The organism is Paenibacillus sp. FSL H7-0331, from assembly GCF_001956045.1.
Genome location: NZ_MRTH01000004.1, coordinates 57,672 through 115,342, shown reverse-complemented (window position 1 = coordinate 115,342; position 57,671 = coordinate 57,672). Strand labels below are relative to the sequence as shown.

Annotated in this window: 48 protein-coding genes and 1 pseudogene (2 of these 49 cut by a window edge); 9 read left to right on the top strand and 40 right to left on the bottom strand. The window is 46.4% G+C overall.

Features of this window, described 5'->3' with window-relative positions; all coding sequences use genetic code 11:
- From BK127_RS07405 to BK127_RS07320, 18 genes are all read right to left on the bottom strand, one after another.
- Window positions 1–288: the 5' portion of a sugar phosphate nucleotidyltransferase gene (locus BK127_RS07405; RefSeq protein ID WP_076229387.1), read on the bottom strand. The gene continues 1,083 nt to the left of window position 1, outside the view; only the first 288 of its 1,371 coding nucleotides appear in the window; the start codon lies at window positions 286–288; the stop codon falls past the left edge of the window.
- Between the two features lie 36 nt (window positions 289–324).
- Window positions 325–1,656 (bottom strand): UDP-glucose dehydrogenase family protein, encoded by a 1,332-nt coding sequence (locus BK127_RS07400; protein WP_076229386.1) that lies wholly within the window; start codon window positions 1,654–1,656, stop codon window positions 325–327.
- Window positions 1,657–1,660: 4 nt separating this feature from the next.
- Complete coding sequence (locus BK127_RS07395) at window positions 1,661–2,761, bottom strand: glycosyltransferase (RefSeq protein ID WP_076229628.1); 1,101 nt, start codon at window positions 2,759–2,761, stop codon at window positions 1,661–1,663.
- Between the two features lie 29 nt (window positions 2,762–2,790).
- Window positions 2,791–3,933 carry a glycosyltransferase family 4 protein gene (locus BK127_RS07390; protein ID WP_076229385.1) on the bottom strand — a complete coding sequence of 381 codons (1,143 nt, stop codon included), beginning with the start codon at window positions 3,931–3,933 and terminating at the stop codon, window positions 2,791–2,793.
- Complete coding sequence (locus BK127_RS07385) at window positions 3,911–5,167, bottom strand: glycosyltransferase family 4 protein (protein ID WP_076229384.1); 1,257 nt, start codon at window positions 5,165–5,167, stop codon at window positions 3,911–3,913. The genes BK127_RS07390 and BK127_RS07385 overlap by 23 nt, the downstream gene beginning before the upstream one ends.
- Complete coding sequence (locus tag BK127_RS07380; protein ID WP_144026399.1) at window positions 5,154–5,990, bottom strand: glycosyltransferase family 2 protein; 837 nt, start codon at window positions 5,988–5,990, stop codon at window positions 5,154–5,156. The genes BK127_RS07385 and BK127_RS07380 overlap by 14 nt, the downstream gene beginning before the upstream one ends.
- 16 nt (window positions 5,991–6,006) lie before the next feature.
- Window positions 6,007–7,395 (bottom strand): lipopolysaccharide biosynthesis protein, encoded by a 1,389-nt coding sequence (locus BK127_RS07375; protein ID WP_083689140.1) that lies wholly within the window; start codon window positions 7,393–7,395, stop codon window positions 6,007–6,009.
- The gene (locus BK127_RS07370; RefSeq protein WP_076229383.1) at window positions 7,358–8,842 is read right to left on the bottom strand and encodes an O-antigen ligase family protein; all 1,485 of its coding nucleotides are present in this window, start codon (window positions 8,840–8,842) and stop codon (window positions 7,358–7,360) included. Before BK127_RS07370 ends, BK127_RS07375 begins: the two co-directional genes overlap by 38 nt.
- On the bottom strand, window positions 8,839–9,384 hold the full coding sequence (locus BK127_RS07365; protein ID WP_076229382.1) for a VanZ family protein: 546 nt from the start codon (window positions 9,382–9,384) through the stop codon (window positions 8,839–8,841). The genes BK127_RS07370 and BK127_RS07365 overlap by 4 nt, the downstream gene beginning before the upstream one ends.
- The gene (locus tag BK127_RS07360) at window positions 9,384–10,154 is read right to left on the bottom strand and encodes a WecB/TagA/CpsF family glycosyltransferase (RefSeq protein WP_076229381.1); all 771 of its coding nucleotides are present in this window, start codon (window positions 10,152–10,154) and stop codon (window positions 9,384–9,386) included. Before BK127_RS07360 ends, BK127_RS07365 begins: the two co-directional genes overlap by 1 nt.
- Complete coding sequence (locus BK127_RS07355) at window positions 10,151–11,491, bottom strand: O-antigen ligase family protein (protein ID WP_076229380.1); 1,341 nt, start codon at window positions 11,489–11,491, stop codon at window positions 10,151–10,153. The genes BK127_RS07360 and BK127_RS07355 overlap by 4 nt, the downstream gene beginning before the upstream one ends.
- A 9-nt stretch (window positions 11,492–11,500) precedes the next feature.
- Window positions 11,501–12,436: a glycosyltransferase gene (locus BK127_RS07350; protein ID WP_076229379.1), complete on the bottom strand. Its 936-nt coding sequence runs from the start codon at window positions 12,434–12,436 to the stop codon at window positions 11,501–11,503.
- Between the two features lie 31 nt (window positions 12,437–12,467).
- Window positions 12,468–13,163, bottom strand: a complete 696-nt coding sequence (locus BK127_RS07345) for a sugar transferase (protein WP_076229378.1) — start codon at window positions 13,161–13,163, stop codon at window positions 12,468–12,470.
- Window positions 13,132–14,070 carry a UTP--glucose-1-phosphate uridylyltransferase GalU gene (galU, locus tag BK127_RS07340; RefSeq protein ID WP_076229377.1) on the bottom strand — a complete coding sequence of 313 codons (939 nt, stop codon included), beginning with the start codon at window positions 14,068–14,070 and terminating at the stop codon, window positions 13,132–13,134. Before galU ends, BK127_RS07345 begins: the two co-directional genes overlap by 32 nt.
- A 37-nt stretch (window positions 14,071–14,107) precedes the next feature.
- The gene (locus BK127_RS07335) at window positions 14,108–14,743 is read right to left on the bottom strand and encodes a CpsD/CapB family tyrosine-protein kinase (protein WP_076229376.1); all 636 of its coding nucleotides are present in this window, start codon (window positions 14,741–14,743) and stop codon (window positions 14,108–14,110) included.
- The gene (locus tag BK127_RS07330) at window positions 14,727–15,470 is read right to left on the bottom strand and encodes a YveK family protein (RefSeq protein ID WP_076229375.1); all 744 of its coding nucleotides are present in this window, start codon (window positions 15,468–15,470) and stop codon (window positions 14,727–14,729) included. The genes BK127_RS07335 and BK127_RS07330 overlap by 17 nt, the downstream gene beginning before the upstream one ends.
- Before the next feature lie 444 nt (window positions 15,471–15,914).
- Entirely contained in the window at window positions 15,915–16,568 is a 654-nt protein-coding gene (locus BK127_RS07325; protein ID WP_076229374.1) for a response regulator, read from the bottom strand.
- A 64-nt stretch (window positions 16,569–16,632) separates the two neighbouring features.
- The gene (locus BK127_RS07320) at window positions 16,633–18,162 is read right to left on the bottom strand and encodes a sensor histidine kinase (protein ID WP_179097413.1); all 1,530 of its coding nucleotides are present in this window, start codon (window positions 18,160–18,162) and stop codon (window positions 16,633–16,635) included.
- 824 nt (window positions 18,163–18,986) lie between these two features.
- On the opposite strand from BK127_RS07320, the gene BK127_RS07315 reads away from it, so the two are divergent.
- The 5 genes from BK127_RS07315 (at window position 18,987) to BK127_RS07300 (ending at window position 23,880) form a co-directional block, all read left to right on the top strand.
- A complete protein-coding gene (locus BK127_RS07315; protein WP_083689138.1) occupies window positions 18,987–19,925 on the top strand; it encodes a PEP/pyruvate-binding domain-containing protein in 939 nt (312 codons plus the stop codon).
- 46 nt (window positions 19,926–19,971) lie between these two features.
- Window positions 19,972–21,600 (top strand): PEP-utilizing enzyme, encoded by a 1,629-nt coding sequence (locus tag BK127_RS07310; protein ID WP_076229372.1) that lies wholly within the window; start codon window positions 19,972–19,974, stop codon window positions 21,598–21,600.
- A complete protein-coding gene (locus BK127_RS07305; protein ID WP_076229371.1) occupies window positions 21,584–22,912 on the top strand; it encodes an MFS transporter in 1,329 nt (442 codons plus the stop codon). Before BK127_RS07310 ends, BK127_RS07305 begins: the two co-directional genes overlap by 17 nt.
- A gap of 340 nt (window positions 22,913–23,252) precedes the next feature.
- Window positions 23,253–23,408: a hypothetical protein gene (locus BK127_RS43605; protein ID WP_179097412.1), complete on the top strand. Its 156-nt coding sequence runs from the start codon at window positions 23,253–23,255 to the stop codon at window positions 23,406–23,408.
- A gap of 64 nt (window positions 23,409–23,472) precedes the next feature.
- Entirely contained in the window at window positions 23,473–23,880 is a 408-nt protein-coding gene (locus BK127_RS07300) for a cytochrome-c oxidase (protein ID WP_076229370.1), read from the top strand.
- 205 nt (window positions 23,881–24,085) lie between these two features.
- On the opposite strand, the pseudogene BK127_RS42395 reads toward BK127_RS07300, so the two are convergent.
- The 11 genes and pseudogenes from BK127_RS42395 to BK127_RS07245 all read right to left on the bottom strand — a co-directional run.
- Window positions 24,086–24,262: pseudogene (locus BK127_RS42395) on the bottom strand (sigma factor-like helix-turn-helix DNA-binding protein); the annotation flags it as partial.
- 36 nt (window positions 24,263–24,298) lie between these two features.
- The gene (locus tag BK127_RS07290; protein ID WP_076229369.1) at window positions 24,299–28,603 is read right to left on the bottom strand and encodes a golvesin C-terminal-like domain-containing protein; all 4,305 of its coding nucleotides are present in this window, start codon (window positions 28,601–28,603) and stop codon (window positions 24,299–24,301) included.
- Between the two features lie 213 nt (window positions 28,604–28,816).
- Complete coding sequence (locus BK127_RS07285) at window positions 28,817–30,157, bottom strand: FAD-dependent oxidoreductase (RefSeq protein WP_076229368.1); 1,341 nt, start codon at window positions 30,155–30,157, stop codon at window positions 28,817–28,819.
- A 78-nt stretch (window positions 30,158–30,235) separates the two neighbouring features.
- On the bottom strand, window positions 30,236–31,057 hold the full coding sequence (locus BK127_RS07280; protein ID WP_256711213.1) for a carbohydrate ABC transporter permease: 822 nt from the start codon (window positions 31,055–31,057) through the stop codon (window positions 30,236–30,238).
- Window positions 31,058–31,075: 18 nt separating this feature from the next.
- On the bottom strand, window positions 31,076–31,951 hold the full coding sequence (locus tag BK127_RS07275; RefSeq protein ID WP_256711212.1) for a carbohydrate ABC transporter permease: 876 nt from the start codon (window positions 31,949–31,951) through the stop codon (window positions 31,076–31,078).
- 209 nt (window positions 31,952–32,160) lie between these two features.
- Window positions 32,161–33,510, bottom strand: coding sequence for an ABC transporter substrate-binding protein (locus BK127_RS07270; RefSeq protein ID WP_076229366.1), 1,350 nt, complete (start codon window positions 33,508–33,510; stop codon window positions 32,161–32,163).
- A gap of 133 nt (window positions 33,511–33,643) precedes the next feature.
- Window positions 33,644–35,221 (bottom strand): response regulator transcription factor, encoded by a 1,578-nt coding sequence (locus BK127_RS07265; RefSeq protein ID WP_179097411.1) that lies wholly within the window; start codon window positions 35,219–35,221, stop codon window positions 33,644–33,646.
- Window positions 35,222–35,235: 14 nt separating this feature from the next.
- The gene (locus tag BK127_RS07260) at window positions 35,236–36,957 is read right to left on the bottom strand and encodes a histidine kinase (RefSeq protein WP_076229364.1); all 1,722 of its coding nucleotides are present in this window, start codon (window positions 36,955–36,957) and stop codon (window positions 35,236–35,238) included.
- Window positions 36,958–37,083: 126 nt separating this feature from the next.
- On the bottom strand, window positions 37,084–38,193 hold the full coding sequence (locus tag BK127_RS07255; RefSeq protein ID WP_076229363.1) for a Ger(x)C family spore germination protein: 1,110 nt from the start codon (window positions 38,191–38,193) through the stop codon (window positions 37,084–37,086).
- Complete coding sequence (locus tag BK127_RS07250; RefSeq protein ID WP_076229362.1) at window positions 38,190–39,251, bottom strand: GerAB/ArcD/ProY family transporter; 1,062 nt, start codon at window positions 39,249–39,251, stop codon at window positions 38,190–38,192. The genes BK127_RS07255 and BK127_RS07250 overlap by 4 nt, the downstream gene beginning before the upstream one ends.
- Entirely contained in the window at window positions 39,244–40,590 is a 1,347-nt protein-coding gene (locus BK127_RS07245; protein WP_076229361.1) for a spore germination protein, read from the bottom strand. Before BK127_RS07245 ends, BK127_RS07250 begins: the two co-directional genes overlap by 8 nt.
- A 217-nt stretch (window positions 40,591–40,807) precedes the next feature.
- Between BK127_RS07245 and BK127_RS07240 the strand changes: the two genes are divergently transcribed.
- The 4 genes from BK127_RS07240 to BK127_RS07225 are packed head-to-tail and all read left to right on the top strand — an operon-like array spanning window position 40,808 to window position 44,729.
- Window positions 40,808–41,470 carry a helix-turn-helix transcriptional regulator gene (locus BK127_RS07240; RefSeq protein ID WP_076229622.1) on the top strand — a complete coding sequence of 221 codons (663 nt, stop codon included), beginning with the start codon at window positions 40,808–40,810 and terminating at the stop codon, window positions 41,468–41,470.
- Window positions 41,467–42,600, top strand: coding sequence for an alanine racemase (locus tag BK127_RS07235; protein ID WP_076229360.1), 1,134 nt, complete (start codon window positions 41,467–41,469; stop codon window positions 42,598–42,600). The genes BK127_RS07240 and BK127_RS07235 overlap by 4 nt, the downstream gene beginning before the upstream one ends.
- Before the next feature lie 31 nt (window positions 42,601–42,631).
- Window positions 42,632–44,239 (top strand): N-acyl-D-amino-acid deacylase family protein, encoded by a 1,608-nt coding sequence (locus tag BK127_RS07230; RefSeq protein ID WP_076229359.1) that lies wholly within the window; start codon window positions 42,632–42,634, stop codon window positions 44,237–44,239.
- A gap of 25 nt (window positions 44,240–44,264) precedes the next feature.
- The gene (locus BK127_RS07225; protein ID WP_076229358.1) at window positions 44,265–44,729 is read left to right on the top strand and encodes a RidA family protein; all 465 of its coding nucleotides are present in this window, start codon (window positions 44,265–44,267) and stop codon (window positions 44,727–44,729) included.
- A gap of 127 nt (window positions 44,730–44,856) precedes the next feature.
- Here BK127_RS07225 and BK127_RS07220 read toward each other — a convergent pair whose 3' ends face one another.
- The 11 genes from BK127_RS07220 to BK127_RS07170 form a co-directional block, all read right to left on the bottom strand.
- Complete coding sequence (locus BK127_RS07220; RefSeq protein ID WP_076229357.1) at window positions 44,857–45,696, bottom strand: sugar phosphate isomerase/epimerase family protein; 840 nt, start codon at window positions 45,694–45,696, stop codon at window positions 44,857–44,859.
- A gap of 51 nt (window positions 45,697–45,747) precedes the next feature.
- Window positions 45,748–46,809 carry a Gfo/Idh/MocA family protein gene (locus tag BK127_RS07215; protein WP_076229356.1) on the bottom strand — a complete coding sequence of 354 codons (1,062 nt, stop codon included), beginning with the start codon at window positions 46,807–46,809 and terminating at the stop codon, window positions 45,748–45,750.
- Window positions 46,810–46,846: 37 nt separating this feature from the next.
- Window positions 46,847–48,052, bottom strand: coding sequence for an MFS transporter (locus BK127_RS07210; protein ID WP_256711211.1), 1,206 nt, complete (start codon window positions 48,050–48,052; stop codon window positions 46,847–46,849).
- Window positions 48,053–48,070: 18 nt separating this feature from the next.
- Complete coding sequence (locus BK127_RS07205) at window positions 48,071–49,684, bottom strand: response regulator (protein ID WP_076229354.1); 1,614 nt, start codon at window positions 49,682–49,684, stop codon at window positions 48,071–48,073.
- Complete coding sequence (locus tag BK127_RS07200) at window positions 49,681–51,471, bottom strand: sensor histidine kinase (protein WP_076229353.1); 1,791 nt, start codon at window positions 51,469–51,471, stop codon at window positions 49,681–49,683. The genes BK127_RS07205 and BK127_RS07200 overlap by 4 nt, the downstream gene beginning before the upstream one ends.
- 133 nt (window positions 51,472–51,604) lie before the next feature.
- On the bottom strand, window positions 51,605–52,432 hold the full coding sequence (locus BK127_RS07195; protein ID WP_076229352.1) for a carbohydrate ABC transporter permease: 828 nt from the start codon (window positions 52,430–52,432) through the stop codon (window positions 51,605–51,607).
- Window positions 52,433–52,466: 34 nt separating this feature from the next.
- Window positions 52,467–53,339, bottom strand: a complete 873-nt coding sequence (locus BK127_RS07190; RefSeq protein WP_076229351.1) for a carbohydrate ABC transporter permease — start codon at window positions 53,337–53,339, stop codon at window positions 52,467–52,469.
- A 90-nt stretch (window positions 53,340–53,429) separates the two neighbouring features.
- Window positions 53,430–54,563: a Gfo/Idh/MocA family protein gene (locus BK127_RS07185; RefSeq protein ID WP_076229350.1), complete on the bottom strand. Its 1,134-nt coding sequence runs from the start codon at window positions 54,561–54,563 to the stop codon at window positions 53,430–53,432.
- Between the two features lie 16 nt (window positions 54,564–54,579).
- Window positions 54,580–55,377 (bottom strand): sugar phosphate isomerase/epimerase family protein, encoded by a 798-nt coding sequence (locus BK127_RS07180; RefSeq protein WP_076229349.1) that lies wholly within the window; start codon window positions 55,375–55,377, stop codon window positions 54,580–54,582.
- A 72-nt stretch (window positions 55,378–55,449) separates the two neighbouring features.
- Window positions 55,450–56,766 (bottom strand): extracellular solute-binding protein, encoded by a 1,317-nt coding sequence (locus BK127_RS07175; protein ID WP_076229348.1) that lies wholly within the window; start codon window positions 56,764–56,766, stop codon window positions 55,450–55,452.
- A 195-nt stretch (window positions 56,767–56,961) separates the two neighbouring features.
- A protein-coding gene (locus BK127_RS07170) for a gamma-glutamyltransferase family protein (protein WP_076229347.1) crosses the window boundary here: on the bottom strand, window positions 56,962–57,671 show its final stretch. Its footprint extends 901 nt past the window's final position; 710 of the gene's 1,611 nt are visible here — the last part of the coding sequence; the start codon falls outside the window, past its right edge — the gene reads right to left on this strand; it ends in the stop codon at window positions 56,962–56,964.

Genomic DNA, 57,671 nt, shown 5'->3' with positions numbered 1-57,671 from the left:
AGCCGTGAGCGCAATAGCAGCGAAGGTATCTCTCCTTTCGGGCTCGATAATGATCGGGACCTCGTTCCCAAGTTGGCTGGTCATCATATCCATTTGAGATCGGTTTGTAGCTACATAAGCGGAATCTGTCAAACCTGCGTTATTTAGCTGCCTCCATACTCTCTGTACCATAGATTCCATCTCATGGTTCGGACTTTCGAGTATTTTCAAAAACTGCTTGGATCTTGAATCGTTGGACAATGGCCAAAGCCGCTTACCCGAGCCTCCAGATAGAAGAACAAGTTTCATGAATGTCACTCTCCCTATGGTTATGATTAGTTAAGCCTATCCGACATGGACCTGAGAACGGAAAGCTGGTATAGGTTCAGGCCTTCCTATTGAATAATAATGAAGCCCTGCTCCTTCGATCTGCTCTTTACTGTACACATTTCTTCCATCAATAAGAATCGGTTGCTCCATCACATAGATTAACTGTGACAATGAAATCTCCTTGAATTCCTGCCAATCTGTCAGCAAGCACACGGCATCCGCATTTGCTGCAGCATCCAGCGCATTAGCGCACCACGTGATGGAAGGGTGGTCGAAGCTATCCTTGAATTTACCCATGGCGACAGGATCATAGAGCTTAAGCCGTGCACCCAAGCCGATCAAAGCTTCAATAATTTCAATCGAAGGCGCTTCGCGGATGTCATCTGTGTTCGGTTTGAAAGATAAGCCCCATATCCCTATCACGGTGTTATTCAGTTGTCCGAGCGACTGCTTCAACTTCTCAATCATTTTGTATCTTTGCGCCTTATTGACTTCTACCACCGACTTCAAAAGCTGGAATTCATAATTAACATTACCCGCAATTTGGATTAATGCCTTGGTATCTTTAGGAAAGCATGATCCTCCGTAGCCGATTCCGGCATTCAAGAACGACGGGCCAATTCTGGGATCTTTCCCCATTCCTAGAGCGACCTCCGTTACATTAGCCCCCACCTTTTCACAAATATTTGATATTTCATTGATAAATGATATTTTCGTTGCCAGAAATGCATTGGAAGCATATTTGATCATTTCCGCGCTGCGAATATCCGTGACGAAGATCTGGTCCGTGAAGCTGCTGTGCAACTCCACCATGGTTGCTTCTAACTCCCGGTTATCCAGCCCGATCACAATCCGGTCAGGATGAAGCGTGTCCTGTATAGCCGAGCCTTCCCGTAAAAACTCTGGTATGGAGACAATATCAAACGGTTGGTCCGTTTGCCCCGCTATGATCTGGCGTATTTTCTCATTCGTTCCAACGGGGACGGTGCTTTTCGTAGCGACGATTTTCCGGCCGTTCATGGCTCTACCTATTTCGCCTGCTGCTTGTTCAATATACTGCAAATTGGCTTCACCGCTTGGCAGGGAGGGAGTGCCTACCGCTATAATAATAAGCTCGGATTGCCGTACCGCTTCGATCAAGTTGGATGAAAACTTCAAACGTTCGGCTTGTACATTGCGCTCCATAAATGTTTCGATTCCTGGCTCGTAGATGGGGGAAGCTAGATTTCGTAAAGCCTCAATTTTATTTATATCCTGATCGACACAAGTAACGTGATTGCCCATTTCTGCAAAGCATATTCCCGAAACAAGTCCGACATAACCGGTTCCAATTACAGCGATATCCATTCTGTCACCGTCCCTCTCTGAATTTTTCATAAGCTTTACCTATATAATTTTTGAAATTCACCATGAATGCCTTCTCATCGAACTTCCGAGCGTGGTTGACGATTTGCTGTACATCCCAAGCGTGATTTTCGACTTCATTTATAGCAGCATCCAGATCATCGATTTCTTGACGTTTGAAGAAAATCCCGTTCAGCTTCGGCATGATGGTATCAAGTGCGCCTCCAGACTGATAAGCGATAACCGGCCTTCCTGCAGCATTGGCTTCAAGCGGCGTAATGCCAAAATCCTCCTCACCGGGAAAGATCAATGCTCTGCACTCGGCCATCAGCTTCGTAACGTCCCCATCCTCCAGCCTGCCGAGAAATTTCACATTACTTTTAGCCAGCTGACGCAGCCGCCCAAGATCGGGCCCTTCTCCGACGATATACAAAGGAAGTCCATTGCGGCTGAACGTCTCCACGGCCAGATCAATCCGTTTATAGGACACAAGCCGGGAAACAATCAAATAATAGTTCCCGATTGTCGCAGAGCTGTGAAACCTCGATGTATTGATCGGAGGAAAAATAACGTCCGAGTCCCGGTTATAATAATTTTGAATCCTGTTTTTCACAACAGATGAATTGGCAACGAATTGATTTACGTTCTTTGACGTCCTTTGATCCCAAGTTTTAAGCTGCTGCATGTAGATCTTCAAAAGCTGCTTCAGCACATTGGATTTGGACTGTCTTTGCATGTAAGTGTCATAGTCCCATGCAAACCGCATTGGCGTATGGCAGTAACAAAGATGGAAAGTCTCCTTCGGCACTTGAATACTTTTCATGAATGCGCTGCTGGAGCTGAGCACCATATCAAATTCACGGAAGTCGAAATCCCTAATCGCAAATGGGTAAAGGGGAAGCATTCCCTTGAAGTTATTTGCCCCTCCTGGCATTTTTTGAAGCCAGGAGGCACGTATATCCGCATCCTTAAGTGCGTCAAGCAGCCCATTGCTGCTAAAAACCGTGGTGAAAATAGGCGCCTGCGGATACATATGATGAAAGACCTCTACGACTCTTTCGGCACCGCCCATTTGAATCAAATAATCATGCGCTATTGCTATTTTCATTTGATCCATCCTTTTTCCCCATGGTTTAGTTAAATATTGGAAATTAATCCTTCATAGTAGTTTGTGATTTGGGTAACGGTTCGTTCAATGACAAAATGCTCCTGCACACGTTTCCTGCCATTCTCACTCATTCTGCGTCTTTCTTCCGGATTCCCCAGCAGCTCACGGATCGAGCGGGCAAGCAGAGCGGGATCTCCAGGTGTGATAAGCAGTCCTGTTTCGCCATGTACGACAGTTTCAGTGGGTCCACCCTCATTAGAGGCAATAACCGGCAGCCCTGCTGCCATCCCTTCCACGATCACTTGCCCGAAAGGTTCAGGTGTAATTGAGGTGTGGACGAGAAGGTCAGCCTGCTGCATCAATTCCTGAATATGCTCGACATGCCCGAGCAAGGTTACATTCGTTAGCCCGTATACTTCAATCTGACGAAAAAGCTCCTCCTTATAAGCATCCTCTCCAAAAAGTGCATCGCCAGCGAGCCAGAACTGGACATGCTGGTCAGGCAAGAACGACCTGGCCGCCTCCAGTAAAATATGCTGGCCTTTCCATTCGGCAAGACGCCCAACGAGCAACACAGTGAACTTCGGCTTCAGCACAGTTACGCCCGGTATTGGGTTGATAGCCTTGGCAAAGGAAGAATAGACGACCAATGTTTTCTTTGATTTCGGCAGCTTCAAAGCATTTAGAGTAGAATTGGAATTGGCAATGACACCGTTAGGCAGTATACGTGACAACAACCGGATGGTCTTCGCTACGACGGGCTTCAAATAGGGCTCGCCGATGTGGTCCCTGATGTGCCAGATCAATGGAATTCCAGCTAATTTCGCTGCAACCGCACCATAAAATGCTGATTTCAAGGAATTTGTATGAACGCAGACGACCTGCTCTTCCTTCAGAATCCGGGCAAGCCCTCTTCCGTAGGACAGTAATTGAAAGGCTGCGGAGACAATCTGCATATTGACGGCGTTCCGGTTGCGGTTCCTGACTTTCTCATTCATGGTGATGACACGAACCTGGATTCCCTTTTCCCTCAGTCTGTCGGCCAGGACGCCTTCCTCCGCCAAAATGACCAACGGCTCCACATGGCTGCCCAGATGGGTCAAAATATTATAAAGGGCAACCTCTCCGCCACTCCATCTGGCAGTATGATCAATGTACGCTACTCTTAACATCCGTATCATGCCTCCCTTTCCGTGTGCTCGGTGTCCATAAATTGCGATCCCGGCTGTCGGTGCTTCGATACTTGTCAAGTACTGTTTCAAAAACAGCTTCCACCTGGTTCGTTACATGCTCCCACGTATAGTTGTCCAGAATGTGATTCCTGCATTGTTCAGCGGTAGGCCAATGCTGCTTATGCTTCAGTAAACGAATGATCCCTTCTGCGATATCGCTGCTCTTCTCACTCTTGAACAGCATTTCGGGGCGGAACTTCTCTAATATTTCCCGACTACCCCCAACAGGCGTTGCTGTAACGGGAAGTCCTGAGGCCATGGCTTCGACGGTAATCAATCCGAAGCCTTCCAACGATTGGGTAGGAACTACGAACAAATCAGCGGCCTGATAATATCTGGGAAGATCGCTGTCAGGGATGTAACCAAGCAATCGAACTTTGCCTTCGAGACCGTACTCCGCGATTCGGCTTTCCAATTGCTCCTTTAGCGGCCCCCTCCCTCCTATCAAGAGCACAGTATCAGGAAAGTGCTGGACAACTTCCTTCCATGCATCGAGCAATTGCAGCAAGCCCATTCGATTAACAAGCCTTCTTACCGTCAGCACCGTTGTGCCATCTTCCGCTAAGCCAAGACTTCTCCGGACCTCCCTGCGGTCCTCGGACGGCTGAAACCGTCGTATATCAGCCGCACCGGCAATTATGAATATCTTGTCAAATGGAATCCCATATTGATGGTGCAAAACGTCACGGAAGGTTTCACTCAATACGATGAAAGCATCCGCAAGCCTATAGGCCTTCATTTCCATCGACTTGGCGATCCATGCTTTGATACGGTGCGTTAGGCCCCCCCCTTCAGCACGTATTTCCTCGCTCCATGGACCGTGAAACGCCATAACTACCGGAATATTTCGCTTCCTGGCTTCTTCGGCGGCCCCCACGCCATATGGTGCAAAATGCGAATACAGGATGTCAATCTCCTGCTCATCCATCAGCTTGGCTGCATACGTGCGGAACATGCTCCGCCTCTTCCCGAGTTTCATATCAGGATCAGTAATGCTGGTAACGCGCATTCCCTCTCTAACCTTTGGGTTATCCTTGCTGCATACCAGAGCATGCAGCTTACTCCGGTCTGAAAGATTTTCGCAGATATTCTTAAAGTAGGTATTCAATCCACCCGCCTGGGAAGACGGCCAGCCCATCCCGATAGACAGAATTTGCAGCTTATTGGATGGCATATTTCTTTCCCTCCTTTAGCGGTTCTTCTTCATGTCGATGTTTCACCTTGCTGTGAACAAGAGCACTTTCATAGTGCTTTAAGCAAACCAGAAACTCGTACATCGCCCAGAATATAGCAACGGCAAGACCGGGGACACCTTTTTTGTACAATCCCTGAATCACATATTTTTGTATAAAACGCGCCGGAGGACGGTACAGCAATCGAATCCATCTAAACGGCTTCCCCGCAATAACGGCCTCCTCCGCCTCTAAATCGGTATATTTGTTAAACCTGGCAACATGATCGTTAATGCTGCGGAAACCGTAGTGCCATAATGTCCCTTGTAAATTCATAACCTGTGTATTCGATACATCCGGTATTTCATGAACCAGGCTGTCTTTATATTGAACGTTGTTTCGATTATATAAACGAACCAGACGTTCCCCCTTCCCCATCCAACGACCCAAAAAATCTCCGATTCGAAAGACAGCATAAGCTATTTTCCCATCCGATAAATCTCTCTTTCTCTCCAGAATGGACTTGGCTAAAAGCTCGCTCACCACCTCATCGGTATCGATGACGAATATCCAATCATGTGATGCCCGTTCGCTCCCATAAATACGCTGCTTGGCATAACCAGGCCAAAGATTCTGATATACCTTGCAGCCTAATTGCTCGGAGACTCGAATGGTACCGTCCTTGCTCCCTCCGTCAACCACGACGATCTCATCAGCGAAAGCTTTGCAGGAAGCTATAGCGCCGGCAATCCTTGATTCATCATCCTGGGCAATAATGACCGCAGATATGAGATACTTCCCTGCAGAAGCACAATGGTCGATCATCGGATTTACACCTCCTTTATTCCCTTGATTCAGCAGACTTGTTCGCTTTATACGCAGATAACGCTGATATTAACCAACGCACATCTTCCCTCGTAATCAGAAGCCACGGGATCTTCATCTTCAAGGTAAATCGTACGTTGATTAGAATGAACAGAAAACGGATTAATACGGACGACAGCATCGCAATCCCTGCGCCGGTAAGTCCAAGCTTTGGAACGAGCAGCATCAGCATCGGAATGACGAGCAGCAGTCCAAGCCCCTGAAGAATCGTGACAACCTTCGGTTTACCAAGCGCCATGAAAGCTTGGGCCAGAACCATCGTTCCACCGGATATGGAAACTTCCAGCAGAAGCAGTCTGAACACGCCGAGCGCCTCCCTAAATTCATTACCATACAGCAGGGTCAGGACATAAGGCGCAATGACCATAATGGCTGCCGATACCATGATGGCGATACAGGTACTAATGCGAAATACACGGAAGGTCAACTGTACCACTTCATCCTTCGGTAAGCCGGATGCTTTGGGAAACAGCACCGCGATAATCGAAGTGGAGAAGACGTTGACCACCCGCGAGAGGCTGACTGCAACCGCGTAAAGCCCCAATTGTGCTGGGTTCAATAGCCCAACTATGACAATCTGATCAATATAATAAGAAAGATTACCCATTAAATCGTTACCGTAAGAGCCAATCCCATAACTAATTAACTGCTTGAAGGTTTGAAAAACATCCTTCAAGATGATTTGATAGGCTTGAATTAAACGCAGTGTCGTCCATATATAGAAAGGAACCGCCGGAGCCAAATACGCGACTGCCGATGTATAAGCATGCATAGTTCCCGACAAGATCAGAACACCCAAGCAGGCTAGCGTACTTAATGGAATCAGAAACCGCAGCCGGTTGTACAGCTTGTATTCTCCCCTCACTTGCATCATCGCATTGTTGATTTGAGAGAGAACGATCAAGGGAACAAAGAGCATCGACCATTGTGAGAACAGCACGACATTATGGGAGTAAGAATTGAGCCAATAGGGCAGAAAGATAATTCCCGCAGCCATGGCTATAGTCCCCGCAGCTAGCCCCATCCACAATGCAGTCGTATATAGCTTGGCAGCATCCTGTATGTTCTTTTTGACGTTATAAATTAATGCTGAAGGAATACCAAAAGTAAAGCTGAAGGCGAGAAACTGTGACCATAACACCATGGCCGTCTGTTCGCCTCGTCCAGACGGTCCCAGAAAGCGTGCGGTTAAAATACCCGTAAGCATATTAATTCCTAATATCAAAATACTGAAGAGCATCGTTCTGATTGTATTAGCCATATTACTCTTACTGGACAATAGTGCTTTAAGTAAACCGAATATCGGCCTAATCCGGACTAACTTTAAGTTGATCTGCTGCTGCATCCGGGCTTCGCCTCCTTCCCTGTGTTATGGCTTTATGCGCCACGATCCCTATACCCACCATCTTCCACAGCAGAAAGCCCCTCAAACCCGTATAGCCATTCTCAAACATCAAGCTCGCTATGCTGCCAATTATGGAGGCAACCGCCATACTTCTATATGATAAAAATCCAGCCATTCCCTCACTTCGTGTAATTAGATATTTGACCATCAGTGTCAGCCCTCGGAAGAATAGAAACCCTCCAATAATACCGAATGTAAGAAAGACAGCGACGAACCCATTATCGAATATGCCAAATTCACCAAGCGCGCCCCCATTGTCCAATTTCGTTCCGACTCCTATACTTCCGAGTCCTAATCCTTGCGGTTGGCTGAGCATCATAGGGAAAACCGTATGAAAAAAATCCAATCGTTCGTTGTAGGAATGGTCGTCCTGGATGGCCGTCATCGTTTCCAGCCTGGCGATAAGCACCTGAGCACCTGGCAGCTTCGGGATAATCCAGTACATAGCGGTCACTGCCACCCCTATTTGAGTTAGCAGCTTCCATTTATGCGTTCCCGATGAGAGCATCGTATAAACAGCAATATCGATGAATAGCAGCAGCCATGCCGAGCGAACAAGCGTGATGAGTAAGCCTACGGCTACCAGCAGGATACCTATCCAACCCAAGGCTCCGCGCCATCGTTTCTCCAGAATCATCGGTGCAAGCGCAGTTCCCATAAACATACCGGCAGGTCCCGGTGAATTAAGAGTGGAAAATACACGTATTTCCAGCGGATAGGGCCTGCCTATCGAGCTCATTTCCACATGATTCATCCAAAAAGCATCCCATGGCGGTACAGTCATATACTGGATAATTCCGTAAACCGCAACCAGAATCGCTATATTGGAGAAGGTGATAAGCAATCGGTCCAAATCTTTCTTTTCAAATGGAGCAACGGCAAAGTACGGAATTAACAGCATCGGAATCAGGTAGTTGACCAAATCGTAAAGGGTACCCGTCCCGTTCTTGGTAAGACCGATTACACATCCGTAGAGCAAAGCCAAAGACAGGAATAAAAGCACTTTGCGAATGGGTGAGTCGATTTTGTGTACATTGGCGAGAACCGGAATAATGAGAACAGCGCTTGTAAGAAGCGGTGCCAGACTTAACATCGAAACGGAATGATAGGAGCCTTCAAGCCAATCCTCGATTCTTCTAATCTCAGGGCATATGGCCCAGACAAGCAAAATATAAGGGACAATCTTGCGTGATTCAAGCAATGCCATAACGAAGGCCGGGAACAAAATCACTGACAAGATTGCAATCTCTGTACTGATGGCATGACTCATGTTTGCGCTGGAAAAGCCAATAATGATAGAAACAAGCAATGCAGCACATACCCATAAACCAACGACAGCCGCATTATTCATGAAGGGATATGAATACAGATCTTTTATCGTTCTCATAAGCCCTCCGTCTTGTACGTATTGACAAGTCTTCTCTTCTTCCATAATGCAAGCAAGCCGTATACCAGTATACCGATCAACACACCTGCCGTATCAAGAACAATATCCTGCGGTCTGGGCCCGCGATCGATCGCGTACAACTGGTGAAATTCGTCCGTCACAGCAAAACAGACCGATAGCAAGACTGTAATGATCATGGCATTGGGAAGGCGAAGCTTTGTCGTATACCGGATACCTCTAAGCAAGCTTATGCTCAGCAGGAAATATTCGATGACATGGGCAAGTTTACGGATCATAAACTCAAGTACTCCACCCGGTCCGTCTTTATTGCCATCAATCGTTAGTGAGCCGTATTGGATCTTGATGTTAGATAAATAATCGCTCAAGATGGTACTATGCACCACATACGTTAGCTGCGTCTTGATCGTCTGCTGCTCGTAGGATTGGGAGGAAAGGACGAATATGACAGCCATCACGATAAGGGCAGGAACCCAAATAGTAGTCATCCTCCGGGTATTCCAGCCGAATGATTCATCATTCATTACGCTCCCCTCCGTTTCAGCTTGAATTGCTTCCTGAACTCCTTCCATACCATAACGATAAACATAGAATCATCGACCAAATAACGTTTCCACAGTCTTTTTGGCTCCTGCACGAGTCTCCAAAACCATTCAAATCCTGTTTTTTGCATAATATCGGGAGCTCTTTTGACCGAGCCAGAAATGAAGTCAAAGGTAGCCCCAACTCCAATAGAAACCGGAACCTGATAATTCAAGTAGTGCTGGTATATCCATTTCTCCTGCTTAGGAGCGCCTACGCCAACAAATACAATATCCGGCTTCGCCTCAATCAGCATCTGTACGATATGCCGGTTCTCCTCTTCTTTGTTCTCAAAGCCGTATGAAGGCGAATAACAGCCGACGATATTCATACCCGGAAATAAGGATTTAAGGTTTCTCATCGCTTGTTCTGGAATTCCAGCTGCCGATCCCAGGAAAAACAAGCGGTATTGCCTATCTTCAAAAGCTTCTCCCAGTTTTTCAAACAGATCGGCACCGGATACTTTCTGCTTCAACGGCTTCTTTAGCACCTTCGAGGCCCATATAATCGGCATTCCGTCTGCAACAATCGCTCCGGCATTTGAATATACCTTTTGAAATTCGGTATCCTTTCTAAGCTTGATCAAATGATCGACATTGCAGGTTAAAATGTAGGAATGTTTGTTTTGGCGAATTACTTCATCAATGAATCCCAGCAGATCCATAAAATCATAATTATCAAAATTGACATTAAACATATTCACTCTACTCATGGGATCACATCTTCTTTTTTGGGGATTATCCTGGATAGCAGATACAGGCAGTTCAAGTACCAACAGAACGGAATAATGAATTGAACGGTAGACAATGTATTATCCGAAAAGGAATACAGGAAGAACCCGAATATAAATGCCAAATAATAAACCTTTATGCTGGGAGCTAGAGTCCGGTAAATCAAAGCAAATACGATCAGCAGAGACAGAAATAGTAGTCCGCATCCGATGTAGCCGGAATCGTAGTAGAAGCGAATATATTCATTATGCGGAACGACAAATCCCTTATATAAGCTTCCGTCATTTGCAACCGTAACGGAGCCAAGCCCTCTGCCTGCCATCGGAGAATCTTCCACTCCTTTCAGGAAGAATGCCCAGGCCTCGGTTCTGCCAGATAAGTCAATTCCTGTACCTGTTTGACGTTCAAAGGAACGCTTTGTCATATTGTCCCACTGCACATACACAGCTGCCGCAAGCAAGGCTACGGAACAAACAAGCGGAATAATCAGCATAACCTTGCCTTTGACATATTGTCTGACGATATCAAAGAAGTAATACGCAACCATAGCCAGCATGGCTAGTATCGGACCGCGCGTTCCTGTTGCAATTAGCACTGCAAAATTAGCGGCTAACGTAAAATAAAAAAACGTCGCTTTATCCGGATTGCGTTTCGTTTCAATCAGAGCAATCGTAATTCCCAAAAAAGCCAGCATCGCCAAGTGCGGTGCAATATTCGCTCCCTGCACCCTGACAGCTCCTGTGAACTCGACATCAAGGAAAGAATACAGATGTGCGAGCTGAAGGACGAGTCCTGCTGCAACGCTTACCAGAGGAAGCAGGCAGATGATTTGAATATGCCGCTGCGCCATCTCCTTCTTCCACTGGATCAGCAGAAAGACGAACGGCAGCGCGAGTCCGATAAAAGCTTTCAGCGACAAAGAAGCGCTTAGTCTCGGGTGCCATTCCGAGAAAAAAAAAGTTAGAAACAGCATGGCTGCAAACGTAAGAATGGGATACACAAATTTCAAGCGAATACCGTTTTGAAGCATACAAGGGATAAGCAGCACCAGGATCCCAAGCTTATACAACGAGATAATTTCAATACCGAACACATCTGCATCAATAATATAATTGACTGATATGGCCGTAGACAGCAGTACCGGATAGCTGATTCGTGCCGGGTTATGAACGGTAACAGCCAGCAGGAGAAGGAGAGCTACTCCAAAGATACTTAAGACGGGCTGGTAAACCGCTGCGATTCCAGTTATCCATGCAGTGGATACATAAGCAGTTGTGACATATACCGGCTTTTTCAAATGTAGATGAAGGTCCGTCATAGGCAACCCTCACCTGACCAGCGGCGTATTTCCGCGTCTCCTTAGCATATCGAGCGTACCGCGTATACTTTCCAGCCTGCATTTGATCAGCAACCTGCTACCTTCATTACGGGCGAATAGAGAAGCAGCGATAATGTAGAGCATTTTACCTGCCAACGTACCGAGAAGGCTAACCTTACTCCCAAAGCCACTATGCATACATGCATTTGAAATCCCTTGATAATAGTACCTTTGTTGAATCCATTCCCGGGTCAACCGACTGGCAGGGATAAAATGAACGACAGCCATCCCCGGATGATAAAGGATCGTTTTGCCTTCTTTTTTCATTTTATCGAATATCCAGGATTCCTCGCCTGACAGCAGCATGCTTCCTTTTCGGCCAAGATTCGTTGGGAACGAATGGTTTTTAAAAAAAGAACAGCGGATTGCCATATTGGCTCCATACGGATGACGTTTCGGCGGGTACTCCCTCACTGCGCTGCCCATATCCACAATCGTATACGGTAATTCAAGCGATTTAATCAACCAGTCAGGGCGGTCGCTTTCAAAGTTAGGGCGAATAATGCCTCCAAGCGCATAAACGTCCTGCCTGCTTTCGAATACGGCAATAATCGTGCTGATCCATTCGGAGCAGGGGATAGCGTCATCATCCAGAAATGCGATAATAGGTCCGTTCGCCGCCTGAATCCCTTTATTTCGCGCTGCAGACAGTCCTTGACTGGGCTCGAAGTAATAACCCACCTCCACATTACCCGTATTGCGCTTCATATATGACTCCGCAACGCTGCGTGTATGGTCGGTGGAATTATTGTCCACAATAATCACCTCAGCCCTATCGAGACTGGACAAGCCCTGCAGGGAGTCTAAGGTTACACGCAGCAAATCAGCCCGATTATATGTGCATATAACGATGGAGACATGCGGCTGTTGGTTATTAGGCACCATGGATTTGCTCCCCTCCCCTGTCTTTTACTGATTAAAAGGCATCTTTAGAGCCCAGTAGTACAAATACGGTTTTAAATATAATTTTCAAGTCAAACCCTATACTGCGTTTTTTGATATAGTTCAAATCCAGCTCGACCATTTGCTTGAAGCTTACGCTGCTTCTTCCGCTTACTTGCCAGAGGCCCGTGCAACCTGGCGTTACTGCCAGCCTTTTTTTATCGTAATTCGTGTATTCTTGAACTTCGCTTGGAAGTGCAGGACGCGGTCCGACCAAGCTCATATCGCCTATCAATACATTCCATAATTGGGGAAGCTCATCGATGCTCGTTTTGCGTAAAAACCTGCCTGCACGAGTGACTCTCGGGTCGTTTTTCATCTTGAACATCGCACCGCTGACTTCATTCTGAGCCTTCAATTGCTCCTTTAATTGTTCAGCATTGGACACCATGGATCTGAATTTGTACATTGGAAACTGTACCTCGTCCTTACCGACCCGATTTTGCTTGAAGAAAATTTTTCCCTTCGGGTCCTCTATCTTGATCCATGCAGCTACAAGGACCAATAAGGGGAGTAGGAACATGATTCCGCATAAGGATAAGCTTATATCAAGCATACGTTTTATAAACAGATATGCAGCGTAGCTCTTCTCCTTGTGGGCTACATTGCCATAATATCTCTTGTGCGGTACAGCATAATCATAATCCTCCCGCAGTTCTCGCAAACCCATTGTCCCTACCTCCTTTAAGATCCAGTATGGACGGATACTGTTCTGTGATGAGCATGGAAGCCATGGCATCCAACACCGGGTGACGAAGATCCTTACTTTGCAGAGCAAAGCTTAGTGTAGTGAGAATGTAACCGAGTCGTTCGCCTACGTCAAAACGAATTCCGTCAAATTGATAGGCGAGCACCTGCTCGATTTGATTCAGCTTTTGAATGGCGTCCGTTAATTGAATTTCTCCGCCTGCCCCCTGCTCTTGAAGCTCCAAAAACTCAAAGATTTTGGGGGAAAATACGTAACGGCCCATAATCGCCAAATTGGAGGGAGCCGTTCCAGGCTCAGGCTTTTCCACAAAGTCATTCACCTGATACAACCGATCCTGCTGTCTACCGGGATTAATAATACCGTATCGGTGGGTCATATCTGATGGTACTTTCTGAACACCTATAACTGAATTTTCGGAGCTCTCATATTGGTCAATAAGCTGTTTCAAGCAAGGAACCTTGCTAGTGACGATATCATCACCAAGCAGTACACCGAACGGCTCATTCCCAATGAATCTCCTTGCGCACCAGACTGCATGTCCCAAGCCTTTCGGCTCCTTCTGCCGGATGTAATGGATTTCCACTTTGGCGGAACGCTGTATTTCCCTCAACATTTCCAGCTTGCCGGTTTCGAGTAGCTTGCTCTCCAACTCAAAAGCGTTGTCGAAATGGTCCTCAATCGCTCGTTTCCCTTTACCAGTCACAATAATAATATCTTCGATCCCAGACTCAATTGCTTCTTCCACGATATACTGGATAGTTGGCTTGTTGATGATCGGAAGCATTTCTTTGGGCATTGCCTTCGTAGCTGGCAAGAACCGTGTTCCTAATCCTGCTGCAGGAATAATTGCTTTCTTCACTTTTTTCATCTCTCTTATCCTCCTATCGATTTGTGGAAGCTCACTCTTATTTGTTTATGATCATACCCAGCATCCTGGCTCCTGACTGTTCAAGCCTTTCCTTGGCTTGTTTGGCCCACTCACGTTTAGTCCTGTCTTGTTTGACAACCAGCATGATACCATCGCTGTACTCTGCCAGCAGCCCGGCATCTGTAAAATCCAATACGGACGGCGAGTCCAGAAGAACCACATCGTATTGCTGTTTTAAATGTTCCAACAGCTCCGCCATTCTTGGGGAACCCAGCAGCTCCGAAGGGTTAGGTGGCTGCCCTCCTGACGTAATCAGATGCAGATTGGGAAGGGCGGCCTTGGAGGTGCAGCCTTGAACAGGAGAAGCCGACTTTAGATATTGGGCAAGTCCAGCATCACTCGGCAACCCGTATATCGCGTGTAAAGAAGGCTGGCGTAAATTACAATCGACGACAATGACCTTCTGACCGTCCTGTGCAAAGGTGACGGCAAGATTGGATAAGGTGGTCGTCTTACCTTCCTGTGCTTTAGGAGATGCAATCATGAGGACGATTCCCTCGCCCGACTTTTTAAGTCTCTTGTGCCTAATTGAAGTACGTAAAGACCGATAAGATTCGGCAACGGCAGAGTTTGGATCAGTCTCAGTGACAAGTACATTACTTAACAGTGACATAAGTTTGATCACTCACCTCTTCGCTCATGTTTTTAGATCGTTTTCGTTTGTTGGTTTTCTTTATCGTTCCAATCGTTGCAAGAACCGGCAAACCTACATAATGCTCAGCTTCTTTTTCGGAACGAAGGGTGTCATTTATATTTTCCAGGAAGAATACCACACCGAGAGCCGCCATCGCAGAAAGAATGAAACTGACGGCGAGATTCATCGCGATACTGGCATTTTCCGGAGCAGGCAGTTTACCCAGATTAGCGGGAGAAAGAATCTTGACATTGTTCACATTCATTAAGCTTGGTACTTCGTCTATAAAGGTTTGTGCTATTTCGTTGGCAATCAAAACCGCCTTACCATAATTGCTGTCTTCCACTTCAATTTTGATGAGGTTCGTTTTATCGACGGAGCTTACTTTCAGTTTCTTGTCCAATTGCTCTCTTGTCAGCTGCAGTTCAGGGTGGTTAGCAATTAACGTTTCAGTAATCGTGTTTGATTTAATGATCTCCTTGTAGCTTTCGATCAGATTTAGATTCATGTTGACATCATTAAGGCTGATAGATTCAGAGTCCTTCATGACACTGTTGACCAGCAGTTGGTTAGTTGCAACATACACAGGCTGGACGAACGTCTTACTGACGTAGTAAGTCATTACACAAGAGAGCAGAACAAACAGTGCAATCAACCATAGTTTTTTTCGAACTATGATGAAGTAATCAAGTATCGTTTTCTCCATGTCATCCTCCCGAATCATAACTATCGATTATTTTTGTTCAAAGTCGAGAATTCTGCTTATAGATAAATCTTATAGTAACTCTGAGACTTTGGGTATTACCCGATGTTATGATTTTTGCAAGTATTTTGTGCAGGGTCGCCCCCCTCTATTTAATATCTGAAAAGTATACTTTTGTACCAGATGAGCATCGGCAGCATGGAGGTGCTGCGAAAGCAGACCCTTCTTCCAATTGCTGTTGCAACTGGTGTATAGCAAATAAGAAAACCTCTATCGAGGCCTTTCAAAGATGAGCGACCGCGGTTCAGAGGTAGGTTTTCTTGAAACATAAGAATCCTTCAGCTCCGCTGAAAACTTATAAATTCTTATGTTATCAAAAAACCTCCCAACAGGACTTAGCCTGTAGGAGGTAGAATAGGGTGCACCTGAATCTTATGAGAAATAGTATTACTGGAAGTTTTGATGCATGGAGCCTGCAGTGTCCATAGAAAAGTTAACAAGTCCTCTGGAATGTGCATATAAAGCAGCCTGAGTGCGGTCATTCAAGTTCAACTTACTTAAGATTTGGCTTACGTGTTTTTTAACGGTAAATTCAGTGACTATCAGTTTATCCGCTATGCCGTTGTTAGACAACCCTTCTCCGAGGCCAATGAGAACTTCACGCTCTTTGGGAGTTAGTTTATGCAAGTCATTGTCGTCATCTCTTTTGAACAAAATCTCCATCAGACCTGGGTCATAATATTTCTTGCCTTTGAAAATAAGCTTAATAGCCAATAACAATTCTTCAGGAAGCGCTTCTTTCAGCACATACCCTTCCGCACCAGCAGCCTCGGCCCTTCTAACGTCCACCTCCATCATCGAAGAAGTCAGGATCATGCAACGGCAGGATGAATCCTTTAACTGCTCAACAACCTCAAATCCTGATCGGTTGCCCAGCTTAATATCCACAATAGCCAAGTCAGGCTTGGTTTCTTCGATCAACTCCATCGCTTCTTCAACCATTTCAGATTCTCCCATAATTTCGATATCGTGTTCAAGAGTCAGTACCGCCGACAATCCTCTTCTTACCAACGGATGATCATCTACAATAACAATCTTCATACTCAAGCACCTACTTTCGCATATTGGAAAATCTATTGGTCTTTATACGCAGCCTCTACTTCATTCAATTTCTTTTTTCGTAATAATCGATAGGCATTATGACTAGGATTTGAGTACCCATTCCTTGGTTGCTGCTAATTTCAATAGTTCCGCCTAATGACTGCACAAGAAACTTCATGTTACTGACTCCAAGCCCGTTAAGCTTCGGATCGGATAGTCGCCCGAATACATCAAAGCCATCTCCGTTATCATTCACAACCAGCTTGGCTTCACCCGTCGCTAGAATCAACTCTACTTCAATGGAACTGCTGTATCCGTGCCGAATGGCATTACCGGCCGCTTCGGAAATAATCCTGAATAAGGCCTTCTGATGATTAACAGGCAGACGATGCTCGTCCCCTGTTACCTTCATACGGATTTCTACCGTATGCAGCTTGGACAAGCTATCCAGATGGGATGTGACCGTACTAACCCAAAAGGAACTACCGTTTTTTCTGGAGCTTAGACTATAAATGGACGAGCGAAGTTCTTGTGAAGCGATATTGGATGATTCCAGAATGAGCTGTAGCTGCTCCTTCAATTGCTTTTCCGGGATGTTTGGCCATTGTCGAATTAAAGAATGTGTGGCATACACAATACCGAACATATGCTGTGATACGCTATCATGCATTTCAGCAGCGATCCTGTTCTGTTCCTCAATAATGATCAATTGATTCTCGATGCGCTCAAGCTGATGCCTTTCGAGAACGATGGCACATAGCTCAGATAGGAAATAAAGCTGCTGAACGAACCAGTGTTTTCCTTCCTCCTGAGAATAAGCTTCCATCTTGATACCGAGCACTCCCCAGAATCTTGTCGTAGATTTGACCGGCATAATCAGATATTCACCGTGAAAAAACAGGTTGACTAACGATGGGCTATCCTGGCTTTGAAACTCCTTCAATCTTGATTCCATTGCGAAACCTATCGACGCCTCGATTTCACTGCCTGTGGTTCCGTGGACAATTAATCTCTCATCATCTTCATTGGCGTTTGAATCCCAAAAAAAAGCCATTTTCTGGTCGGTCAACCTTAACGCAAACTCAGTAAAAATCTTTCTTAGGTTGCCTGATTCGCTTTGGGCTGCTGCTTCTACGATTTGATATAGAGACTTGATATGCCATAACGTCTCGTTGGTCCGTGTATTCGCCCTCTCCAGCTTGTTCTTCACATCGGTTAATACATGAATGAAAAATGCCATATGCAGGAGCATCAAGTAAAAGTAGCTGTTGTCCATTAAAAAGGTCCCAATCGATTCATAGTCGCCGCCAGATATGTAATAAAAGAATGATGTAGCAAGCAGCAAGTACCCCAGCAGCAATAAACAGCCGTAAGCAGCAGAGATATAGCTGGCCGCGATTAACGATGGATTCATGACGCACCATAGAAATGGGCTGTCGATTCCGCCTGTGAATAGCAGTTGAAGAAGCATCCCCACCATTTCCAGACATAAAATTGACTTGAACATCCATGAGGATTTCTCGATCCTTCTGTAAATATCAGTAATCCCTTTTGCAAAAATAAACAACGCCACAATCATACTCAACTTAAACATGAATGGCGGATCCCTGTCCCCTAATAAATAAATCAGAGAAGTAAGTAAGAGTGAACAGTACCGAAAGAAATAAATTACGCGGTCCTCTTTGACCGCAATTGCTTTCACCAGCATCACCATCCCTTGTGTCCTGTTTGCTAACATTCAATTATACAAATACTAAGAACATTGGGCGATCTGATGAATTTGTTAAATCTCCCCTTTCTAACTATTCATTGCAACACTTATGTAGAGACTTCAATGATAGTTACCCAAAAACCAGTTTTTGAAACATATAAAATGACAAAAATGAACAACCAGATTTTAACTATAAACTCTTATACAATTCGCATTTTCGATTATTTTTTGTGTCCTTTATCACAAAAATGAGTCTTTTTTGGGTGACTGGCCCTACATTTTCAGAAAATGTGTACCTAATATTTACCATTGGTCATGTACCGTTAACTTTTTTTCAGGATCATTCAGCCTCTTTCCAAAACATGCAGTACTATTTGCTCTCCTACCAAAGTCTGACTTTTTCCTATCTGTTTTCGATAAAAATATTTATAAAAAGACAAAAAAAACTCAAAAGAGTTGTTGACTCTGCCTGGGGATGACACTTTAACTAACATTAAGTATAAGATATTATGCCAATGGGGATCGAGCCAATTCTCTCCAGATCGTAATGAGGCAAGCTTTCTTCGAGAGAGAGTTTGTCTTCTTTTTTTATCCGTGAGGACATCGAAAGTATACCCGAATTCGACTATTTGCTACGTTCGGATAATAGAATGCGCTAAAGCAAGATGGTACCCTTAATGTTATCGTAAATTGTTAATAAATTGTAAATGAAATTTGAAATGGGGGTATCTTCATCTCTAATGTATACGGTGACGCTTAACATGGCTGGTCATGAACATATTCAAAAAATTGGATCGAAAGCGCTGCAGCTTGCAAAATTGACAGGACAAAACGTTAAAGTTCCAGGTGGTTTCGTCATTACTTCGAATGCATTGGAACGTTTTCTGGAAGCAAACGGTCTGCGGACCCCCGAGCTCATAGTGGATTTCGAAAATAGGCTAATCGAGGCACGGCTGCCAGAGGATGTTTATCACGAAGTAGCAGCATCCTTTGAGTCCATGCGTGGCCAGTCTGGGAGTGAAATGATGGCTGTTGCGGTGCGTTCCTCGTCTTCCGCGGAGGATCTGGAGGAGGCCTCGTTTGCGGGGCAGTACGAGACGATTTTGAATGTAACTGACCTGAAGCACTTGCTGAATAGCCTGAAACGTTGCTGGGCCTCTCTCTTTTCCGCAAGGGTGCGGGATTACGCGCAGCAAAAAAATGTGAGTTCCGATATGGGCAGCTTTCCTATGGGCGTATTGGTGCAGCAGATGGTGCAAGCGGACGTATCGGGTGTAATTTTCAGCATGAATCCTGTGACGCACAATGAGGACGAGATTATCATTAATGCAAGCTACGGCTTGGGTGAGGCGATCGTTTCCGGTCTGGTCACACCCGATTCTTATGTCATAGGCAAAACCGACGGGCACATAGAGAAAGAGTTGGGATTGAAGGAAGTTAAAATCGTAGCTGCCGACAAAGGAACGGTAGAGCTCACAACAACGGAAGAGGAGCAAAATCGCTTCTGTCTATCCGACGAACATATCGCCGAGTTGGCGGAGCAGACACATAAAATTGAAGCTTTCTACGGGATGCCAGTTGATATTGAGTTCGCGATAAAAGACAGACATATTTACATTTTACAGGCAAGACCGGTTACTACGTAACTACAGTCTGGCAAAATCACAACTAAATTGGAGGGATAGCAACAGTATGGCTATTACAAAAACGTTTCGAAGTGATCTTATGCTACAGGAGGAAGATATAAAACAGGGGTTTTGGGTCCAGGATGACGTTCACCTGTCGCATGCGCTGACGCCGTTGTTCGCCTCATTTATGGTTCCGGCGGTGACGGAAGGCACAAAGGTGGCTTTCGAAAATCTGAAGATGCCCTTGTCCCAATTTCGTTATAAACTGGCTGACGGTCGAATTTATCAGTATACCGTTCCTTATCCAGGCGACCTGCAGAAGCGATTGGGAGAGCATAAGGAAACCATGGGATCGATCCTTCCGATGTTGAATCAGCACCTGAAAAACTATGTGGATCAAGTATTTTTGCCGTTCTACTGGAGTCTGGACGGAGACAGCAAGCGTGCATTAACAGTGGGGGAAGCGAAGGAGAAACTGCTTGGGTTGTTCGATTTTTACCGCAAGGCCTGGCAGCTGCACTTTGAGATTGTCCTTCCGCGTACCGCCTTTATGGCTTTGGAGCAAATGTACGGCCAACTAACAGGAAGTGCTGATACAGTAGTCGTATACGATATGCTAGCGGGGGTCATGAACAAATCGCTCGAAACCGACAGAGAGCTGTGGAAGCTAGCAGATTGGGCTAAGCAGTCTCCGGTACTGGTGGCCGCTTTTGCCGAGGAAGCAACGGAAGTGGGCTACAAGGTGCGGATCGAACAAACAGAGGAAGGCCTTGCGCTGCTGAAACGCCTTCAGGATGTTTTGGAGATATATGGGCAACGCTCAACCAATTCTCACGAGTTTAACGATGAAACTTGGGCCGAGAACCCGGAATACGCACTGCGCATTATCGCCAGGTATATCAAGAAGGATTATGACTTCGACCGTGAATTTGCGGAGACCGTGCGGCAGAGAGAAGCCAAGGCGGAGGAAGTGATCGCAGGCCTCCCGGAAGTGGAATTGAAGCAGACCTTCGTTAGAATGTATCAATGGGCGTTGGATAGCTGGGGCTTGGATGAGGACCATCATTTCTACATCGATGCCATGCTCCCTGCTAAATCACGGCAATTTCTGTTGAAGGTAGGCAGGTTGCTGGTGGACCAAGGAGTCTTGGAAGACAAAAGTGATATTTTCTTCCTCTATCTCGATGAACTTTTGGCTATGCTGTCCGAACCGACGCCGCTGCATGCTCAGATTGAGCAAAGAAAAATGGAGTTTGAAGTGAACAAACAGAAGCAGCCGGCACCTTTCTACGGGACACCGCCCGAAGTGCCGATGGATCCGGCCCTGGAGCGGATCTTCGGTGGAAAACCACCTGAAATTCAAGAACAGACGTTTACCGGTTATGCTGCTTCCCAGGGAACCTATACAGGTATGGTTAAAGTGGTTCGCAGACCGGAGGACTTTTCCAAGATACAGCAGGGAGATGTACTGGTCTGCAAGACGACGACCCCGCCATGGACAGTGCTGTTTTCTATTGTGGGAGCAATTGTGACCGATGCCGGCGGAATTTTATCCCATGCGGGCACGGTGGCCAGGGAATACAAGCTTCCGGCCGTTGTGGGCTCAAAGGTCGCAACGTCTCTGCTAAAGGATGGCGACATCGTTACGGTGGACGGTACCAAGGGAGTGGTCCATTTTGGACAGCAGTCCTAGTTATCGGCTCAGCCTGCTGTCCATCTTGACGGGAACGTTTCTCGTTCCCGTCAACTCCACAATGATCGCCGTGGGTCTGCCGACGATAGCCGGCATGCTGGGCGTGAGTCTGGCGCAAGCCTCGTGGGTGATTACAATTTACCTCATCGTCATGGCTGCTATTCAGCCTATTGCAGGTAAAATGGGCGATTTGTACGGCAAACGGACCATGTTTCTGCTGGGCATGATGCTCTTTCTGATCGCTTCGGCGGCGTGCATGTTTTCGTTCAGTCTGCTATGGCTTATCATGTTTCGGGCGGTACAGGCACTAGGTGGTGCAATAGCGGCCCCGAACGCAACCGCCTTGATACGCGACGTCGTTCCCAGAGAAAGGCTCGGTAAGACGTTCGGAACATTCGGCCTGTTGATGGGCCTCGGGGCCGCGATCGGTCCGCTGGCCGGTTCTATACTGATCGGTGAAATAGGATGGACCTCGATATTTTGGATCAACATCCCGTTCGCCCTCCTTAGCCTGGTGATGGCTTGGGTTTATCTTCCACGCACACTCCCTCGGAGCGGCGAAGCGACCCTTGATATTTTGGGGGCGCTTTATATGGCAGCTGGCTTTATCTTGCTGACCCTGGTTGTGACACATCGCGAATTTTTCAATGCGTGGACCGCCGTCGCGCTGGCGCTCATCACGATGCTTTTCATTCATCGGGAAAGGCGCTGCAAGGCTCCCTTGATCCAGTTTTCACTGTTCAGGAACCGAATGTTCAGCAGCGCGAATATAGCGATCCTGTTAAGTAACGCGATCATGTACAGCACTATTCTGGTTATGCCCGTACTGCTACAGACGGTCTATCAGTATTCCATGCAGACGGTGGGGATGCTGCTGTTTGTTTTCTCCCTGTCCATGTCGGCCTGTTCCTGGATCGGTGGCTCGCTGACCGATCGGCTCGGGAAAAGACGTCTCGTGCTGCTGTCCTTCGCAGTCTCGGCGGTAGCTCTGCTCGGTTACTTAGGCATTTACCTCTACCCGAATATCCCTTATATAGCGGCCGGTTTACTGGTCGGCGGGATCGGTTCGGGTATGGGGACACCGTCCATGCAGGCCGCTTCACTGCAGTCGGTATCCAAGGAGATGTCCGGCCTTGCCTCGGGCATCTTTTCCACGTCCCGCTATATCGGCGGCATGGCGGCTTCCGTGATGGTCAGCGTGCTGCCGGATTTTCATGTGCTGTTTTACTGCCTGCTTATTTTGGCGGCGGTGGGTCTACCGCTGTCCGGTGGCCTGGCGGAACGGTCCGGCAGCTCGGCGAAAGCCAATTAGATGGGGCCAATTGACGAATGTTTCATCTCCCCGCTGTTTCTTTTCTTTTTAATGATCTCACGCATGACAATGAAGGCATATGCACCTTCACGTAAACGTCTTTGTGTCTAAATTCCATAAATTACCTAATTTTATTACCTCCAGATTCGTACTTTTTAACCCTGAATCGTGCGTATATTACTATGACGATCAACGAGCATAAACGAGATTTTACCTCATGCTCGGTTATGACCGTGAGTAGCGGTTGACGCTTTTCAGAAGGCTTCTTAGGAGTAGACCATTACGGGTCATATCCGAAATATATGTTAGTATTTACCATTAAAGTAAGGAGGTGATTATTGTGTCAAATGAACAAGATAAGCCCATTTATTATGACGGGAGTGATCTCCATAAAGTACCAAAAAGAGACCCTATTCATGATAAAATCGTATTTCTACCCGTTGCTCAATCGGACCTGATTCAGTTCCCAGTATTTCCATATGAAATTGAAAAGTAAAGTGCAACTTTCTCTCATTCATGATATTGCAGGTTAGGAATAGTCATTCTGAGGAGGTACGTCAATGGGAGCTACACTTATTAAAATCGCATCCATTTATTTTGTTGTAGGTGTCTGTTTCGGCATGTTTATGTCGATTACTCACAAATTTGAATTCGCTTCGGTTCATGCTCATATCAATCTTGTTGGTTGGGTTTCACTTGCATTAGCTGGTTTGGTCTATAGTGTTTTTCCAAAAGCAGCGGACTCCCGATTAGGTAAATTTCATTTTTGGCTACATAATATCGGACTTCCAATCATGATGATCAGCTTATTTCTTTTAGTTAGCGGTGTTCCTAATACTGAACCTATAGTTGCCGTTGGGGGAACTGTAACAGCTATTGCTGTCGTATTATTTATGCTTAACGTTTTCCTTAATGTCCATGCAGCTAAAGATCAAACGATTATTCATAATAAAACTACCACTTTGTAAATCATCACAATTTATCGGATACCTCACCTTCACCTTCATCATACTTTTATCTTTCACGGGATAAAAAAGCCGGTTACTCCACCTAAGGGTATGAGTCGTCGGCTTTTTTTGCTGTGATGCTATAGAAGAACATGATTAAAGTCCTTTTACATATAGATGAGAGCCTGCCGTCAAGGCAGGCTCATTAAAGCTTACTATTTTACAACTACCTTTTCACCTTATAAAACTCATGATATAGCTTCATCAATGCACGCTTTTCGATCCGTGATACATACGAACGCGAAATGCCCAGCGACTTGGCAATTTCCCGCTATGTTCGCTCCTCCAAGATGTCCAAATTCCTATGAATTTTTGACTTATCAATCTTCAGCTGCACCAGATCATAGGGAATAACAATAAAAATACGGTTCAATGCTTACTAATGTGTCACTTGTACAATTATCGTATCGCTCGATGTGGCACCCGCATAGTTGACAAGCTCACCGCGATATTCATAGCTGCCTTTTATTTTATTGGTTATCGCTGTCACTGCTGATTGGGCAGAAGGTGTATGGTTCGTCAGCGCTTGTGTATAAATAAGAACACCGTTCTCATATAAATGATAAGTTGTTCCGTTGGTTCCCCACCACAGGTTCATGCTGACCTTGAAGTTTCCATCACCATCCCAGTTATCAGCCGATAATATCGGTTTGTCTGGTGCTGCTTTTGATACAGTGACAACGTGTGTACCGCTCGTCGTTGTACCGTAGGCATTGAAAAGCTCTGCATAGTAGCGATAGGTCCCATTTTTCTTTTCATGAATTCGGGTAGTCACTGCCTGTGCATGGGGTGAGTTGTCTGCAAGAACCTTCGTATCGATTAATGCATCATTCTCATAAAGCTTATAGAGGCTGCCATTCTCTCCATACCACATGTTCATTGTAATCTGGTAGCTGCCGTCTTGAATACCTGTATCGTACCCATTGTCATCTGAAAGGGTGATTACACCCGGTTTGGCCTTGCTATTCGATAAGATATTGTTAACAATTGCCGTTGCCGTACCCTTCATACCATGGGAATCAACAAACTCGAACGTAAAGCTGCCATTATAGTAGAACGTATAGCTGCTTAAACCGCCGTTATTTGTGATGGTTACCGGTTTGTTCGGTGTCAGTGTTGCATACACGGCTTGAGTCGTTGTCGTGGTTGTACTGTAAGCTATGGTTGCCGTTGGAATCACTTTATCAATATTGCTGATCACATAGCTGGTTTCATTGGACAGGTTGCCAGCTGCATCGGTTCCTCTCGCATACACCGTACCATTCTCTGAAACAACAACAGGTGTAAGGTAAGCAGCCCATGTGCCATTGGCACCCACTTTGTATACTTTCTCCATGGCATCTGCCGGATAACTGATTGTTACGGTGACATCGGTGGCGGTCGGTGCTGTCTTATCTGCTGTTAAGGCTGCTTCTGCCGGCGGTGTTTTATCGATCTTAATGATTGTCATGTGCTGGGCTTCGATATTACCTGCATTATCCACGCTCCAAAAGCTAAGCGTATGAACGCCTTCCGATGTCAATGTAACCGTCGTGCCGGTTTGCTGCACACCGCCATCCACTGTGTAATATACAGCTGCAACCCCTGATTCGCTGTCGCTTGCGTTCAAGCTTACGGTTACATCATGGTTTACCCAGCCTGCCGGAGCATTATCTGTTGTCGTTGGTGCTGTCTTATCCACCTGAGTCACTTTCACTTCGGCTTCAGCATAGAGGGACGTCAGCGGGTTCGAGACACGGATCACCGTACTGCCGACAGCCAAGGCACGCAGATGTCCTTGGGCGTCAATGGCTGCCACCTCGCTATTGGAACTGCTCCAAAGTAGAGCTTGTTCCGTTGCATCGTTCGGCGTGATCCCTGCCGTAAACTGATGCGTATCTCCTATGAGCACATTAAGCGTCTGGGTATCCAGGCTGATACCTGTAGCAGGGATGAACTCGAACTTGGCTGCATCTGCGCGAAGGGGCCTGTCATGGGCTGAATTTGCATCCTCGACAGTGATGTAGCTGGTAGAGCCGCGCGGCATATCATAGATGCCCAGCAGTTGCCATGAGCCCTGGAGTGTATAAGAATCAACGATCTTCGAATCTGTCTTCACACCATTGATATATATGGAGTACTCGGCTGCTTTGGTGGTATACACGGGAGCCGCGGGTGTTCCCGGTAAATAAACCGATGCCCGGTAACGTCCGGGCTGGACGATAGTCGGCGTCCATTTGGCGGAAGCGCCTGTTGGATTCGTGATCGCTCTTGATATGCCGCCGCTATAGCCTTGGAGAACCGTTGAAGTCACCCACTTATTTGTAGCGGTTCCAAGCGGACCATTCACCTCCGTGTATCCCCCATTGGTACCATAACTATTATAGATCGTAACCCGCTCAATCGGGGGTATCGTTACCTGGATCCTTGCTTCCGTGTAGAGCGAGGTTAGCGGATTCGTGGCACGAATCACCGCCTCTCCGGCCCCCGCGGCATTCACTTGTCCCACGGCATCGACAGTCGCGACTTGATTGTCAGAGCTGGTCCAAACCAGCGTCCGGTCGGTCGCCTCGGCAGGAGTAAACACCGCCGTGAAGGCATGAGTATCTCCAACCCGCAGGTTCAGTGAACCCGTATCCAGAGCAATCCCTGTTGGAGGAATCATCTCCAGCCTGATGACATCCGCGCGCAGCGGCCGATCGTGAGCAGGATTTCCGTCTTCCAGCAGGATATAGCTATTGGCTCCCCTTGGAAGCTGGTACGAACCCAATACCTGCCAGGAACCTTGCAGGGAGAATTGATCGACAGTCTTCGTTTCCTGTTTCACTCCGTTGATATAGATCGAATACGCAGCCGTTTTGGTCGTATTCACCGGAGCGGCGGGTGTTCCGGGAAGATAAGTCGAGATTCTATACTGCCCTGTCTGGGGAACAGTTGGCGTCCATTTGGCGGATGCACCGGTCGGAATCGTAATCGCTCTCGATATGCCCCCGTTATAGCCTTTGAGCACGGAAGAAGTTACCCATTTATTCGTAGCAGTTCCCAGAGGCCCATTGACCTCTGTATATCCACCCGTGCTGTATCCGGTATACAAAGTGATCGGATCTGTACTGCTCGGTGGAATCTCTTCGATATAAGGAGCTTCCAATCCACCCTTTACGTAAATAGGGTTCTCATCCAGCCGAATTTGCACATAGCCATTCGTCGGTGTTAAAGCATGCGTATTTCCCATGATGTCCGTGACATCAAGGCTATCGTGCGTATAAAGCTTGAGGTCGGCTCCCATAGGAGCGTACATTACCCGAATATCCTCCGTTCCTTTATGAAACCTGTGAATATATATGCCAGGGAAAACCTCCTCCGTTGCTTGGAAATCCGCCCCGGTTAATTCCCGGGTCATGGTTGCGTAAGCAGCATAGGCAGGCTTAGGAACATAGGCCCCTTTGGCATCATCAGGATTCCGAATCAAACCGAAAGTCCCCTCAAATTCACCCGGAACCGTCGATTTATTTTGCAAATTATAAATATTGATTTTTTGGATGCCATTTGCCAAAGCAGTGACAATTCTTCTGGCTACATAGTTGGCTTGAACATGCTCATCGAAATTAAAGTTGCTGAAGCCTGTCTCGGAAAGATTGATCGGAACGGTTTGATTGTTGTTATAGGTTTTCATTATATTTTTGTGTCTATTGATATCCTTAACAAAATCCTCAGGATTTCTCGTATACGAATGAAACGAATACTCATCCAAATAATTTAGCGCACCCTTCTGATACAGCGCTTCCAAAAATGCATCTGAACCCATTTCGCCAAATACAAACCCCGTTATTTTCACATTGGGATAGAGAGGATGAATTTGCTCGTAGGATGTTTTTAACAAATTGTAATAGAAATCCGCTTTCTCTGCCTCCGTGCTAAGTCCCTTGCCAAACGAAGGAATATCCGGCTCGTTCCAAATCTCCACCTGACCAACCTCGGGGTATCTGCTCAATAATTGCTTGCCATATTCGGCAAATGCCGCCCTTGCCTCCGGACTCGTTGGCGCATTGCCCCCGTCATATAAATCATTGTATAACGCCAGGGTCATATAGGGCTTGAGATCATTCGATGCAACACGCGACATGAAATCATCATGGTAGGCTTTAAAGTTATATATCCCTTTTGTCGTATCCTCAATGTCTCCCCATCTCAAGGCATCTCTGATATATTTAACTCCCATCTTTCTTGCGATCGGAATCAGAGCTGCCGAGTCCTGAGCAATAAGGTCGGTTCGGGCGGCATGTGTCTGCACGGAAAAATGCGAATCCACCACCTGGCTCAGATCGAAATTCGAAACCACAGCGAACGATGTATCTTTCGTGGCAATAATATTCCCGTTCTGCTTGGCGGTAACAACCAGGTTGAACCATCCCTTTTTACCAGGATTAACAGTGAGCAGGACGCTCCCGCCGCTTACCGCCTGGCTGCCGGACTGTACGATATGATCCCAATAATCGGAATAAACCCAATCAATCGAGTCACCGTCCGTATTGATTTTGAAGCTTTTCGTATCATTTTCGTAGAAAATGTTTCCCACCGTATTTTGCTCGATGGTAAGTGCTGCCGCATATGCCACTTGCCTTTCCGAAATAAGGGTGAACCCGCTCCCTAACAGTAGAGACAATACAAGAAATACTGTAACTAGACGACCCAGCATTTTATTCATTTGATGAAAACTCCCTTCAGATAAAAATATCATTTCTCCCGATTGTTAGCGCTTACTTTTTTGAGTAACAACTATACTGTAAACGAAGTGTTCACCTTTGCAGACGGATTCTTACCCTAATAGGGCCAAAAAAATCAGAGGATCCGGCTGCAACAGTGATCTGAGGAAGGGTCTGCTTGCGCAGCGCCTCCCTGCTGACGGTTAAATGCGTCTTTACTTACACATTACATGTGTTTCCTTTACAGGACCTTCTACGAACTGCCCTCGGGTCTGCAGGACATAACGTATCTCTTCCGCAGAAATGCCGCGAACATCGCTGAAGCCCGATTTGACTGTTAAGGCAGCTGCGGTTCCTGCCGCTTCACCGATGGCACTAATTCCCGACATCACACGATAAGAAGCGTGAGCCTCAAATGTGCCACTTATGCAGCGCGAGCTTAACAACAGATTGTTTAGTCCTTTAGCGATGAGGCAGCGATACGGAATATGATAATACCCCGGACTTGGCAGCATAGTCATATACTCCTGGTGATTTTTAGTTCCATCAGGATCATGTACATCCACATCATAAGCACAAGCAGCCACCATATCATCAAACTTGCGTACACCCAGGCAGTCCTCTCCGGTTAACATATAGTCACCGATAACTCTGCGGCCTTCACGAACTCCAAGCTTTGTAAAGATATTCTCGATCTTGGCATTCCGAAAAGCAGGATGCTCCTTAATCGCTTCAACCAATTCAACTACTTGAACTTTCCCTGTTTCAAACGCACGTTCAACTGCTCCCGGAATTGTCGGATCTACATCGCTCACAGCAGTCGAATTAAACAGGAACGCCTTTCCATCCGGGTAAGGGAAGGCCAGAACGCCTTGACGCAAATTAGTGCTGTTCGTTCTCTGTTTCATCGCAAGATAATAGGGTTTGAGCGTCTCTTCCAGCCAAAAAAAGCAGCCCCAGCTAGTAACATCCTTTACTTTAAACAGTGAGGGATCGAATCCGGTAAGCTTGAAGGTGACCGTCGCCATCTGCATCTTTCCATCTTTTGCCCGACCCTTTTGAAACTCGGCTCCTGCCAATACAGATAAATTTCCGTCTGCTGTCCCATCAAGGAACACGCGGCCATATACACGAGTTTGTTTAGCTCCTGTGATCGTCAACGAACGAATATTTCCGTCCTCCACCTGTACGCCATCGACTTCGCAGTCGGTCCACACAGTCAGATTGCGCTCTTTTTGAATTAATCGATGATAGGTTTCTTTCAATTCCTGTTCATCATAGCTGGATACCGTTTCCTCATTGAAGGTCAAGCCTGTGTTCTGATAGGCCTGTGGAAATAATTCCTTGTGAATACCTGTGTTCACACACCGTCCGTCATGATCACGAAATTTGCACACTAAGGCAACGGCTGCATGCACCCCGGTCCCGCCAATTTCACTCATTTTTTCAATAAGCAGCACCTTGCAGTTTAATCTGGAGGCCGCTAAAGCTGCGCAAATACCGCCTACGCCTGCCCCGACAATCACAATATCAAAATCGTTAATGGTATCATTCATGCATATCACTCCTTGTATATGTTCTAAAAATCCGGTGAATAAGGAACGGAGCGGCCAAATATCCTTCACCGGACTTTGTTACCCTTTCAGGCCGCTGCTGGCAATGCCTTCAACAAAGAATCTTTGGAAGACGGCAACGATGATGATGAGAGGAAGCAATGCTGACACAGATGCAGCCATGATTAATGAATAATTAGCACCGTATTCATCCACGAAGCTCGAAAGACCAATCGGTAGCGTAAACAAATCACTAGAACGCAGGAAGATCAACGGGTTCTCATATTCGTTCCAATGCCAGGTAAAGGTAAGGATGAGAAGTGTCACAATGGCAGGCTTCGTTAATGGCAAACAAATTTGCCAATAAACCCGCCAGAATCCGGCTCCATCCACTTTGGCTGCTTCAAGCAGCTCGTTCGGGATCGTACTGAAAAATTGCCGCATCAGGAAGGTGCCGAACACGGTGAAAATCCCGGGTAAAATGACGGCCATATGGGTGTTCACCAAGCCAATCCTATCGAACAGGATAAACCTGGGGACAAGCAGCACCTGGGCTGGGATGATCATCGTAGCCAAGTACATAAGGAAGATAAAGTCTCTTCCCTTGAATTTCAGCTTGGCAAATGCGAACCCGGCCAGCGAGCTGGTGATGATGGAGCCAACCACCGTAATGAATGTGATTTTGGCTGAGTTCCAATAAAACAAGGCAAATTTATATTTGCCGCCCCAAACCTCCTCGTAATTCGAAAGAATCGGCTTTTTGGGAATCCAATCGATCGGGTATTTGAATAAATCGGCTTGAATTTTGAAAGATGAAGAAATCATCCAGATAAACGGAATCATGACCAACACACCCAAAACCAACATAACAAGCGTAACGCTTACTTTTCGCAACGATAACAATTCTTGAACACTCCTTCATTAAAAATGCTGCTGCCACTTCTTCTGGCCGCGCCATTGAATCAAAGTAATTGAAAAGATAAGGACGAACAAAACCCACGACATCGCTGCCGCATAACCCATTTTATAGTTTTGGAAGGCGGTGAGATAAATATGATACGCAATCACCATCGTTGAATTGATCGGCCCGCCCTGCGTCATCACATTCACAACGGCAAAGACCTGAAAGGTCGAAATGATCAGCGTGACTGCAATTAAAAAGGTAGTTGGCTGCAGCATAGGAACAGTGATTTTGAAAAATTGCCTTATCCCTGTTGCTCCATCAATCGAAGCGGCTTCATATAAATCTTTGGGGATTCCTTGTAGTCCTGCCATATATAGCACCATCGTATATCCGATGTAGGTCCAAGTGACCATAATGATGATCGCCGGCAGCGCCCAAGAGCTGCTTCCCAGCCACCCTGGGACATTCTCAACCCCTAATGATCTCAGGAATGCATTGATCGGACCCTCCTGAGCATTGTAGAGCACGCTCCACACTACAGACACGGCAACCAGACTGCTGACATAAGGGAGAAAAAACAAAGTTCGCAATACACCCTTGGCATACACATGCCGATTCAACAGTACAGCTACTACCAAACCGATCGCCATCGCACTGGGCACCGTTACTCCGGTTAAAATAAGATTGTTGATCAATGCACGCCATAAGTAAACGTCATCCACTAATTTCTGGAGATTGCCAAGTCCGGCAAAGCTAAGCCCGTCAAAACCCTTTAAGTAGTCCCAATCTGCAAAAATCAGTATAAAACTGAACAACAGCGGGAGAATGACGAAGAAAAAAACGCCGAGAAAGTTCGGCAAAATAAACAAATAACCCGCCACTTGTTCTTTCATGTTATGTTTGGACATTCGTCGCATGATGCACCTCATTCAGCTATATTAAATCCATACTTGAATCATAAGCAGTAATGATCCCGAGTGGAATGGCGTGATTTAGGTTGTTACACGGTTGTTTTTAAGATGTAGGGAAATCAGAACACACTTAAAAACCTGACAGAACTTCCTATAGGGAAGTGTGTCAGGTTCTCTTGATCTAACGCTAACTATTTTTTCTCAGCCTTAATCGCTTGATCCGCTCTTGTCTTCATATTCTGGATTGCTTTCTCGAGAGGCTGCACGCCCATTACATATTTCTCGGTTTCCTCGTTAATGATTTTAGTCATTTCCGGTAAAGCGGTGGAAATCGTTTGAACGGGGAACGTGTAATCGCCCTTGATCAAAGCCTTCAGCGAATCCACATTAATCAGGTTTGCTGCATCTTCAACCATGAGATCAGCCACTTTATCCACATCGATCTTCTTGGAGGAAGGCAGACGTCCACCCGGAATCATCAGCAAATTCCCTTCCGTCAGGTACCAGGAAATAAATTGAAAGGCTTCATCCTTGTTGGAAGACGTATTGTTGATGGACATAAAGTCATTAAAGCCCGCCGTATTTACTTTGCCGCCCTTCTCCAACTGTGGCACTGGTGCAAAAATCGTTTTGAAGTCATGCGGAAAGCTTTTGGCATCCTTTACATTTCTAAGCAAATGTGTACCTCCGAAGATCATCGCCGCTTTACCAGTCAAGAGCTCGTTTGGAGGAAGCAGCTTGTTGGCGATGATTTCCGGCCACTTGACGGATAAGCCTTTATCCTGAAGCGCCTTTTGATACTCCAAACCCTTCTTGACGGCAGGACTGTCGAAGCTGGATAATCCGTCGGCTGTATAGTAGGAATCGGTCGGCTTGTTCTCAAGAATGGCGAAACGTACCATACTATCGTCTGGAACCTTGATAAAGCTGCCCTTCTGGTTCGATGTATTCAGCTTCTCGGCCAGTGCCATATAGTCGTCCCATGTCCATCCCTGAGCGGGAATCTTCTCTCCTGCTTTTTCCAAGGCCGTTTGATTAATCATAACGGAAGATAGCAGCTTCATCGCAGGTAAATAATGCGTTTTCCCTTTGAATGGAACGACATTATCTTTGCCGATAATATCATCCACATTCAGCTTGTACTTGCTAATCAGATCATCTAACGGAAAGGTGACTCCCGCGTTCGCACGGCGATTGTAATTCGTCTCGCCATAGCTGAAGAAGATGTCCGGGGCATCGGAGTTGCTAATAAGAGCCGTATCAAGCTTGGTATTGCCGCTATCGTCGTTCACATAACGTGTATATTCCACTTGAATATCAGGATGCGTGCTGTTCCATTTTGTAACCACATCCTTGGGCCCGCTCTCTTCAGGAATGCCGCCCCAAAGCTTCAATTTAACGGCCTTCTTCGGAGCCGCAGTGCTTGTCGTGGTCGCTGCGGCGGGAGATGAGCTTGTTGTGGTGTCGCCTTTTGAACAGCCGGCAAGAACCAGACTGAATGCGATGGTGAGTGATAGTGCGGAAGAAATCGTTTTCTTCATATTGGTAAAACCCCTCTCTTACTTGTTTTCATCCGTTTGGAACATCATTAGCATAACAAAGTGATCATTCCTGCGTAATGAAATCATTTAAGATCTTACCAGTCTTATTTTATCGACTTTTTGAATTACCTCTTTAATGAATGTAACGCTTGCGATATTCCTGCGGGTAGATCCCTTCAATTTTTTTGAACAGCTTGGCAAAATAGTTAGGATCGGAATAGCCGATCGCGTCCGCAATCTCATATATTTTAACATTGGGATCCTTGAGCATTTCCCTCGCTTTTTTCATTCGTATACGGATCATATATTCAATCATCGTTTCGCCGGTTTCTTTCTTGAACAAGGAGCTTAAATACGGTTCCGTAAAATTAACTTCCTTTGCCAAATCGGACATTTTAAAAGAAGTACTGTACTTTTCTTCGATCATTCTTTGCACGGCTTGAATTTCGGGGCGAGGCTGATGGACCGTGGTTGCGCGTACATACTCGAAGAAAACTGCAATCCAGCCACTCAACCAGATGCTGATCTCCTGGATAGACTCCGAGGTTCTCACTACATGGTGAGGATATTTTCCTTCGTAAGGCATGATGGAATAAAGGTCTCCCCCTTTATGTAGCAGGAACACCTCGAAGAGATGTACAATTTGCAGGAAACGTTCCCTGACCAGCTCAGGATAGGGGCGGGATATCTTGTCTTCCAAATAGGCATCCGCCATATTCCTGATGGCATTCTGGAGTGCATGCTGGTCCTGCCGGGCCATCAAATCGAGAAATACTTCCTGCGAAGAAACGGGTAAAGCTTGATCAACAAACATATGCTCTCTGTAGTGAATGACACGATTCGAGTCCTCGTAAAATCTCCCCAAAAGTGCTTCTTCCGCAAATCGGTATGCTTCATGCAGGTCGTATACGCGTTCAACAGGGGAGTACGTACCGAAATAGACAGGCAGCTTCAGATAACGCTGGATACATTCCGTCATCTCCAGCAGCATCGGCTCCGCCCCCATACCGGATATCATCCCAAAACGCCCTCCATCCAGTTCCACAATGTGACCTTCCTTATATTTGCGCATAATTTCCCGAAGTATATTCATTACGGAAAAACGCAGCAGCTTTTCACTCTTAAAGCGATTCTCCTCGACAACAAACTCGTATCGGTCAATTTTCATTATCGAAACTGTCCATGGAAAGGGCGGAAGCAGCTTTTCATATTCCTGTGAGAGCTCATCCGCTTCCCGTGTAGAGTAACGAATGGTCATGAGATCACGCAAATGCTTTTCAATCGTTATTTCTTGACGAAATTGAAACGCAGTCCGGTTCAGCTGCAGCGTTTCCTCCTGCTTTTTACGTTCATCCTCAATTTCCACCCGGATCTGCTGCAGCTTGGCTTGAAGCTCCTCCGGCTGCATGGTCAGCTTCAATATATAGTCGGAAGCACCCAGTTGCAAGGCACGTTGAACATATTGAAAATCATTATAATTGGATAAAATTAAAATTTTAATGTGTGGATATCGTTCCTTCACTCGTTCCATCAGCGTGATTCCATCCATATTCGGCATGGAAATGTCGGTAATCAACAGGTCACACGGCTTGTCAGCAAGAATGGTAAGCGCATCCAATCCGTCTACAGCCTCACCGATCAATTCAAACCCGAACTCCTCCCAGGGAATAAATGTCTTGAGTCCGAGCCTCACCAGAAATTCATCTTCCACTAATAAAAGCTTTGTCATGCTGAATCTTCCATCCCCCTCCAAGGCAGCCTGATCACCGTCTCCGCTCCCGCATCCAACCTATTGTGCATAAATAGCCCATACGGTTCGCCAAAATGCATGCGTATCCGACTTTGTACATTCTCAAGCCCGATTCCGCTATATTTCCCTTGCCTGATGGGATCGGATCTCTGAGAATCGTCATCGGCAAGCTTACTCTCAGACAGCCCTTGCCCATTATCTGTAATGGTGACGAACAATAAGTCATCTTCATGATAGGCCGTGATGCGGATGACCAGCGGTATTCGATTCCCATGAATGATGCTGTTCTCCACAATAGGCTGCAGGGTGAATTTAAGCATGCGGGCAGACAACAAATTTTCGTCGACATCAATCGACAACTCTATATTATCATTAAAACGAATTTTTTGGAGTGCAAAATAATGCTGTATAAAATCAAGCTCTGCTTTCAATGTGACAACCTCGCTCTCCTGCTTCATACTGTAGCTCAGCATAATACCAAGGGAGGTAATCATATCCGCGACGTTTTTGGCACCTGAGAATAAGGCCAGCCACTTAATCGAATTGAGTGCATTAAACAGGAAATGAGGTGAAATCTGGGCTTGCAGGGCAAGAAATCTCGCTTCCTCTTTTAGCTGCTGCTCTTCCCGAAGCGTTGCAACCATTTCCTTCAAGCTGGACAGCATACGATTGAAGTGGTGGCTCAGCAGTCCGATTTCATCATTTCTTCCCGCCAGAGCTGGCTTTTCGAAATTTCCTGATGATGCTTTGCCCATGGCCTGCACGAGTGAACGAATAGGCTTCATTAATCGAAGGGTAAAGTAGACATAGATGAATAGGAAGCACGCGAATACAATGATGACACTCCATGTCGTTGTGGAACGCACGTTTTTCAACTGCTGCAGCCATGGTTCCTGCATGGGGATCCATCGCAGCTGCCAGCCGGTTGCTTTTAAGGTTTGTGTAAATAGGGATTGTTCATTACCCGATTCAATCCGGTTCCACAAATCATCCCGTCCCCACAACAGACGATTCCTATCGGATATCAGAAACTGGGCACGGGAATCCTCCTCTACACCACTGGACCCGAGAAACATCTCCTTGATGGGAAATGCGATAAAGACCAAGCCGTACCCCTTTGTCGTCTCACCCTTAATTAACCGGACCATGGTAATAAAGCCCCCCTCCTGGTTCCCTTCAAGACCTTTAACTTTCAATGAAGGATTGACGTCCCAAGCAGGAGCACCGTTTTTTTCTTTGGCTTGCTTCACGTAATCTGGCATTACTTTAAGAATCGTTTCATCCTGATTTGTCGCATAAATGCTGCCATCCAACCCATAAACCGCAACAACGGCATGGTTGTCCAGTATATAGGCGATCAGATTGTCCATCTTGCTTTGTAGACCAATGACCCTCTGATAGGTAGGGTAATCATCTAAATTAGACAGCCCCGAGCTTCTTAGCAACTGCAAAACATCATAATCGTTAATGAGCAGATTAGAAACATTTAAAGTACGGTTCAACATATCGTCAGCCCGATCCGTAACCCGCTTCAGCACCTGGGTTTGTGTATCGGTCATCGTTTCCATAAATATTTTGTCAGATTGAACGAAGTATAGGTACATCATCAATAGAACGGGCGCCACAATAAATAAGGTAAAAGCAAGTAAAAACTTCAGACGAAGCGAGAAAAATAACTGTCTCTTGTTTATGGTCATTGTTCTCTCCCCCTTTGAAACCAATGGCCTCCTCCAGATTGGCAGCAGGCCCTCTATATTTAATATTATAACGCTCCCATTACAGGTATAACTAGGTGCTGTTTAATGATTTAACACGGTTACATTTCATTTACTTTCTGGTGAAGTACCAGGTCTTGACTTCATTTTATTAGAAGATTTGAAATAGATGTTGTTGAGAATCGTTATATCTACTGTGACTTCGTGCTTCATTTGTGGGAACCATTGCTTTTTCCAGTTTTTCATCTGACTCTCCGTCATGATTCTTCGAAAATATTGTCCTATGCCAAGGGCATCGGCTTTATAGGTGTGCAGTCGGTTAATGAGCTTTTCCGCCTTTTTTTCGATATCTTCTTTAAGCAGCTTTGCGATATCATCGTCGGATAGGATATCTCTATTCTCTGCAATGACTACCTCCAATTTCATCCGACTTTGCATACTGGGACCTACAACCGTCCACTTCACTTTATGGCTAATGGTTGCCTTCTTAATCAAGACACTGCTATTCTGCGAAACCTCGATCGTTCCTCCTGTATACTTTCTTTGAAAGGTATTGTAAATCAAGGTTTCATCCGGAGAAATATCACCCACCATTTTGTCCCTTCGCATAATGGCAGAGCCTTCGAAATTATACAGGGTGTCGGTTCCTTTACTAAGAATAGGAATGGCCATATCCTGAGTATACGAATTAATATCACGAAACACTTCCCATAGCCGTTTGATCGTATTATCGGGAGTCCACCCCGCCTGTTCACTGAAAAAATCATAGGATGACAGCTCAGGATTCGATTGGATTTTGTGATGCATCGTCTTCTCGAAATCACCTCTCACAATACCGACCAACCCTTTTACCGAAATATCGTTTGCCTGTACCCCATAATTGACAATGTCATTAATATTATTTTTTGCCGTTTTTTCGCATATTAGAAATAACCTTAAATGAAGCAGGTCAACACTTTTTTCAGATTTTGTACGTATTTCATCTATAGCTTTGTTAATCGTTTGGGCCTCACCCTCCAAGTATTGAGAACCCTTCTTCTGGGGACTCGGAACCTGCAATATAATTTTATAGGGCTGATCGCCATTTTTGCAAACCCCCATGACAACAGGCATGAGTCTTTTGTTAATATCCTTGGTGTCCCAGCAGCTAGTGAGAATTCCCAGGCAGCCCAGACAGCATAGAAGGAGTCCTACACGGATGACAATGCGAGGTATCACGCGGAACCCCTCCTATACTTTGAACTCATCATCCAAATCATCATCGGGATGACAATAATACTGTACAAACAAAAGATCGTATTCCACGAATTCAATCGATCCAGCAAATCCGTATTGATGATCATCGCACTAGACACATACAACATGACGCCTAAGCAAAGGATTGCCCATCCTCGTTTTCGAAAAGAAAACAGTTTCTGCAATAGAGTTGTCATGATCCAGAAGGATACGGCTGCTTCCACCATGGAAATGGCTATTGTAGAAATAACAAAAAAAGTAGGCAGCCAATCAAAGATAACCCATTCCATATCGACTGTATCCGAGGTTAACACGACGGGATATCGCAAATAAATAAGCGCTTCGGGACCAAAAATCAATAAGGGTACGTAAACGGTGCACAGTCCAAAAAAGAAAAGTACCATTAAGACCAGAATGATATTACGGATGCTTATCTTTTCTTTGAGACCCAGCATCCCGAGAAACAGAAAACCAGAATGAGCGAAAAGCGCCGAATAAAATTGTGTTTTACTAAAGAACGTCATATGGACATCTAACAAAGGGAAAATCTGATAAAAATTAAAATTTTTGATGCTGCTCATCAAGGAGAACAGGATAAGAGGCACACCAAAGATACACACGATTACCGCCCCTCGTGCAATAGAATGAATGCCTTTCCACGCTGCGTAAAAGGGGATCCCATAAAGTAACAATAGAAATAACATGGGGGTTTTGGGCAGGAGTACAACGTTAACCGAATCCAATTCCATACGATGAGCAACGTTGAAATTTACAAACAGAAAAATGAAATAGGGAATAAGCATAGCTCTTGCTATCCATTTTCCCGAAATTCCAGTGAATATATCGACAATATCCTTACCTGGAAAAGCCGATAATCCTTTAAGATAGACGCCAGTAAGAAGCGCCTCCAACAGAAAACCGACCAGTATAGGTTCCCAACTGCCCTTCGCTGCCGCTTCGATAATGTTCACCGGATACAGATAAAAAAACAAAGATAGATGAACAAGTAAAAATAAAATTAAAACCAAATTTTTATTCATCAGAATTCCCTCTTTTTGCGGTGTAACTCAAATAAGGGACGGAAAAGGTGGTAATACTCCCCAAATAGAAACACAATAGAACGAGGGAAGACATCAAACCCAAAATTCCATATAAAGCACTGAAAAAAATAACTACGTACTTATACAATCGAATCGAGAGTGAATTCATATACGTTCCCAATGAAAAATGCGCAATGGTGGTAGCCGCTACGATAATAATCAAAAAATTACTCATCAGTCTGGCCTGAACTACCGCTTCTCCAAGAATAATACCGCCTACCATCGTGATCGTTGGACCGATGCTCTTGGGAAGCCGAATACTCGCTTCAATGACCATTTCAATGATGATCAGCATAAGCAGGACTTCAACTAATACCGGGTACGGAACCCCTTCTCTGGAATCTGTAATAGACACCGCAAGTTGAATTCGCAGAAGCTCTGGATTAACAGCATTGAGGACCACATACAAGCCGGGCATGGAAATGGCTACTAATAGAGAAATTACGCGTATAATTCGATATAGAATCATAAAAGGGACCGGATGGTCCTGATCGGTCTTCACTGCCCAGAAATCCGTTACAATAGCAGGAAACGAAATGGCAAACGGAAAATGATCCAATAAAATCACGACCCGTCCATCCTGCAAGTAGTGCTTTGTCGTTACGGGAAGCTCTGAAGTCACATAGGTTGGAACGAGGCTGAACCGAGGCTGCTTTAATGCTTTCAATAAATGCTGAATATCAGATATGTCCATCATTTTATTCTCATTTAAGCAATCCTGAATAAGCTTGACCATCTTAGGGTCGGCCTGATCCTGAAGATAAAGAACCGCCAATTCACGCGGGTAAGCAGATCCTAAGGAATGTGATTGAATGATTAAGTCTTGTGTCATCAGTTTTCTGCGCATCAGACCAACATTCAGTTTCATATCTTCGGTAAAAGCATCCATGGATGTTTGGATGGGATTCTCATTTAGAGCTTCGCCGACGCTCCGGGCAATATTAGGATGTAAAGGTTCAAACACTACATTCTCGATCTCATCCTGTTTAAAAACAATCAACATACCCCGCAATACAGATTTAACCAGTTCATCCAGGGATAGATTCATTCTGACATTATAGGACAATGCTATATACCGAATTGGATCCATACCCTCTTCGGCATCGCTGAGCTGATTAACTAACAAATCCAGCGTTTCTTTAAAATTCACTAATGATTGCAAATAACAAATATGTACGATTGTATTATTCAATACCGTTTCTGCACATATGAAATCGTAGCTATTTTCGAATATCTGGTTAATATGTAATTGTGGCGTTTTTTCACAGGAAAATGACATTGGCCCCACCTCATCCTTATATTGTGGTTTATGCCATTTTTTTATACAGCCCACAAATCGCTCATAGAGCTTTATATGATCGTCAAATAAATCAAATGAAGCAAACTTTTATTCATTCTAACTAAATTTATGTTTGAATTTATTTTTGTTTGTGTTACTATTTTTACAGGCGCTACTTTACATGAGTTATTTTCAAATAAGGAGACCGTGATGAATGATGGAGTCTATTCGTGAGGATTTTGAGTTCTTTAACGATCTGATCAAAGGTATTGCCGCTCAATTCGGGGATCAGTGCGAGGTCGTGCTTCATGATTTGACCGGAGATTACGAAAGCACCATTGTAGCGATTGAGAATGGTCATATAACCGGACGGAAGGTCGGCGACCCTGGTACGAATCTGGGATTGGAAATTTTGCGTGGTAGTCAGGTTAATGGAAATCGCTTCAATTACATTACCCAAACCAAGGATGGCCGCATCCTTCGTTCCACTTCGTTGTACAAGAAAAACAGCAAGGGCGCAACGATCGCAGCCATATGCATCAATTATGATGTGACTGATCTGATGATGGCAAAGCGAACATTGGATTCACTAACGACTGGTGGGCAGCAGGTAGATGTGAAGGAATCGTTCGTCAGCAATGTGAGCGATCTGCTCGAAGCCCTGCTTCAGGAAGCTCAGGAGCAGGTAGGCAAGCCGGTAGCCGCGATGACGAAAGAGGACAAAATGAAGATGATTCAGCTGTTGGACCTGAAAGGTGCTTTCCTGGTAAAAAAGAGCGGCGAGAAAATATGCAGCTACTTGAACATTTCCAAGTACACGCTGTACAGCTATTTGGAAGAAAGCAAAACTCAAACTGAGAGGAATGAGGACCAGGAATGAGCGAAGCAGCAAGCAAGTCGACCGTAAATAAGGAACCACAAACCCCTTTTATCGAAATAGATAAAGCGGCAATGGAGCGTAACATTCACAAGATGGCGGAGGTGGCCCGCAGCAATCAGGTTCAGCTTCGTCCCCACGCCAAAACACATAAATTGCCTTGGGTCGCCCATCAGCAGCTGCAAGCCGGAGCTGTAGGCATTACTGTGGCCAAGGTGTCCGAAGCTGAGGTCATGGCACAGCATGGGATAACGAATATTTTTATCGCTTATCCGCTTGTGACGACTGACAAGCTCGAACGCGCAATCCGACTGAGCCAACAAATCACACTGATTACAGCTGTGGACAGCCTGGAGGGTGCTGAGCGTATGAACGAAGCAGCCGGCCGCAGCGGCCACCAGCTTCAAGTAAGACTGGAGATCGATACCGGTCTGCGTCGAACTGGCGTGCTGTACGATCAGGCACCAGAATTGGCCGCAGGTATCCATGCATTGGAGCACTTGCGGTTGACGGGCATTTATACGTTCCGCGGAGCGATCTACAAGCAGAAGCCAACACTCGATTTGCAAACCGCAGGTGAGGATGAAGGCCACATCATGGCCGATTTGGCTGCGCGGCTGCGCGCGAGTGGCATTCCAATCGTCGATGTGAGTGTAGGCTCAACTCCAACAGGCATGTATGCAGCTGCCGTGGAGGGCGTAACCGAAATCCGACCGGGCACTTATGTGTATCAAGATCGCATGCAGGCCCGTCTGGGTGTGTGCAGCCTGGAGGATTGTGCAGGCAGCGTCTGGGTCACGGTCGTGAGCCGACCGTCAGAAGATCTCGCTGTTGTCGACGGCGGCAGCAAAACGTTTGCCACCGATGTACAGCCGAATGTCGAACCGCTCATGCTCCAGGGCTTCGGCCATATCGATGGTCTGGACGACGCTGTACTGGAACGGCTCTCGGAAGAGCATGGTATGCTGCGGCTTGGCCCGAACGCGCAGAAAGCCAACCTGCAGGTCGGCAGCCGATTGCGGATCATCCCGAACCATATTTGCAGCACGGTTAATCTGCATAACAAAGTGTATTTCAATGACGGCGCTGCATACGAGGAAATGACCGTGCTTGGGCGCGGGATGTTGGAATAACTACCGAATCCGAACAGAAGGAGACGTTTCTATGCTTGATCTCATATTGAAAAACGGTCGCATTGTAGATGGCACGGGCAATCCGTGGTTTTTGGGTGATGTCGGCATTAAGGATGGGCTGATTGCAGCTGTTGGCAAGCTTGATCAGGAAGCACGCAGCACGATCGATGTTCATAGACAGGTCATCTCCCCCGGATTTATTGACGGACACTGCCATTCGGACCTGATGATACTGGACCATCCCCATAGCGAAATTAAAATCCGTCAAGGTGTGACAACAGAGGTCGTGGGTAACTGTGGACTCGCTCCTGCCCCGTTTTTCAAGCAGAATGCCGACCTGCTGCAAAGCTACGTCCAGCCTGTGCTTGGAAAAACCTCATGGGAGTGGCCGTGGGAAACCGTCTCCCAGTACATGGATACGCTCGCGCGTTCCGCTCCCTCCGAGAATATCGCAACTTACGTCGCACATGGAGCATTGCGGATTGCCGTGATGGGTTTCGCCAAACGCGATGCGACATCTCAGGAGCTGCAGCTGATGAAGCAGCTTTTGGAGGAAGGACTTCAAGCTGGTGCTATTGGCTTCTCCATCGGACTGCTCTATGCTCCAGGCAGCTACACCTCAAAGGAGGAGGTCGCCGAGTTATGCTCCATATTGCCTAAGTACAATGGGTTATTCTCGACCCATATTCGCGGTGAAGGCAACAATCTGATCCCATCCGTCAAGGAAGTGATCTGGATAGCCGAGAAAACAGGCGTTGCTCTGCATATCAGTCATTTGAAAGCTGCAGGCAAGCGCAACTGGGGCAAGGTCATGGAAGCGATGGAGCTGATTGAACAGGCCCGTGCCCGCGGACTTGATGTTACCTGCGATGTGTACCCATATAGCGCAGGCTCCACTACCTTAACGACTGTGCTCCCGCCGTGGTCACTCGAAGGCGGCATCAATGGCGTTTTGGAGTTATGCAGAGACTTAAGTATGCGCAAACGTATCCGTGAAGAGCTGGGGCGTGAGCATGAGGATTGGGATAACCTGGTCTGCTCCACCGGCTGGCAAAGCATCTACCTGTCAGCTGTTCATTCCGATAAGAACAAGGCTCTCGAAGGCAAGCATATTGAGGAAATTAGCGAAATCAGAGGGCAGCATCCGGTTGATTGCATGCTTGATTTACTGCTTGAAGAAGACGGACGCATTTCGATTGTGTATTTCCATATGGCTGACGAGGATGTCAAGCAAGTAGTCGGCTATGAGCGGTCGCTTATTGCATCGGATAGCCTGACGTGTGAAACAGGCAAGCCGCATCCGCGACTCTACGGCACTTTCCCAAGGGTATTTGCCAAATATGTACGTGACGAGAAGGTGCTGACTCTTGAGCAGGCAGTACGCAAGCTGACTTCCTTCCCTGTACAGCGTTTCAAGCTCGGTAAGCGTGGCTTGCTCGTCCCAGGTTATGCAGCCGATCTGGCCGTATTCGATCCAGAGACCATCCAGGATCATGCCACCTTTGAGGACCCCAGACAATATCCTCAAGGTATCACTCAGGTTATCGTTAATGGCAAGCCAACCTTTGATCAGGATCAGCATACACACGCAAGAGAAGGTCAATTGATTCGGGCGCAGCACTGCTGCACCCATCACTAATATACATTTATGGAGGTTCATCACAATGGCAAAGATTGAACAAAGACTACTCGAGCTTGGTATCGTACTCCCCCCATCACCTGAACCGCGATTTACTTATGTTCCCTGCGTTCAAACCGGTAATCTGATCTATTTGTCCGGCCAGGATTGCCGCATTAACGGTGAATTGATGTATGAGGGCAAGCTGGGCACGGATCTTACCATAGAACAAGGACAAGAGGCAGCCCGCCAGACGATCATCAACTGTCTAGCTGTAATGAAAGGCTATCTGGGAGATTTGGACCGTGTCGTGAAAATTGTCAAAATGCTGGGCCTTGTCAACAGCGCACCTGGTTTCGCCGATCAGCCTTACGTGATCAACGGTGCGTCTAATTTATTGGTAGACGTGTTTGGTGATAACGGCAGACATGCAAGATCAGCTATTGGAACGAACGAGCTGCCTTTCCACACACCAGTCGAGATCGAGATTATTGCAGAAATACGTGATTAATAGAAGCTAATAGCAAAGAGTAGAGCGCTGTACCACATGCTCTACTCTTGTTTTTATTTACATGTTCATGTTCGTGCTGCACAAATAAAGCAGCGCTATCTGCGCTGCTTTAACATGAGTCTTCCGCTTATTGTTCGTCCAATAGCTGCTTCAAATGATCGATAGATTGAATGGAGCCTGCCTTCTGTTCTTCATTTCCTTCAAATTCGACGGTTAACCAGCCATCATAACCGTTCTCCTTAAGACGACTCAACAGGTGTCGCAAATCCACGCTGCCTTCACCGATAATAGTACCGGCATACTTGTCTCCGGATAAGGAAGCATAGCTTTCGCCCTGAAAGTCTTCTCCAACCTTTATAAAATCCTTGCAATGAACATGCGCAACGACAGATTGAAGCTGTTCAAAAGCATCATTCGGATTCTCGTCAACCAGCATGAAATTCCCCATGTCGAACGTGCTGCGAAGAGCAGAGGAATCCACTTCCCGAATGATCGAACGCACCTGCTCCGATTTTCCTGCGAATAACCCATGGTTTTCCAGACATAAAACGACGTTCTTACTGCTGGCATAGTCGGCCGCTGCTTTCAGTCCCTCGATGATCCAGTGCCTGGCGTCATCGTACGCAACACCCTCCTGCTGATTGCCGGAAAATACCCTGACAACCTTTGCACCAAATCGGGCAGCAATATCGACTGATTCGATGATGTGATTCAATTGCTCCTGACGGTTTGCCGGGTCTGGTAAGGCAAAGTTATTACTGGCCCCAACGCATGCTACTTCCAGTCCTTCCTGCTGCAATGCTTTTTCAACCTGCGAGGTATCCGTTTCCGGGTCCCAAAAACGATGCAGCAGCTCGATCCCGTCCGCCTTCGTCTGTTGACCGACAAAATGAATGAAATCCGCATTTGTCCATGTTTTATCATAAAAATACTTATGGCAGCTCCACACACTCAAGCTCGTTTTCATCTGTATCCTCCATTTGACTCCGTTTATTAAATCCCATACGACCTTGCCATTCTAATCGAAACGAACTTCTTTCCCTGTCTGCGCCGACTCGTAGACCGCACATAAAATTTTCATAATTTCCACACCATCCTCAACGGGGCTGAGAGTCTCATCCGTTCCCAGGCAGCAGCGAACAAAATGATTGATCTCATTCTGGAAGCCGGCAACAAAATCGAACGTAAGCGTGTCAGCCTGAGGCAAAAGATTTAGCATCATGTCATGCTTTTCCGTTGCAATTTGCAGCTCCGGTTCCACCTGTGCCCCGCCCTTGGTTCCGTAGATGCTGATGGTGCCATCATTTTTGATGCCATGCAGGGTAAAGCTGACATCGACCATGATTGATGCACCATTCTCGAAGCAAATGAGCGCATTGGCCAGATCCTCAACATCATTCTGGGTTGCATCATAATCAGCAGCCTGATAAAACGATAGATGCTGTACATTTGCGCGGTTGCCCAGCTTGCGATACGTATTGCCTTTTACCGATTGAACCTTCGGCTTGCCCATCAAGTACCAGCACAAATCGATCACATGCACACCAAGGTCGATTAGTGGTCCGCCGCCGGAGCGCTTGCTGTCAGAGAACCAGCCGCCGGGATTGCCCAGTCTACGCAAATAGCTGGCTTTGGCATAATAGATTTCACCCAAATCTCCAGCATCGATAAAGCGCCGCAGCATTTGTGTCGTATTCCCATATCGTCTGACAAAGCCTACCTGAAACACTTTGCCGCTGCTTTGGACAGCAGACTGAACTTCCAATGCCTGCTCAACCGTTTGACATAGCGGCTTTTCGCAAAGCACATGCTTGCCCGCGTTCACAGCGGCGATACTGAATTCGGCATGCGTATTGTTCCAGGTGCATATACTTACAGCTTCCACCTCGGGATTGGCCAGTAGCTCCTGAACGTTCGAATATACGTGGGGAATCCCGTATTTGTCCGCTTTTTCCTGGGCTCTTTCCACATTCATATCACAAATGGCATAGAGCTCAACGTCCTTATTGTTTGCGTAAGCGTCCATATGCAGGCTTGAGATGCTGCCAGCCCCGATAACACCAATCTTCAACTTTTTCATGAATAAATCCTCCCTATAATTTCTTTAATAGTAAAAATTAAGTATGATGATGTGTTGTTGACTTGAAGGCGTACATGTACATGGTGGCAAATCCGGCTGCACCCAGCAAAGCCATTAAGGTACAAATGCGATACATCGTAGGCGCCCCCAGATCCTGAAACATCCATCCTCCGATAATGCCCGCAATAATGCCTGCCAAGCCTCCCCAGCTTAAAGCATATACAGCCTGCCCGGAAGCCCGAAATTGCTGAGGAATCAAATAAGCCGTTAACTGGGTGCCGACATAATAATAGCCTGCAAAGGTAAGGCAATGAAGCGTTTGCGTGAAAATGATCTGATAGGGCGTTACCGCCATCGACATCAGCAGCCACCGCAGTGCATACAGCAGACTGACGACAATCAGGCAGGCGATCATCGTCTTGTTGTTTCTGCGTAAATAGCGATCAAGCAGCAAATAAACCGGAATTTCAAAGATCGAGGAAAGGAATGCTGACCAGCCAATCAAGGCATTGCTTCCTCCCATATCCGATATATAGATCGATACAAAAATATTATTCATCGAATTGGGAATGGAGATCAGGATTCCGATAATAATCAGAGACAGGAACAGCTTGTTTCCGAGAATTTTGCCGTAGCCGCCAGCGGATATCTTCTTAGCACTAACGGTAGGAACCTGACGAGGAAGCATACAACCGAGCACGATGGAAATCCCGATCATCAAGCCGTACACGATCCAGAACTCCCCGATACCGAGCCATTCGAGAATAGGCCCCGTGACCACCGCCATGATCGCCCATCCTAAGGCCCCCCATAGTCGGAAAGAGCCGAATTTGTGGCCTGTCCGTTCAACGACATCCAGTATTAAGCTATTGCTTTGTGAAAATAATGGAGTTTGGAAAAAAAAGTAAATCAGCATTAACCCATAAATAAAGTAGGTGGAATGGACTGCAAAAACAGCTTGCATGACCAACCCGTTACCTACTAACAGCAGGATCAGAATACGTCTGCCATTTTGCAGCCTATCGCTCCAATAACCCCAAAAAGGATTGGACAGCAGTGAAATGAAGGGACCTCCAGCGAGCAGAAGACCGATCATAAAGTTCGACATCCCTATTGCTTTCAAATATAGTGGGAAAAAAGAGCTGTAAATCGCAATAGCCCCATAAATAAAAAAGTTGAACCCTTTGATGACGCCAAAAGAACGTACGTTCACTGAAGAAGCTTCCGACATCTTAACTGCCACTCCCTGCTTTCCTGCCTGCTAACGCTTACGTACCACCAAGGTTTCGGGAGAGCCTGATGGCGCTTGCGCAAGCTTCCGGTATTGGGTTGGTGTGATTCCTGTGTATGTTTTGAAAATCGAACAAAAATATTTGTATTCACGATATCCGACTTTTTCGGCAATCTCAAATACGCGCTCCTCTGACTCAACGAGGATGGATTTGGCGTGATTGATGCGGACTTCATTCAAATATTCGGCAAATCCTTTGCCAAAATTTTGCTTAAAAATAATACTGAAATAATTCGGCGTGATTTTGAGCCAGGCTGCGACCTCCGAAGCCTTCAAATCCGTGGTGTGTCTGGAATCGATATAGGTGATGACCCGTTCGGTAATCCAGTGATGCTTGCCTTCGAGAGAGGAATGAATAATCGAAAACATCGACCACAGCTCACGACGGAGCAGCGATTCCAAGGCCCGACTGGAGTTGTGCACCAGCAGGTCGATTTCATGGGCATTAAATAAATCGGTATGCCGCGATAAATCTATCCCGTTAGTACGCAGCTTACGCTGCAAAATGATGCTCAATTCCTTGATGGCCTGCAAAATTTCCTTTAGCAGATACCCTTGCTCGCGAAGCTCCTGCATAATCCTTTCGATAACCTCATCCAATTCCTCATAGCTTCCATAAAAAAGCACTTGCATCAGCTGCTTTTCCAGCTCTAAAGGGGCAAATTGCTGAGGTCTCCTCTTCAAAACCTGTTCCTCATCGTAGAATCTGAAGCTTCCGAAGCCCGGAATCGCATCTAGCTGCAATACCGACATCGCTTCGGTATAACTGGCATACAGCTGCTTCAATGAGGTATAACCCGATGAAATTCCAAAATGCAGACGCGGACAATCCGACATCTGGCCTTGTACCTCCGACAAGGCTACAGTCAAATCTACACCACTTACTTGATGCGCCCCCATGCATAACGTTAACAGCAAATTGGGATGATGAAAGAAGGAGATAACCTCCTGATCGCAGCTCTTTAATGCAGCTGCAACCGCTGCCTCCCATTGGCTTCTTGCAGATCGCCGAAGCTCCTCGGAAGCGTGCTCGGCCCAGCCTGCATAATCCGTAATTTGGCTGGCGATAAATCGGAAGGAATGAACATCACGAGATATAAAGGATGGCGTATCCGTATCCTGCTGTATGGTCCCTCCGCCTTGTATGAGCTCGGTGAACCACTTCAACTGGAGCTCCTGCTTTCGCTCATGCGCCTGCTCAGCTTCCAGTACGATTTCCTGACCGATTCTTTGAACCATCGCCATGAGCTCTTCAATGTCGACAGGCTTAAGCAAATAATCCTCGATGCCAAGACGCAGCGCCCGACGTGCATACTCAAAGTCATCATAACCGCTAAGAATAATGATACGGATATGCGGCATCCGTTCCTTGAGTGTTTTGGCCAGCTCGAGTCCGTCCATTCCGTCCATGTTAATGTCCGTCAATACCAAATCAATCGGCTCCTTGGCTGCGAATTGTAAAGCCTCCAGGCCGTCATAGGCTTCCCCCGCTACCTCCACATCGATGGTATCCCAGGCAATGGTCTCTCTCAGCCCTTGACAAATGATCGGCTCGTCATCCACAATCAACATTCTGATAGTCATGCTTCCGCCTCCTGTTCATTCATCCATAGAGGGATTCTTAGCCTTACGCATGCTCCAGCTTCCTGCTGTTGATCAGGCAGCTCGACTCCATATCCACTGCCGTAAACCAGCAAGGTGCGCTCATGAATGTTACAGATTGCATGATCCATCACAGCAGGATCATCGCTTCTTTCAACAAGCGCCTGACGAATCTGTTCCATTTTATCCTTCGTAAACCCGACCCCGGTATCAAGGACTTCCATGATCATATCTTGTCCATCGCGATAGCAGCGTACATGAATCTGGCCACCCCGTCGCCGGAACCCGTGCTTGATGCTGTTTTCTACAAGCGGCTGAATCACCTTTTTCAGCAGGACGGCACCCTCAAGCGACGCTTCCATATAGAGACTGAATTGAAGCTTGCTGCCCATCCGTTTCTGCTGCAAATTCAGATAAGAACGAACAAAATCCATCTCTCCAGCCAATGTGGTAAAACGCTTCTCACTGTTCAGACCCATTCGAAAAAATCGCGATAACGTCTCGATGAGCTGGCTCGTCTCGGGCGCCTTCTCCAGTCTGGCTGTCCAGCGGATCATGTCGAGCGTATTATACAGAAAATGCGGGTCCATCTGACTTTGCAGGATGCGCAGCTCTGATTCCTTTTGCCGAATTTCCAGCTTGTACTTGTTATCGATCAATTCCCTCATCGTGGTTACCATGATATTGAATTGCCTGCCGAGCTCCCCAACCTCATCACGGGATCGAATTTCCACCTGTGCGGAAAAATCGCCCTGCTTCAGACGGTGCGTCTCTTTCCTTAAGGCAAGGATCGGTCGGATAATCGTCAGTTCAAAGCCAATTAAAGCAAACAATCCAAAAACGAGGAAAACGAACAGCAATATTTGCAAGGATGCCTTGATCGCCCTTGTTTTTTCAACAATGGTCTTTTCCTTGATCATCGTTACAATGTTCCAGCCTGTCGCTTTCATTTGTTGGTTGAACACCACGTAGGAAATGCCATTTTCCTTCAACGAAAACACTTTGTTAGCCGGCTTTGCCACCTTTTGCAGCAAGGCTGCATCGGGATAAGGTTGACCTACCAGCGTCGCATCCTGGTGAAGCTGAACAGCACCGTCCGCACGAACAATAAAAATCGAGCCCTGATCCGTAGGAACAGCATTCGATAATAAGTCCGTTATTTCTGATTCATCCAAACGCACGATGACCTCACCCACCGGACGTGAAGGATTTTCAAAGGAGTTAATGACACGAATCATCGAGACGACTCGTTTGCTGCCAGTCCAACCGCTCTCCAGCGGATAGGAATCCGTCCAGACGATACGACCTTTGTTCGCTTTCGCCTGATCAGTCCAATTCGTTTCCAATCCCGTCACAGGCTCACCTATTTGCAGCGCGTTGCCGCCAATCCCCTGTAAGGACATTGATTTAATATATCGTTTTGACATCGTTTGGAAGGCAATAAAGCCTTCAATTGCGGTCCTATCCTTATTGACTTGCTCTCTGTACGCCGGAGTCGCCGGAGTTTCCATGAAATTACGAAAGTTATCCTGATAGATCATATAGTCTGATATATCTTCAACAGCCTTGATTTTTTCAGTCAGATTCAGCTCGATGGTATTCAGGTTCTTTTCCATGGAGTCTATGAATTGCTGCCTTAATATTTCGTCATACCAGCTCAATATCACATAACCTACCAGAATAGAAGGAAGAGTGACCAGCAGCAAAAAGATCGCTACCGACTTCCTTCTTAAGCTGAAATTCCATAATTGCGTTCCGTTAGCTCTCATCTCGATCCTGCTCCCCCTGTCCGCAATACGCTTCCTCTCTACATTAAAGGAAAACCAGGGTTCGATGCTACCTAAATATTAAATCCATGTTATAAATAACCAGTTACGCAGGTAAAACGATCTTTATTGACGATTATCCTTTGACCGCGCCCGCTGTCATGCCTTGTATCAATTGTTTCTCCATCGCCAGGTAAAAGCCGACAAGCGGTACAAGAGCCATCGTTAATGCCGCCATCTGCAGCGTCTGAAAGCGGGTCTCGGTTCCGGCGAAGTTAGCCAATCCCAGAGGCAACGTCTTCAGAGCCGCTTTATTAATCAGAACAAGCGCGAACAAAAATTCATTCCAATTGTAAATAAAGTTAATAATAATGACAGTAGCCAGAGCAGGCCGGGTCATCGGAAGAATGATCGACCAGAATATTCGGTACAGTCCAGCTCCGTCCATAATTGCGGATTCCTCAACATCCTTCGGAAATCCTCTCATGAAGCCTGCGAGAATAAAGATCGTAATCGAGAGATGAAAGGCCGTATAAGGAAGCACCAAAGAAAGGTGGGTGTTCAACAATCCGATTTTTTTCATCACGATAAAGATCGGAACGAGCGTAGCGTGAATCGGAATCGTCATCCCTATAATAAACAACCCGTATAACCATCCGCGCATCCGAAATTCAAATCTCGATAAAAAGTAGGAGGCCAGTGCGCCGAGCAGCACCGTCAGCAAAATAGAAGCTGCTGTCACGAGCACGCTGTTCCAGAAATAAGTACCCAGATGGGCAACCTTCCAGGCGCTCGTGTAATTGCTGAAATTCCAAGTCTTAGGCAGTCCCAAGGGATTCGTTGCAAAGTCTGCCTCAGATTTAAAAGAGCTGACGACCATCCAGACGATCGGGAGTATATTGATGGCGGACAATACTGCCAACAGGATATGAATAATTGTTTTTTTGCCAAGTGATGTTTGCATAGCTACTCGCTCCTCCTTCTGCAGCTTGCCTGGATTAATCGTTTCTACGGGTAATTAATTTGGCTGCATATATAGCAATCAGACTGAATATCAGAATCAGAATGGATACGGCGCTTCCAAGCCCGAAGTACATGTTCGAAAATGCATTGGTATACATATAAATGCTCATGACCTCGGTATTATGCGCAGGCCCTCCAGCCGTCATGACATAGATCAGGTCAAATACCCGGAAGCTATTGCTGATCGAGAAGATGAGCGTTACCCAGATCGTTTCCTTCAGCATCGGGAGCGTAATAAACCACAACCGTGTCCAACCGGTCGCCCCATCCATAACTGCCGCTTCTTTGACCTCTTCCGAAATATTTTGCAAGCCAGCCAAAAAGATAACCATAAAAAACCCGTAGTTCTGCCACAAATAAGTGATACTTACCGATAACATGCCCCAACGCGGGCTGCCCAGCCAGTTTTGCTTCCATGAATCCAGACCCGATGAGCTAAGGATACTATTGAGCAAGCCGGATTCCGTTCCGTACACCATGTTCCATACCAGGGAAACGATAACCGCCGATATAATAACCGGGAGAAATAAGACGGAGCGATATAGCTTGAGACCCCTCAACGACCGATTTAACAGCAGCGCGAAAAACAACCCCACTGGCAATTGTCCCAAAATTCCGCTTATCATCATGTAAATATTATTTTGAAAACCTTTCCAGAATATGCTGTCCTTCAAGGCGGTAACATAATTATCCAAGCCTACAAAAGTCATGGAAGACAAGCCATTCCAATCGAAAAATGAATAGTACAATGACATCGCAACCGGAATCAATGCAATGCCGATATAAATAATCAAGGCGGGCAGCATTCCGACAAATATAGTGATTCCCATCCGCTTCGTTACATTCATATTTAGCCTTCCTTCACTCTGAATTTAATGAGAGGATTACCAGGGACGAAGAGCAAGCTCCCCGTTCCCGGCAGGATGAAACGACAAGGCTTACATCCGAATCGCAAGTGACTGCGAGTTCGCGATAATTTCAGCCGCCGTCGTTTCGCGTCCCAGCGTATCCGAGAGGTAAAGCCCCTCGCTGATCAGCATGGTCGCCAGAGCGATATCAGCCGTCGGCAGCAGCTCTACCCTGCCCTGCAGAGCGGCAATCCAGTGCTGCTGTGACGAATCGTACGCATCCTCATTCTCTCTCATTCTGTGCCAACGGATATCCATCCGGTTTAAATCAATCCTGCTGTCCAGATCCATGTCGGCAACCGTTGTATGAAAGCTGAAGTCAGCCGTTTGTTCGGCTGAATGATAGGACGGAAGGCGAATTCCGCCCTTGGACCCAATAATACTGCTTCCTTCTACGCCACCCAAATGGACGGCCCAGGCTTCAAAAATATCCAATGTAAGTCCGCCCTCGAACGTAACGAAGCCGAGAGCCAATTCTTCCACGTCAAACCCGCTGTCCGCTTGTCGCTGCGGGTCCATTTCCATCTCCTGAATCAGCTTGCCGGTTACTCTTTGAACGGAGGTGACACCGAGCAAGTACAACATTTGCGCAATATGATAGACGCCCATGTCCAGCAGCGCTCCGCCGCCTGCACTTTGTTTTCGCGTGAAATTGGAGGTACCAAAGCCATCGACATAGGGTCTGCCCCGACGTCGAAACCCGGATGAGCGCGCATGAAACAGCTTGCCTAATTGCCCGGCGTCGATCAGTGCCTTCGCAGCCTTCGTTTCTTTTTTATACAGCAGGCCTAACTGGATATGCAGCATTTTTCCGCATTCCCTTGCTGCTTCGAGCATCTTTTGACCGTCATAATAAGATCCGGCTATCGGCTTCTCGCAGTACACATGCTTCCCTGCCTGTAGGGCAGCAATAGTCAAAGGAGCATGAAAATTATTGTGAAGACAGACATCAACCGCATCGATATCATCGCGTGCCAGCAGCTGCTTGTAATCGGTATACACATGGGCAATTCCATACTTCTCTGCGACCTGCAGAGCCTCACGCTCATTAATGTCACAGATGGCAACCACTTCAGCACCCTCGATTCCAGCGTAATTATCCAGATGTGCTTTTCCAATAATCCCAACGCCGATAACGCCAATTCTGATCTTTTTCCGTTCCATTGCTTACGCCTCCAGCTTAGCTTGTTAATCCTGCCGATACGAGCACTCTCTTCATGGAGCCGAGCGCCCACCCGAGCTCCGTATAAGGGTTCTGTGGAGCATTGTACTCCACAGCCCAATATCCGGTATAGCCGAGGTTGTTCAGAAGCTTGACCGTTTCTTCCGCTCTTGCCGAACCCACTGTACGTGCATCAAAGTGAGTATGGTTTACCCACGGAGCGACCATCAGATCGCCCTGCTGGTTCCCATCTTCCCAGCGTCCAATATGAAGCAAGATGCCGTAGCCCGGATGGTCTATCTCTTCGGCAATCAGCTTCATCCAGTAAGGATTCAATGAAGCTCCTGTGTGATTCTCAGGACCTACCGTGAATCCGTAGTCGGAAGCAATCTGTGCATATTCCCGAAAACGCCCGACTGTATAATCAAACCGCTCCTCTGTCATGGCGCCCGGGCCCCGGCTTGTATCAATACGGACCGACTTCGCTCCCAGAATATGTGCTGCACGCAGATGCAGCAGCGCATTTTGATGCAATTGTTCTCTGACATCAGGATCGGGGTCCCATAAGTGGGCCCGGTCCACAGCCAAATTGGCAACCGTCAGCTGTTTCTCATCCAGCGCTTTTCTTATTTTTCTCAGATAATCTTCGTCTGCCAAAGTCCAAATAGGAACATTGCGGTCACAGAAAAAACCATTCCACAAATCTACTGCATCCAATCCATAACGGAATTTGACGGTTTCGAGATATCCGAAGATGTCCATTTCACCTTCGCTTAACAGCTGATAGAAGGAAAATCCCCCGATTGAGGCTTTCACTGCTATTCCTCCCTACCCTCATCATGATTCTTAAAGAAGCTGTGCAAGTACTCCCCTATTCACCACGAGCATTTACTTTTTTATTTTTTCAATTGCAGCCTGCATATCCTGAGCAACCTGCTCTGGTGTCTTTTGCCCCATCGTAATGGCTTGCAGGCCATTCTCGATAACATCCTTAACAGGTGCAGGCATCACACTGTCAAATACAAGCGCATCGCCGTTTTTCGTCAGCTCCAGCATTTCCTTCAGGTACTTGCTGGTATCTGCAGGCATATCAACTTTGGCCGGAACCACAATTCCTTTGCTCATCAATTCTTGATACAGCTCAGGTGCGTAGAAATATTTCAGGAATTTGAAAGCAGCTTCCTTCTTGGCTCCTTTTAATTCTTTACTGAGCCCGATTCCATATTGAACGACGCCTGCGCTTTTGCCTGCTGTTCCTTTTCCGCCATCAATAGTTGGGAAGAGTGCAACACCTATATTGTCTCCGCCTTCAGGATTGCTGACACGGAATTTGGTATCAATGGTTGAGCTTGTCATGGTGATCGCGGCTTTCTTTTGCAGGAAGTAATCCTGCTGCTGCACTTCATCCATCGTGTTCAAATCGGCGTTGAACGCTTCCAGCTTGTTCAGTTCGTCAAAGACAGCGAGCGATTTAATAAAATCGGGATCTGTAAATTTGGCTTGGCCCTGCTTCACCTTGGTGAGGAATTCCGTTCCTGCAATCCGATCCTCAACAGTCGAGAGAACGGTCGATTGCAATGGCCATCTGTTCTTATTACCGATGCCAATCGGTACCACACCGGATGCTTTCAGCTTTTTCACTAAATCAAGTAATTCCGTATAGGTTTTCGGGAATTGATTGTAGCCAACCTTGGCAAGCATATCCTTATGGTAATAAACAATATCAACAAAGGTCATTTTCGTCGGAATCGCATACTGTTTACCGTCTACGTTATAGCCAGCCAATGCCTGAGCGGGTAAAATGTTTTTCCAGGTATCCATAATCTCATCCAGAGGCATAAGCACCTTGGCATCGATGTATGGGTCCATTTCTATTCCTGGAAATAAGATAAACATATCCGGCATGCTGTTGCCTGCTGCTTCCGTACGCAGCTTGGTTCGATATTGGGCCGAGGGGATATCCTGCGCCTCAATCTTGATATCCGGATTCGCAGCCATAAACTTCTGGATCCGTTCCTTGTACAGCTGGTTGTCAGCATTCGGGCTTGACCAGTTGTACTCCATCGTAAGGGTCACATTTTCCTTTACTGCAGTCCCGGGAGTTGGGGTTGCTTCTTTGGTGTCAGCATTCCCACAAGCTGTAGCAGTAACAAGAGCGGCAGAGGCAACGACTAGTAATGATTTTTGGATGAAAGCATTTTTCATATAATCCCCTCTTTTCATGTTATTTAATTTAACATTCACCTTACAACAATATTATATAATGATGTTATGTGTTAGGGGTATCCAGCCAATTAATATAACATCCAAATTTTTAATGCAGTTATTATAAGCTTAATAATCCATCTTTTCGAAGATACCGAGCGTAGTCATTTGAAATAAAACGGCTGTTGTCGTCACTCACCAGGCAGCTACCTCTCCATCGGCTCTTGGTTCCGTTCCACCTGCCAACACTCCGGTTACCGCATCTCGCCAAATAATCTGCCCCCTGCCAAACATGCCGGAATCCAGTGCCCGCTGCACGATATGCCCCCGTCTTGCCAAGGCCTGAGCAATATGATCGGGAAACTGTGGCTCGACTTCGATCACTTTTTCTTTCACCCAACGCCATCTCGGTGCATCCAGAGCCGCCTGTGGATTCAAATGAAAATCAATCGTATTCATCACCAGCTGTACATGTGCCTGAGGCTGTATGGAACCGCACATCACGCCAAAGGGTCCAACGGCCATGCCGTCCTTCGTAATAAATCCCGGAATAATCGTATGCCGTGTTTTTTTCGCAGGTTCAAGGACATTATGATGCTCTGGATCGAGCGAAAATCCCGCTCCCCTGTTCTGCATGCATATTCCGGTCCCTGGAATCACAACTCCGGAGCCAAAATCGCCTGAATGGCTCTGAATGAACGATACCATGTTGCCCTCTTCATCCGCAGTGGCCATATAAACAGTTCCACCTTTGGGCGGCTCCCCGGCCAATGGCAATATCGCCTCCGCACCGATTAATTCCCTTCTTTCACGGGCATAATCGTCGGACAACAGCTGCTGCGTAGTAACCTTCATCTTGGTCGCATCCGTAATATATTTCAGACCGTCCACATACGCCAGCTTTA

Excerpts from the sequence above, each read along its gene's own strand:
- BK127_RS07400 (WP_076229386.1), bottom strand. The coding sequence starts at position 1,656 with ATGGATATCGCTGTAATTGGAACCGGTTATGTCGGACTTGTTTCGGGA.
- BK127_RS07395 (WP_076229628.1), bottom strand. The coding sequence starts at position 2,761 with ATGAAAATAGCAATAGCGCATGATTATTTGATTCAAATGGGCGGTGCC.
- BK127_RS07390 (WP_076229385.1), bottom strand. The coding sequence starts at position 3,933 with ATGTTAAGAGTAGCGTACATTGATCATACTGCCAGATGGAGTGGCGGA.
- BK127_RS07385 (WP_076229384.1), bottom strand. The coding sequence starts at position 5,167 with ATGCCATCCAATAAGCTGCAAATTCTGTCTATCGGGATGGGCTGGCCG.
- BK127_RS07380 (WP_144026399.1), bottom strand. The coding sequence starts at position 5,990 with ATGATCGACCATTGTGCTTCTGCAGGGAAGTATCTCATATCTGCGGTC.
- BK127_RS07375 (WP_083689140.1), bottom strand. The coding sequence starts at position 7,395 with ATGCAGCAGCAGATCAACTTAAAGTTAGTCCGGATTAGGCCGATATTC.
- BK127_RS07370 (WP_076229383.1), bottom strand. The coding sequence starts at position 8,842 with ATGAGAACGATAAAAGATCTGTATTCATATCCCTTCATGAATAATGCG.
- BK127_RS07365 (WP_076229382.1), bottom strand. The coding sequence starts at position 9,384 with ATGAATGATGAATCATTCGGCTGGAATACCCGGAGGATGACTACTATT.
- BK127_RS07360 (WP_076229381.1), bottom strand. The coding sequence starts at position 10,154 with ATGAGTAGAGTGAATATGTTTAATGTCAATTTTGATAATTATGATTTT.
- BK127_RS07355 (WP_076229380.1), bottom strand. The coding sequence starts at position 11,491 with ATGACGGACCTTCATCTACATTTGAAAAAGCCGGTATATGTCACAACT.
- BK127_RS07350 (WP_076229379.1), bottom strand. The coding sequence starts at position 12,436 with ATGGTGCCTAATAACCAACAGCCGCATGTCTCCATCGTTATATGCACA.
- BK127_RS07345 (WP_076229378.1), bottom strand. The coding sequence starts at position 13,163 with ATGGGTTTGCGAGAACTGCGGGAGGATTATGATTATGCTGTACCGCAC.
- galU (WP_076229377.1), bottom strand. The coding sequence starts at position 14,070 with ATGAAAAAAGTGAAGAAAGCAATTATTCCTGCAGCAGGATTAGGAACA.
- BK127_RS07335 (WP_076229376.1), bottom strand. The coding sequence starts at position 14,743 with ATGTCACTGTTAAGTAATGTACTTGTCACTGAGACTGATCCAAACTCT.
- BK127_RS07330 (WP_076229375.1), bottom strand. The coding sequence starts at position 15,470 with ATGGAGAAAACGATACTTGATTACTTCATCATAGTTCGAAAAAAACTA.
- BK127_RS07325 (WP_076229374.1), bottom strand. The coding sequence starts at position 16,568 with ATGAAGATTGTTATTGTAGATGATCATCCGTTGGTAAGAAGAGGATTG.
- BK127_RS07320 (WP_179097413.1), bottom strand. The coding sequence starts at position 18,162 with ATGTTTAAGTTGAGTATGATTGTGGCGTTGTTTATTTTTGCAAAAGGG.
- BK127_RS07315 (WP_083689138.1), top strand. The coding sequence starts at position 18,987 with ATGAAATTTGAAATGGGGGTATCTTCATCTCTAATGTATACGGTGACG.
- BK127_RS07310 (WP_076229372.1), top strand. The coding sequence starts at position 19,972 with ATGGCTATTACAAAAACGTTTCGAAGTGATCTTATGCTACAGGAGGAA.
- BK127_RS07300 (WP_076229370.1), top strand. The coding sequence starts at position 23,473 with ATGGGAGCTACACTTATTAAAATCGCATCCATTTATTTTGTTGTAGGT.
- BK127_RS07290 (WP_076229369.1), bottom strand. The coding sequence starts at position 28,603 with ATGAATAAAATGCTGGGTCGTCTAGTTACAGTATTTCTTGTATTGTCT.
- BK127_RS07285 (WP_076229368.1), bottom strand. The coding sequence starts at position 30,157 with ATGAATGATACCATTAACGATTTTGATATTGTGATTGTCGGGGCAGGC.
- BK127_RS07275 (WP_256711212.1), bottom strand. The coding sequence starts at position 31,951 with ATGAAAGAACAAGTGGCGGGTTATTTGTTTATTTTGCCGAACTTTCTC.
- BK127_RS07270 (WP_076229366.1), bottom strand. The coding sequence starts at position 33,510 with ATGAAGAAAACGATTTCTTCCGCACTATCACTCACCATCGCATTCAGT.
- BK127_RS07260 (WP_076229364.1), bottom strand. The coding sequence starts at position 36,957 with ATGACCATAAACAAGAGACAGTTATTTTTCTCGCTTCGTCTGAAGTTT.
- BK127_RS07250 (WP_076229362.1), bottom strand. The coding sequence starts at position 39,251 with ATGAATAAAAATTTGGTTTTAATTTTATTTTTACTTGTTCATCTATCT.
- BK127_RS07245 (WP_076229361.1), bottom strand. The coding sequence starts at position 40,590 with ATGTCATTTTCCTGTGAAAAAACGCCACAATTACATATTAACCAGATA.
- BK127_RS07240 (WP_076229622.1), top strand. The coding sequence starts at position 40,808 with ATGGAGTCTATTCGTGAGGATTTTGAGTTCTTTAACGATCTGATCAAA.
- BK127_RS07235 (WP_076229360.1), top strand. The coding sequence starts at position 41,467 with ATGAGCGAAGCAGCAAGCAAGTCGACCGTAAATAAGGAACCACAAACC.
- BK127_RS07230 (WP_076229359.1), top strand. The coding sequence starts at position 42,632 with ATGCTTGATCTCATATTGAAAAACGGTCGCATTGTAGATGGCACGGGC.
- BK127_RS07225 (WP_076229358.1), top strand. The coding sequence starts at position 44,265 with ATGGCAAAGATTGAACAAAGACTACTCGAGCTTGGTATCGTACTCCCC.
- BK127_RS07220 (WP_076229357.1), bottom strand. The coding sequence starts at position 45,696 with ATGAAAACGAGCTTGAGTGTGTGGAGCTGCCATAAGTATTTTTATGAT.
- BK127_RS07215 (WP_076229356.1), bottom strand. The coding sequence starts at position 46,809 with ATGAAAAAGTTGAAGATTGGTGTTATCGGGGCTGGCAGCATCTCAAGC.
- BK127_RS07205 (WP_076229354.1), bottom strand. The coding sequence starts at position 49,684 with ATGACTATCAGAATGTTGATTGTGGATGACGAGCCGATCATTTGTCAA.
- BK127_RS07200 (WP_076229353.1), bottom strand. The coding sequence starts at position 51,471 with ATGAGAGCTAACGGAACGCAATTATGGAATTTCAGCTTAAGAAGGAAG.
- BK127_RS07195 (WP_076229352.1), bottom strand. The coding sequence starts at position 52,432 with ATGCAAACATCACTTGGCAAAAAAACAATTATTCATATCCTGTTGGCA.
- BK127_RS07190 (WP_076229351.1), bottom strand. The coding sequence starts at position 53,339 with ATGAATGTAACGAAGCGGATGGGAATCACTATATTTGTCGGAATGCTG.
- BK127_RS07185 (WP_076229350.1), bottom strand. The coding sequence starts at position 54,563 with ATGGAACGGAAAAAGATCAGAATTGGCGTTATCGGCGTTGGGATTATT.
- BK127_RS07175 (WP_076229348.1), bottom strand. The coding sequence starts at position 56,766 with ATGAAAAATGCTTTCATCCAAAAATCATTACTAGTCGTTGCCTCTGCC.